Raw genomic sequence first — 57141 nt, forward strand, 5'->3', positions numbered from 1 at the left:
GCGTGGGCGCCGGTAGCGATCACCAACTGCTCGTACGAGAACTGCTCGCCGGTGTGGGTGAGCACCACCCGCCGTGCCGGATCGAGGCCGGTGGCGTGCACGCCCAGCCGGACGTCGAGGTCGAACTCCTCTGCGCGTTCGGGGGTGAGGAGTCGCGGGACGTCCGGAACATCTCCCTCGGCGAGGAGATCCTTGGACAGCGGGGGCTTGTCGTACGGCCAGTGCTCCTCGCTTTCCAGGAGCACGATGCGCCCGGCGAAACCGCGCTGCCGCAGAGCGATTGCTGTTCTGGTGCCTGCAACCGAGGCGCCGACGATCAGGAAGGACATAGTCGAAACGTAGCGACGTCGCGAGCCCAGGTGGTGCGTAGTTCCGGCCGCTGGAACACCCCTGAGTGCAGATCAGCCCGGATGCACTCGTCGCACGAAGCGCAGAACGGCCGCACCTCCAGCGTTGGATACGACAGCCACCGCGGCCACACACAACAATATTGCCGTCGTGCCGATCGTGAACGAACTGTGCAGCCAGGCGATCGCGGTCGGCAACCCGAACCCCAGGTAGCCGAGACAGTAGACCCGCCCGGTCATGGTCCCCAACCGGCCGGGCGGAGCCAATCGCTCACAGTCGCGCAGGCATCCGACCAACGTCAACCCGTAGCCGATCCCCAGCACCGATGCGGCGACCACGGCCAGCCAGAGCACCTCGGTTGCCGCCGCGCAGGCGGCCGCGAGCATGCCGGTGACGACGAGCGCCACTCCTGTCACCCGCGCCGGACCCGTCCGCCCTGCCGTGGTTCCGACCAGCCGCTGCGCGAAGAAGCCCAGTCCTAAACTGAGCAGGCACAGTAGCCCGGAGAAAGCAGTGGTGAAGCCGTCCAGTTGGGACGCCACGATGGACGGGAGGACCGCGTAGGCGATACCCAGCGCGCCGAAGATCCACGGAGCCGCGGGGATCACCAGGAGATGAAATGCGGCGGGGAGTGGTATTCGCGTCCGCGCCGTTCCCGACCGTACCGCCGGTGTGCGTGCTGTCTTCGGCGCGAAACGCACGATCAGCACCGCACCGGCAGCGCAGAGGATCACGTGCAGGACGTAAGCCGCAGTGGTCGGCGCGGGAGCCCACTGCGCAAGGACGCCCGCTGTACCCGCACCCGTTGCGAAACCACTCGTGAGGCTCATTGCCGACGCTCGCGGAGCACGGCCGGGGGTGGTCGTGAGCGAGTCGAGCGCCAGTCCACCGACGACCATCCCGATGCCCAGTGCCATGCCGGTCGACATACGTCCGGCGAACATCAGCGCGGGGTTGTGCGACCCGGCCGCGACCAGGATCGAACCCAGTGCGCTCGCGGGCACGGCGAGGACCAGGGGCGCCCGGGGGCCCCACCGCTCGGCGAGTCGATGTGCGTGCAGAAGCGAAGGTATCAAGCCGACCACATACGCGAAGAGCAGCGTGTTGACGGCGAGTTCGCTGAACCCGCGCTGCGCCCGATACATGGTCAGCAACGGCGTGAACTGATTACCGCCCCACGCGATCACGAATATCGTCGCGCAGATCGAGAACCAGGTCCGGTCACGACGACCGGTTCCCCGCAGCACCGTCGTGGGGGTGGGTGACTTTCCGGTCGAAACAGTGTGCGGCAAAGCCATCGAACACGTCCTAGGGTTCGCGAGGGGGTGAAACGGCCGAAAGGCCGACGCCGAATCCTGAGATTCGGAGCCGGCCATCGGTGGAGAGGTCAGGCAGGGACCAGGGAGCGATCGATCAAGGGCAGCTCGGGGCGACGATCGGAGACGCCGGCGGCATCGGCCAGATCTCCGGACACCTTCCCGTCCCGGAAGAACTCCAGGAAGACCGGGTTGAACAGATCGGGCCGGTCGGTCTGACCCTGGTGGCCGCACTCGTCGGGATAGAAGAACTGGACATTGGGCAGGTGGTCTTCCTGGACGTATCCCCACTCGACCGGAGTCAGGATGTCCTGGCGGCCGTACAGGTAGAGCCCGGGAGTGCTCAACCGGTCCAGACGCCCCTTGGTGACCAGACGGGCGGCGCGATTCTCGTCGGTCCAGTCTGTGATCCGGCGGTACTGCAACAGCGTGGGCCAGAACTTCGCGTGCGCGTCCATCCGGTCCCTCGCGGAGAGGTAACGCATGTCGATCAGATCCTCACTGATCGCCTCGCCGCGATGGATGATCGCCTCCATCATCGTGCGCATTCCCTCGCGTGTGCCGTCGTAGGCGGTGAGACGGAACTCGCCTGCCGGCGGGGTCAAGTGCTCCGGGACCACGTCGCCGACGTCTCCCGCGATCAGGACGAAACTCTTGACCTTGTCCGGGTGCGCAACCGTGTAGTTGACCGTGTTCATGCAGCCCATGGAGTTTCCGGCGAGGTGGAACTCGTCGAGGCACAGCGCGGTGGCGAACTGGTCGATGTAGTCGACGAAGCTCTCCATGCCGTCCGGCCAGTACTCTTCCCGCGTGTCCGACAGGCCGAAGCCCGGCATGTCGGGGCAGTAGACGCGAAAACCGTTCTCGCCGAGGTAGGGGGCCATGAAGCGCCATCCCGCGAGACCCGACGACCCGGGTAGGCCGCCGTGGAGCAGGATCACGGCGGGGCCGGACGTGCCGGCAGTCATGTAATGCGCGCGAGCGCCGTTCGCCAGCCGCACCCACCGGCTGGCGAGCCCGGGAACGTCGACGAGGTTTTCATCAGTGAGTGCCATAGTGATCTTCCTTTATCGGTGAGAAGTGATCGGTGACGAGCGCGCCCGAGGACAGTCCGAGGAATTCGAGTGCGTTGTCCCGGAGGATTCTCGGCACCGTTCCGGGCGGCAGATACTGTGCCGCAGAGTCCAAGTCCGCCAGTCCGTCTTCGGGTTGACCGGGGATGAACGGGTGATCGCTACCGAGCAGCACCCTGTTCGGGCCGAAGCGATGCACCAATACCTGCAGGTGCGCCGCATCGAACACCAAGGTGTCCGCATACAGCCGGGACACGAGGTGGTCCAGCTCCTCGGAGAGGTGGGTGGCGGTAATCTGTGCGCCGAGGCGCAGTCTCGGGTACGCCCAGGGGAAGGTGCCGCACCCGTGGACCATCGCGATGCGCAATCCTCGATGGCGGTCCAGGACCCCGCCGAAGACGAGCGCCGTGGCCGCCAACGCGGTGTCGGAAGGCATCCCCAGTCCGAAGTCGTAGGTGAATCCGGAACGGCGCACCGCGCCACCGCCGCCGTCGACGGGATGAACCAGTACCGCGATCCCGAGGCTGTCGACGGCGTCGAAGAAGTACGCCAGCGCCGGGTCGTCCAACTCCATTCCATTGACCCGCGTGCCGATCTCGACGCCGCGAAGACCCAAAACTTCGGAAAGATACCGTAGTTCGGCCAGACAGTCGGAAGGTGACCCGAGGGGGACGGTTCCGATGCCGATGAGTCTGCCATGACTTTCCGCCACCGCACCGGCGACGGACTCGTTGATCCACCGGCAGTACGCGGCGAACGGTCGTGGTTCGGCGCCGTACTCCAGTGTGACCGGAACGGGTGAGATCGCCTGCGCCCCGATACCGGCACGATCCATGTCGTCCACGCGCGCCCGCACGTCCCAGAGCGGGCGCCGGACGACGCGGAAGTTGTCGGACCCGCGGACCAGCCGTCCCTCTGTCGGAGAGTCGACCACCAATCGAGGTGCTCGCGGGAAAGCTGCGATGACCTCGGAGGGAGGCGCGTCCCGGGGAAAGTAGTGCGCATGCACATCGATGGTGCCGGGTGGAACCACGAGGGCCTCCTGTCGCATGCATCCGTCATTTCGCCGACTCACCCGCGTCGTCGGGTGCGCCGGATTGGAGGAACGTTAGGGGCCTCCGCGCGGTGGCCGCCGGGGATGTTCCGGGGGCTGGAACCGGGCGGTGAAACCCGTACCCTGAATACCGGCACGTTGTGACCGCCGTTACAGTGGGTTTCCCCGTGGGTCGGCGGAGCGGAGAGTGCGGAGGCCCGGATGGTGCACATGGCAGAAGACAAGCAAGACGTCGGTGGCGCGGAGAGTACGCCTCCCTCCATTCTGGCGAAGGCGTTCTTGGTCATCGGAGCGTTCAACGAGCGTGATCGGGTTCTGACCCTGACTCAGATCAGCCGTAAGACGGGCTTGCCCAAGTCGACGGTCCACAGGTTGCTGCAGCGATTGGGTGAGCTGGATGTGATCGAGGAACACGGTGCGGGGTACAGGCTCGGCATCCGGCTGCTGCAGTTGGTTTCTTCCATGCCGGTGGACGGAATGCGCGAGGTGGCGTTGCCGCACCTTGCGCAGTTGCAGGCGTGGTCGAAGGAATCCGTGCACTTCGGGGTGCTCCGGGGCAACGAGGTCGTCGTGTTGCAGGCGCTGTTCGCCGTGGATCACGTGCGGCCGATCGGGGAGGTGGGCACCCGGATCCCCGCGCACCTGTCCGCGATGGGCCGGGCGATGATGGCCTACCTGCGTGAAGACGAGCTCACCGACCTGCTGTCCGGCCCCCTCGTCGGAATCACGCCGAGGTCCATCACGGACCCGGTCCGGATTTGCGAAGAATTGAAGCAGGTGCGGGTGTCGGGAGTTGCCGTCCAGAAGGATGGTGTGGTTCTGGGACTGGGCAACATCGCTGCACCCGTCCTGATCAAAGGCCGGCCGATGGGTGCTGTCGCCGTTCAATTCGACTCGTCGAAGCAGGTGTCGGAGTCGGTGATCAACGCCGTCAAACTGACTGCGCACCGCATTTGCCGTGACACCACCCAGATGCTCGCCCAGGGTAGGGGAGATCTGTTTCCGTTCGACGACTGACACCGCGTTCCGGGCAGTGGAACTTGCTGTGCGTGGAGCACGCACACGTCACACGATGGGGGAGCGATCCGCCCGGCGCGTGTGACGGCGCCCGAGGCGTCACCTCAGAAAGGACGGCCAATGGGAGACTTCCTCGCTCTCGGCATGACCCACTACCCGCTGTTGGCGGGAACCGACGAGCACATGGCAGGTCTGCTTCGATGGACCCTCACCGATCCGGACATCCCGGCGGAGGAGAAGGACCCGGCCCGTTGGCCGGACCGGATGCGCCACGAATGGTCGGACGACGGGGGAGCGGCCGCCGCAGCCGCACATCGCGCGGAACTGGTGGCGAATCTGACTCGGGTGCGTGAAGCGATCGACGAGTTCGCCCCCGACGTCGTCGTGGTGTGGGGCGACGACCAGTACGAGAACTTCCGCGAGGAGGTGGTCCCACCGTTCTGTGTGCTCGCCTACGAAGATCTCGACGTTCCCGCCTTCGAGGTGATGAACGAGCGGGGCAGCCCGAACTTCTGGGGCAAGCCGGATGCCTTCGAGATCGTGATGCACGGTGACGCACTGGGTGCGAAACAACTCACCGACGGCATGATCGAGCGCGGATTCGACATGGCCTACTCGTACAGGAAACGCGCCGGGGCGCATTTTCCGCACGCCATCCTCAATACACAGCTATTCCTCGACTACGAGAACGCCGGCGCGGAGATGTCGTACCCCTTCATCCCGATGACCGTCAATTGCTATGGGCAGCACGCCATCGCGCGAAAGGGCGGATTGGCCAGATTCGCCGATATCGAGTCGGAGGTGCTCGATCCGGCGGGCCCGACGCCGTCGCGGTGTTTTCAAGTGGGTCGCGCGGTCGCGCAGCATTTCCGCGACCGCGACCTCAGGGTGGCGTTCGTGGCCTCCTCCAGCTGGTCCCACGCCTTCCTGGCAGACAAGCTGTGGCACATGCGTCCCGACACCGAGGCCGACATGCGTATCTACAAGGCCCTGCTCGAGGACGACTTCGCATCGATGCGCAAATACACCAGCGCAGAAGTCGTCGACGCCGGCCAGCACGAGATCCTGAACTGGTTCTGCATGCTCGGTGCGGTCGAGGAACTCGGCCTGCGCCGGGAATGGTCGGACCTCGTGGTGACCGACGTCTTCAACTCCAACAAGGCCTTTGCGGTGTATGCGTAGCCGGGTGCGACGGTCGTGGCCGGTGGTTCTCGAACCACCGGCCACTGCTATGTTCCGTGTGGGGGTGGGGGCTCACGCCGCCGAGATGCCACCGTTCACGCTGATCGCCTGTCCGGTGAGCCGACGCGCGGCCGGTGAGGCGAGGAAGACGGCCAGGGCGCCCAGGTCTTCGGATTCGGGAACGCCGAGATGCGCCTGCTGTGCTGCCTTGGCGAACAGTTTTCCGCTGAATCCGTCGGAGGTGATCCGCTCGGTCGACGCGGTCCCGTTGACGAGTGAGGGAGTCAGGACGTTGGCGCGAATTCCGCTTCGCTTGGCTTCGATGGCGAGGGTGCGAGTGAACATGATGATCGCCGCCTTCGCCGCCCCGATCACGGATTCGCCCGGCGTCGCGGTCTTTCCCGCGTCCGAGGCGACGTTGATGATCACGCCACCCCTCCTCGCCGTCATGTGAGGGACGATCTCGCTCGCGAGATACATGCATGGCAACGCGAGTTGGTTGAATGTCCTTGCGATGTCGTCGGTGGGGATGTTCGCGAACAGTTCCGGCCGGACGTCGGCGGCTGTGGTGGATACCAGGATGTCCACGCCGTCCAGAATTCGTTCGGCCTCGGCGGCGATGTGGGCGGCGCCCACCACGGTGGTCGCGTCGGCGGACAGGAAGGTCACCTCGCACGCCGAGTTGACGGTCGAGATGTGCTCCCGGGCAGCCTCTCCGCGTTCCGCTCCTCGTCCGACGATCAGGATGCGCGGTGCCCCTGCCTCGGCCAGTCCCACAGCCGTCGCTAGGCCGATCCCGGCCGTGCCGCCTACGATCAGCGCACTGCTTTCCTTCAGTTCCTTCGGCGGCGCGATGTCTTGCGTACCCATTTGTGTACTCCTGTCAGAGTGTGATGTCAGAGGGAAACTGTGCCGCGGGCGAAGATGTCCTTCGCGATGATCCGCTTCTGGATCTCTGCGGTGCCGTCCGCGACAAGGTAAGCGGTGACGTCGCGGTAGCGCTGCTGGAGCGGTGATTCCGTGGAGTAGCCGAGGTTTCCGTGCACCCGCATGGCGAACTCGATCGCGTTCTTGGCCACGACGGGCGGCCACCACTTGCTCATCGACGCCAGCGCAGTGTGCGGCTGGGCCGTTTCCCGGAGCCACAGCGCCCGGTAGCAGATCCAGCGCGCACCCTCCAGATATGTTGCGTGTTCCGAGAATTGGAATGCGAGTCCCTGGTGCTCGGAGAGCGGCTGCCCGAACGTCTCGCGCTGCTGGGCGTATGCGGCGGCTTCCTCCAGGCTCTGCTTCGCGGCACCGAGGCACATCAGGCCGAGGGCGGCACGGCTGAAGTCGAAGTGGTCCATGACCGAGTGGAATCCCCTGCCGAGTTCACCGACGAGGTGGGATTCGGGAATGAAGGCATCCGACAGATGAATGCTTCCCCAGCCCAGCGGCAGGCAGCCCATGCCGGGCATGTGGCTGACGGTGACGCCTTCCGCGTCGAGCGGCACGACGAAGCAACTGACACCCCGCGCGCGACTCGATCCGGGCTCACGCGCATAGACGAGGGCCGCCGTGGCATTCATCGCCCACGAGATGGCCGTCTTCTCGCCGCTGAGGCGCCACCCGCCTTCGACCGCCGTTGCGGTGGTGGTCAGTGCACTGGCGTCGGACCCCGACCCGGGTTCGGTCAGGGCGATGGCGATGGTCTGCTCACCGCTGATGAGGGGAGGGAGATAGCGCTCCTGAATCTCGTCCCGGCACAGCGCCAGTTGGGAGGCGACAAGCCCGACCTGGACGGGCGCCGATGCCATGTTCACGTCGCCGTAGGCCAGGGTCTCGGTCGCGAGTCCGAGGAGGACGGGGTCTTCGGTGCCGGTGCCGCCGTGCTGTTCGGGCAGGCCGATCCCCAGCAGGCCGAGGTCGCCGAGTCTTTTCAGGATGTCGAATGGGAACTCGGTCGATGCCGCGCGGTCGCGGTAACCCGGGAGGAGGACGCGATCGCTGAACGCTGCGAGCGTCTTTCGGAACTCTTCGTGTTCGTCGGTGAATGCGAATGAAACCATCGGAGTGCGCTCCTGTGCGTTGCTCGGCTGGGGACGGGGAGGAGGTAACGCGGCGTGCGGTGAGATGCCGGACGGTCCGTTCCGTGCCCGTAAGAAGTATTCTAGGTTTGAATAGTAGGTCGCCAAAGCATCTGAGGCAAGAGGTGCCCACCAGGTAGTTTCACTCCGCCACGCAAGCGTGGTTGGTCTCGACCGGTCAGCCGAGAAGAGCGGCTGGACTCAGTTCCCGGTTTCGACGTCGCCGACTGCGCGGCGGACGAGTTGCAGTTGTGCAACCAGGGATTCGAGCGTCTCGGTGTCGACCGACGCCAGGCCGAATCGAACCCCGGCGAGAAGATCGTTCGCTTCCTCGACGACGGCCATGCCTGCCGGCGTCAGTGTGGCGAGAACGGTCCGGCGGTCCGTGGTGTGCGCGCGGCGTTCGACGAGGCCGGCCTTCACGAGTTGATCGATCGCCATCGAGACCGTGGTGGGGTGGACCATGAGGTATTTGCTCAACTTGCCGAGCGTCCGAGTGTGCTCGTCGGACAGCTGTAGGGACGTGAGAATGAGGTAGGCGTTGCGCGACAAACGAAGTGGGCGCAGCTCCCGGTCCATGGCGCGGACGACCCATTGATGGGTGCGCAGCAACGCCATCGTGGTAGCGAACTCCAGTTCGGCGGAATCCCGCGACGCCGCCCATTCGGTGCGCATCCAGTCGACCACATCACCGCGATCGTCGTCGGCGGGCGCCGGCAGTTCACTCGCCACTGCGCGTCCTCTCCTCGTCACCGAACCACGTTGCGATCGATGATAGTCACCGCTCTCAGCCGTGTGACAGGACGACCTTGCCGAACCCGCTTCCCTGCTCGAGATGCTTGTGCGCGGCCGCGGCCTCCGCGAGCGGGAATACGGCACTGATGGGGACCGGAGGGACGTCCTTCGCGTCGAGCAGCGCCAGGAGTCCGGCGAAATCCATTGGGCTGCCCATCGTGGTTCCGATCAGTTCGTACTGGCCGAAGTAGAACGGCCGGACGTCGAGGCTGGCGAGTTCGCTGCGCGACGCCCCCAGCACGACCAGTCGACCACCCGGTCGCAGGGCTGCGATGGACTGTTCCCACGTCCCGACGGAGTCGAGGACGAGATCGAACCCCTGCCCGTCCGGGGAGAGCGCTCGCGCGGCTTCCGGCCACTCGGGGTCGGTGTAGAGCACGCCGTTCGCCGCGCCGAGTTCCTGGGCCTGCGTGATCTTGGACGCCGAGGACGAGGTGACGGTCACGTTCGCGCCCACCGCGGACGCCAGCATCACGGCCATGGTCGCGACGCCACCGCCGGCGCCCAGGACGAGGAGATTCTCACCGGCGCGGAGGCGTCCGCGAGTGAAGAGGGCGCGATAGGTCGTGAGTCCGACCAGGGGCAGGGCGGCCGACTGTTCCCAACTGAGTCCACGAGGCTTCGGGGCGACGCAGTTCTCCGGGACGCGGACCAGTTCGGCGTAGGTGCCGCGCTGGTGGTCGCCGAGGATCTCCCACTGCGCACCGGGGGCCGCCTCGCGGTCGCCCCACCACAGCGACGGGAGGACGAGAACCTCCTCGCCGGTGTCCGTGCGGATACCCGCGCCGTCGGCGCCGAGGACATGGGGCAGTGGGGACGAGTACTTGCCCTGGCGAACGAGAAGGTCGTGCCAATTGAGCGCGGCGGCCTTCAGTCGGACAGTCACCCAGCCCGGGCTTGCAACCGGATCGGGAATCGACTCCAACCTCAAGACGTCCGGCTCACCGAACTCTCGCAAAACCACGGCGTCCACAGAAATCCTTTCGGTCGTACCTTTTGAATGGTAACATTGATTCAGCAAAGAGCACTGCGTCGGCCGGGTGGGCGCATGGTTCCTGGCGCGATCTCCCTAACACGCGCCCTCCCAACGCTATTGGGCAACCCCTTCCATGTATGACGCGCCTTGCCCCAGGCGCGCGAATCGTGTTTAGTGATGGCGGTCACATATACTGGTTGTCGGATGAGGAACGTCTGCCCTGCGACGCAATCCGCGTCGTGAGGCAACTGAACTACGGAGCGTGATGAGTCGGACAGCGCAGTCAGTCGCAGTGCGGGACGAGGGCCTTGTTCAGCACGCGCACGAGTATGTAGAACTGGCAGCGAAGATCCTCGGGCCGGGTTTCCGTGCTTGCAGCTTCGATGATGCCTACGTCGCACTCGCCGCAGCCCGACATCAACTCGGAGACGCGCTGACTGAAGGACGCCTGGCCGAGGCCGACATCGAGGAGGCATGTTTCCTCCTCGTCCGGATCGAAGAACATCAGGAGCGGTGCGCCGAGAGCGCGGCCATCAGCCGTGCCGCCGAGTTGCGTGCCGTCCACGACGCCGCGGCAGGGCTACGGGATCTCGCGTCCGATGACATCGTCCTGGCGGCACCCTTGGCGATCTGTTCTGCGCTCCCGTTCGCGCGCGCCATGATCTCGGCGATCAGTGGATCGCTGTGGCGACCGCAGAGACTTCACGTACAGCCCGAATTCGACGGGTCTCCGATGGATTTCTCGTACTTCGTGGATTCCGCGGAATTTTCGTTGTCGGAGGCACGGCTGGAGACGGAACTCGTTCGCAGGCGAGTGCCAGCCCTCGTCCCGGCGCCGGCAGACGACGACCGGACGTTCAAAGAGATCGTGATCGCATCACGTTGCTCCAGCTATGTCGCCGCACCCATTGTTTCCAAAGGAAGAGTGATAGGTCTCGTACATGCTGATCGTCCTGGCGTGCGGGACTCGCTCGACCCGGACGACCGCGACCGATTGGACGCGTTCGCAACATTCTTCGCCCTCGTGTACGAGCAAGCGGTACTGCGGGAACGAATCTGCGCGCAGAGGACGCGACTCGCGGCCTCCTTCGACGCTACCGACTCCATGCTCGAACGCATGCAGAAGACGGAGCTGGGCCTGCGCCCCCAGCCGGATGTGCGGTCCTCCGTCCCTCGACGCATCGTCGAGGAGACCAGTGCGGTGGAGGTCAACGCGGTCTTGACGTTCCGCGAGCGCGAGATCCTGTCCCACATCGCGACCGGAGCCACCAACAACCAGATTGCGCAGACACTCGTGATTTCCGAGGGAACCGTGAAGTCACACGTCAAGCACATCCTCAAGAAGCTGCGGGTGCCTACGCGAGCCGCGGCGGCGGTGCTCTATTCCCACCAGAACCGACGCTGACGGGCACGCCATCGTGAACAATGGCCAATCACCGGCACAGAACTCGGCACGGTCGCGAGGCGAGGCCGAAGGCCTGAAGACGGCCGCATCGCTTCTCGTCCGCTTGCGGAAGGAATTCGGCTTCGGGCCGGAGGCGCCGACGGAGACACGGCAGGCGTCACCGGGCCTCGTGCTCGCCATGCTGGACGAGGCGACCGAAGCGGGACTCCGCGGGCTGTCGTCGATCTCAGCGGACAAAAAGGTGTCCCTCGGGCGGCTCCTCGTCCAGATTCGAGATGTCCGCCGCCGTCTGCACGCGGCGCCGTCCTCGTCCGGGGTTGTCGGTGCCGCCGACTTCGCAGGTGCCGTTCGACGTCTCCGCGGTGCAGAAACGGTGGCCGGGTTGTCCAGGAGCGTGTGCTCCGAGGCCGCCGCGATGACCGGCCTCGGCCTTGTGCTGCTTTCGGAGGTTCACGACAGCACGTGGACGATCGTGGAGACACAATTCGAGAAGGGCTCCGCGCCGGACGTCAGTGCACTGGCGTCGACAGCGATAGCGCCGGGGTCGCCTGAGGAAGAGGCAGTCCAGAAACGCGCTGCAGTCCTCGTACTGCCGAATCCGCAGCTTTCGACGGGGAACTCCACCGCCTTCGCAGCTGTCCCGCTCTTTGGTGCCGGTGGGTATGTCGTGGCCCCGATTACGGTCTCCACCGGGGTAATCGGCCTGATTCACGCGTGTCGCGCCGACGAGCGAAAGCCGAGTGTCGCCGAGCGAGATCTTCTCGATGCTTTCGCGGGCAGCTTCGGGACACTCTTTGAGCGGGCGCTCGTCTCCGAACGGCTGAGCGAGCAGAAACGGTTGATCGTCGAACGGCTGCACGAGGAAAGTCGTGAGGCGGAGGGACTGTCGAACGCCGAAGTCGCTTTCGGAAAGCCGAGTGGTGCCGGTGCTGCGTCGTTGTCGTCGGTGTCACTTCCTACCGATTGCCGCGCACCGGGTCTCGAGGAACTCACCCGGCGCGAGGGCGAGGTCTTCCAGCTCTTGGCGGCGGGAAAATCCAACACGGAAATTGCGGATGAACTCGTGATCAGTGTCTTCACCGTGAAATCACATGTCAAGAAGATCCTGCGGAAGCTGGGGGCGATGAACCGGTCGGAGGCGATCTACCGGTACCTCGAGATGACCGACTCCGACGCCTCGTCGCGCCGCACCACCTGAGTCAGCCGTTGGTGTCCGGTACGACGACCCGGACACCGTCACACTGCCCGTTGACGATCAATTGGCACGACAGTCGTGAATGTGACTGCACCCCTTCGAGGTATTCGAGCAGATCACGCTCCTCGTCGGTCGCCTCGTCGAACATAGTCGTGGAGTTCTCGTCGAGAATGACGTGACACGTTGCACACGAGCAACTCCCACCGCATTCGGCGATGATCCCCGGGAGGTTGTTGCGGACCGAGCCGTCCATGATGCTCTGGCCGGTCGGGACGTCGATCGTCGACTCACTTCCGTCGGGCAGCAGGTAGGTGATCTTGCTCATTTCGGTTCCTTTCGAGGTCTCTCGTGTGATCCAAGTCTCTCCTGTGCCGGCCGGTGACACGTCACCTCGACGAGAGATCTTCCTACGCCCTTGGGGTGAGATTGTTTCGCCGGGAGCCGGGGGGAACGAAACGGGGGCCGCCGCAACCTCGTTGCGACAGCCCCTGCTCGTGGTAGTGCCGGGTGGCCTTACTCGTTGCCGGTCAATTCGGCCGCCTGCTGGCGAAGCAAGAACTTCTGAATCTTTCCGGTGGCGGTGGTGGGAAGCTGATCGACGACGATCACCTTCTCGGGAATCTTCTGCACCATGGCCTTCCGCTCGTTGCGGAGGAAATCGGCCAGCTCGTCCACGGTCGGCGCGGGACCGTTCACCTCGATGAAGGCACACACCTTCTCGCCGAGGCGGGGATCCGGCATGGACACCGCGGCCGCGCCCGTGATGCGCGGATGTGCCAGAAGGTGTTCTTCCACCTCACGCGCGGAGATATTCATGCCGCCGCGGATGATCAGGTCCTTGATTCGTCCCGTGACTCGCAGATAACCCTCTGCGTCGACCCGCCCCAGATCGCCCGAGGCGAGGAAGCCTCGACTATCGATCGATGCCGCCGTGCGCTCGGAATCGCGCCAGTAGCCGAGGAAGATACCTGGCCCACCGTAGAACATCTGGCCTTCCTCACCGGCCGTCACGACGGCGCCCTCCTCGTCGCGGATCTCGAGCTCGACCCCGTCGAAGGCCCTTCCGTCGGAGGAAAGCACTTTCTCGATAGGGTCGTCGGCGCGCACAGCGGTAACCAGCAGTCCCTCGCTGCTGCCGTACACCGGGAGCAGTGTGCAGGCGGGCAAAGCTTTCTTCCACTCCCTCAGAAGGATTTCCGGGATGGGAGCGCCGGCGCTGACCCACATTCGCATCGTGCTGACGTCGTGGTCGGCGCCGGCATCGAGGGCACCGAGGGCCATCTGGAGGAACGGTGTTGCGGCCATGCTGATCGTCGCCTTGTACTCCGCGATACGTCGGAGCGCCTCGCCCGGTTCCCACACATCGAGGAGATGGATGCCGCTGCCGAGGATCAGCGGTGCCGCAACACCCACGGCGAGTCCGGTCGCATGCGTGACGGGGGAGGGCATGAACATCACATCGTCCGGGTTCAGGCCCATCACGTGCCCGCCGAGTCCGTAGACGGTGAACGAGAGCGTGTTGAAAGTGTGCTGGCAGCCCTTCGGCCGCGACTCGGTTCCCGACGTGTAGATGATGGCGTGGGCCGCATCGGCGGACGGTGGCGGCCCGAGTTCGTCGTCACCGGGGACGTGGTGGCCGGCGGTGAGTGAATCGAACGCGATCTCGTCTGCCCCCGCTGCTCCGCGCACGACGACGACATGCTCGAGTCCGGGCACCTCCGGGCGGACCTCGGCCAGCATGTCGGTGTACCGGAATTTCCGGAATTCCTCTGTGACGAAGGAGATCTTGGCGCCGGAGTGCTCGAGAACGTACCGGACCTCGTCGTGCCGGTACACCGGCATCGTCGGTACCAGTACGGCGCCGATCCTGGCGAGCGCCACGTAGATGACGACGAATTCGTTCCAGTTCGGCAACTGGACCTGGACGCGGTCGCCGCTGTCGACGCCGAGCTTCTTCAGTGCCGCCGCGAGGCGGTACGCCTGCGCCCGCAGCTCGCCTCGGGTGAGTGACCCGTAGCCGTCGGTGACAGCCACGAAGTCCGGATCGATAGTCGCCCAGCGATCCACGTGCTCGGCCAGGCTCTCGTCGCGCCAATAGCCGTTCGATCGGAACGCCTCGAGGGTGCTCGCACTGTAGCGGTCCTCGGGGAGAATGGCTCCCGCGTGTTCCATGACATCCATGCGCGGATCCTTGCTTTCAGGTGCCTCTCCTCGACAGGAGACAGGCCGGAGTGATTGGTCTAACCATAATGTCGACCGGGGTGGGAAAAAGGTATGAAACGGACGTCTTCTCCTCCTCCGGGATGAGGGAAATACCCCGTCGGGATGAGTGCTCCGTGGAGGGTGCGGGTACGGCGCGTGTGCCGCACCCGCACCCGGGTTTCACAGGTAGATCGACTTCTGCACGAGGTAGGCGGAGAGTGCTTCCGGGCCCAGTTCACGGCCGAGGCCGCTTGCTTTGACACCACCGAAGGGTGCCGTGGGATCGGGAAGGTAGCCGTTTATCCCGATCGTTCCCGTCTGGACGCGCCGGGCGACGGCGACCCCGTGGTCGTGATCGGCCGTGAAGACGGTGCCACCGAGCCCGAAGTCGCTGTCGTTCGCGATGCGGACCGCCTCCTCGTCGTCGCGGTACGAGATGATCGAGAGCACCGGGCCGAAGATCTCCTCTTGGGCGATGGTGTAGTTGTTGTCCACGTCAGCGAAGATGGTCGGCTCGACGAACCATCCCTTTTCGAGGTCTGCGGGGCGTCCGCCGCCGACTGTGATGCGGGCGCCGTCGCCCTTGCCCTTCGCGATGTAGGACTCCACGCGGTCGCGTTGCCGGGCGCTCGCCATGGGGCCGATCATCGTGGCGGGGTCGAGGGAACTTCCCACGGTCAGCGACCCGGCCAGAGCGCTGAACGTGTCGACCACTTCCTGGTAACGCGACTGCGGTGCGAGCACGCGGGTGCCGAGGTAGCAGACCTGCCCGTTGTTCAACATGGTCGCGCCGAACAACTGCTCCCCGACGGTGGCGAGATCCAGGTTCGCGTCGTCGAGGATGATGGCCGCCGACTTGCCACCCAGTTCCAGTGTGACCGGCCGGAGCAGGCGACCGCAGGCCTCGGCGATGTTGCGGCCGGCAGCAGACGACCCGGTGAACGCCACCTTGTCGATGCCGGGGTGCGAGACCAGGTACGCGCCCAGTTCGCGGCCGCCGGGAACGATGTTGATCACGCCGGCCGGAAGGTCCGCCTCTTCGATCGCCTCGGCGAGGACGTAGCTGTCGAGCACTGTTTCGGGGGACGGCTTGATGACGATCGTGCACCCGGCAGCGAGGGCCGGCGCATACTTGAATGCGGCGAGCGCCTGCGGGAAGTTCCACGGAACGATAGCGCCGACCACACCGATCGGGGCCTTGGTCACGAGGGTCGACCCGCCCAGCAGGCCCGGACGCGTTTCCTCGAATCCGTCGTTCTCGATCATGCCCGCGTAATAGCGGAGCAGGATCTGAGGGAAGACCGCTTCCAGCTTTTCGGCGACGGCGACGGGCATGCCGTTCTGCGAGCTCACAGCCTGGACCATCTGGGGTGCGCGCTTGTCGAGCGCATCAGCGAGGCGCTTCAGTGCCGCCGCTCGCCGCGACGGCTCCCACTGCGACCAGCCGGTGGGATCGTCGAAGGCCTGGCGCGCCGCATCGACAGCGGCGTCCATATCGGCCTCGGCGCCGTCGGGGGCGTGACCGACCACCTGCTCGTCGTTGGGTGACACGACCGTGATCACGCCACTGGAAGTGGGCGCGTGCCACTCGCCTCCGATGAAGAAGGCGTTGTTGTTCGTCGTCATGACGGGTTCCTCTCGTTGATCTGAGTTGTGTTGCTCTTCTTGCGAGTCGTTGGCTGGGACGGTGGATTACACGGATTCGAGGGGTTCTTCGTACAGCGGGAATTCCTCGGTGTCGTAGGTCCCGAAGCCCTCCTCGAAGCTTTCCTGGATCGCGATCTGGGCGCTCTCGGGCAGGGTGTGCATGATCTCGCGGACGCGTTCCTGGCGGCGGGCGACCGCCTGCCGGAACGGCATGCCCGGGGTGGCCTTCATCTGCGGGACGATGCCCTCGACGTCGTCGACCCCGCCGGCGTGGTGGCCGGCGTCCACCATGGCCTGTTCGGCGGCCATGGTGGCCTCGTCCTTCTCCTCGGACATGCCGATCGGGCCGATCATGGTGCCGTTGAGGAACTGCTTGACCACCGGTTCGTCCGAGGTGAGCAGCACCTCGCGGGGTCCGAACATCACCAGTTTCCGGCGGAAGAGCATGCCGATGTTGTCCGGGACCGTGCGGGCGAGGTTGATGTTGTGCGAGACGATCAGGATCGTCGCGTCGATTTCGGCGTTGATGTCGATCAGCGTCTGGGAGATGTAGGTGGTGCGGACGGGATCCAGACCGGAGTCGGGTTCGTCGACGAGGATGATCTGCGGGTCCAGCACCAGGGCCCGGGCCAGACCCGCGCGCTTGCGCATGCCGCCGGAGATCTCGCCGGGCAGCTTGTCCTCGGCCCCGAGCAGACCGACGAGCTCCATCTTCTCCATCACGATCTTGCGGATCTCGGACTCGGACTTCTTCGTGTGTTCGCGTAGCGGAAACGCCACGTTGTCGAACAGGTTCATCGACCCGAACAACGCGCCGTCCTGGAACAGCACCCCGAACAGCTTCCGGATCTCGTACAGCTCCTTGGACGAGCACTCGAGAATGTTGGTGCCGTCGATCACGATCGACCCCTGCTCCGGGCGGAGCAGACCGATCAGCGACTTCAGGAACACCGACTTACCCGTACCCGACGGCCCGAGCAACGCACTGACCTCACCGGCGGGAAGGGTCAATGAGACGTCCTGCCAAATCTTCTGCGAGCCGAACGACTTGGTCAGTCCCTCGACGGATACCTCGACACCCACGACTACCTCCTACTATTGCGAAAACATCGGCTGATCCCCATGTTTCGGGGAACTCGTCAGACCGGGGTCATTTCCGTCATGACCCACGCGCCCTCCTGTTCGGTCATGCCGACTCGGACGCGGCTTCCGTCCAATTTCGGGGCGGCGCTGTCGGTGCTGGTAGTCGACTGGTTGACGAAGAACAGCAGCGTCACTGCGTTTTCCGACGCGGAGACGACAGAGGATTCGACGACGGTCGCCGACGTCACGACCTGGCGTTGTTTCGCCGACGGGATGATGACCTCTTTGCCGACGCTGTCGAACTGGCCGCGCAGGTCGCCGCCGAGGCCGGGAAGGATGTCGGCGAAGTGGGCGTCGATGGTGTTGAAGTCGTACGAGAGTACGTCGGCGACCAGTTGGGTGGCGCGGTCGCGCGCCTGTCCCTGCGCGGTGTCGACCTGGTGGTGGTCGTGCACCTGGAGTGTGATGGCGACGGCCGCCGCGACGAGCCCGCCGGCGAGGAGCACGGCGAGGTATCGGGTGGCCCGCCGCCGCGCGAAGGACCAGGATGCGACCGCTTCGGGTATCCGGGCGAGGGTGTTTCTCATGCTACGAACTCCACATCTGAGACGAGCCAGTTGCCGTCCACCGAATCGAGGGAAACCTTCATGCGATAGACGCGGATCTCGCCGTCGGGTGCCTCGGTGTTCTTCACTGTGGAGGTCACGGCGGCGAGGACTACTGCGTGGTCGTCGTCGGACGTGACCAGGCCGGCTTCCTTCACTTCGCCGGTCGACTCCACCTGGCCCTGGTTCAGCACGTCACCGAAGCTGCCGGACGCACTGGTGAACTGGTCCCGGAACGGCCCGGTGGTGCCGTCGGCGACGCGCTGGATGTCCTCGTCCACACTTTGATGCCTCAGCGTGACCAGATTGACGACCACTTGGCGGGCCGTCTCCAGTATCTGTTCGTCTCGTGACTGTGCTGCTTGCTCCGCTCGCAGGTTCGTCCACGAGACGCCGCCGACGACAAGGGCGGCGAGGGCGACGAGTGCGATTGCCGCCATCGTCGCGATGAACCCTCGGGTACTTTTACGCACCTCGGAGTCGGCTGTCGCGGCCGCGGCATCGTTTCCGGCGTGATCGAGGTCCGGTTCGACCTCTACCGGAGCAGTAGTGCCTGCCATGTCAATTCCTCCTCTTGCTGTGGTGCTGAAACGCTGGCGATCGAGTACAGATCGCCGTTCGGTGCCCGGAAGTTCCCGGTGATCGGGTCATACGGGACGCTGGTGGTGCCGTCGGGAACAATCGCCTGCGGGGGCGTCCATGAAGCCGGTGCGACGGTCAGAGGTTCGGGAATTTCGGGAGTCGGCAGGCTCGCGATCGGTCCCGTGTTCGGTGCGCCGGTGTCGGTTGACGGGGGCGCATACGGTTGGCCGGGCCGGGCCAGCATTTCCGGCCAGGTGGACGGCAGGCCGCCGGGGCAATTCGCGATCTCGGCGGTCCGCACCGCGGGATTCGTCGCGCAGGGGATGTTCCGTACCCCTCGTGCGACCCGCGGATCTGCCTGCGGGAGCTTGCAGTAGGAATTTTCCGGCGCCGGAGCCGAGCTGACGTCGCTGGGGTCGCGGCGCTGCGTTTCCTGGTAGCCCTCGGTGCAGGGGAGCGGGTTCGCGGAGTTGCCGAGTTTGACGTCCAGGGCGCCCTGGCCGTACACCCGGTCGTCGGTTTGGACTCCGCGGTGCATGTAGTTGATCGACGCGGACACCGCCGGGTAGATCACCAGGATCTGCTGTATCCCGGGAATGTTGACCCGTGCCACCTCACCCACGGTCTGGAGATTCGCCAGTAGCAGCGGAACGGTGGGGCGGACGTCGTCGAAGGTGCCGCTGACCGTGTCGAAGAACTGGGAGCCGTTGTCGAGGACGCCGCGAACCTGAGCGTCGCTCATCACCAGTTGCTCGGAAAACGACGACAGGTTGCGGGAGAAGCTCGCGATGTCGGCGCGGGAGTCGGCAGCGGCGTCGAGGACCGGCTCGGCGTCATCGAGCAGGGTCCGCGTGGAGCCGATCTTCGCCTGCGCGAGTTCGATCAGGGGGCGGGACGAGTCGATGAGCCGCGACAGGGCCGGTCCCGCACCGTTGAACGCGGTGTAGGCCTCGTCGACGGTGACTCGGAGGTCGTCCTTGGGCAGCTCCGAGAGGAGCATGTTCACCTTGTCGACGACCTCGGAGGCGGGTACCGGGATCTCGGTGTGCTGCTCGGTGATCACGTCACCGTCCGCGAGGAAGGGTCCTTCGGAGGACGCCGGAACGATGTCCAGATACTGCTCGCCGATGGCCGAGACGCTGCGGACGAATGCCTGGCTGTTCGCCGGAACAGCGAAGTCCGAATCGAGCAACAGTTCCGCGGACGCCCGATCAGGGCGAACGTCGATCGACTTCACGACGCCGACGTCGACGCCGCGGTACGTCACCAGGGAGTTCACATAGAGTCCTCCGGCGCGGTCGAACTCCGCCGTGATCGTGTACATGCCGATCCCCGTGACGCGCTCGAGCCCGAGGTAGTTGACCGCGGCGTTGCCGACGGCGAGAACTGCCACCACACTGAAGACGATGAGCTGGAAGCGAACGAGTTTCGATCTCATCAGCGCGGTGCTCCGTTCTGCGGTGCGGACGATGCGGGCCCGCCGGATGTCGTTGCACCGGTGGGTGCCAACAGCGGATTCACTGCTTGGCGAGCCGGGTTCAGTCCCGCCAACTCGTCGAGAGGAATGCTGCCGAGAACCTTTCCGCCAACCGTCTCGGCGCTGACGTCGAGGGTGAGGAAGAGATTCATGTAGTCACCCTTGATGGCGCGCTGAGTAGTGGTCACCGGGAACGGTATGGTTCCAGCGATCTTCAATGCTTCTGGCAGGTGATCACCGGCCGCGGCGAGCTGTGAGAGCACCGGCTGCAGCGACCGCAGATTCGCGTCGAGATCGTCGCGGCTGCTCTCGAGTACCTTCGTGGCGACCTCCCCGAACCGTCCGACGTCGTTCAGCATCGTGGTGAGTTGCTTCTGCTGCTCGTCGAGGATCGCCATCGCCGGCTGGATCGAGGTGATCCCTCGGTCGATCGTCTGATTCTGGCTGGCGAGTTCCGCGCCGAGGCGGTCGAGCCCGTCGATCGCGCGGACGATGTCGTCGCGCTGTTGGTCGACTCCGCCGACGAACTCTTCGAGGTTGCCGAAGAGGCTGCGGAGTGATTCCTCGCGGCCGCCCAGAACGCGGTTGAGTTCGGACGTCACGGTGCGGATCTGTTGCAAACCACTGCCGTTGAGCACGAGGGCCAGCGCCGAGAGCACCTCTTCGGTCGACGGGTACTGACTGGTGCGGTCGAGGGGGATCACGTCGCCGTCGGCGAGTGCGCCGACTGCCTCGACACCGGGTGGCACCGTCAGCTCGAGGTACTGGGAGCCGAGCACGCTGGTTTGCGCGAGTTTGGCGCTGACGTTCGCCGGGATCTCGGCGTCGGGATCGATTTCGAGTGTCAGTTCGGCGCCCCAGTTGTCACCGGCGATGTGGCTGATGTTCCCCACGATGACGTTGTTGGCCTTCACCGGCGAGTTGCCCACCAGGTTCTGGATGTCCGCCAGCTCGACCGTCACCTCGTGTGCGTCACCTCCGACCGCGTTGCCGGGCAGTCCGATCGAATTGATTCCGTCGAATCGGCACCCGGCCGCCGCGGCCACGACTCCGACGAGCATGGTCGCGGTGAGCGCCGACCTGCGCAATGTGGTTGTCATCGTGGTCCCTCCGGAAGAATGAGGTTCTGCAGACTCTGGGTGATGGAGGCGACGGGATCACTCGGGCCGGGGGATCCCGGCGCGCCTGCCGGCGGAGTCGGATTGGCGACGGGTGCTGACGTTGCCTGTTGCACGGCGGCATTGGCCAGCGGCGCGGCAAAAGCACCTGCAGCCGTAGCACATTCATTCGCGGGTGCGTCGACCGTGGTCAAGAGCGCGCAGATGAGCGAGCGTGGGTCCGGCATCTCGGGCACGGCGAGGGCGCCCGTCAGGGAGTTGGCGTCGGCATCGTAGATGTTGTAAAAGTCCGACAGCGCCGTCGGTCCGGCGTGCAGGATCGACATCAGGGTGTCCTGCCGATCGACGAGCAACCGGGTGATGGTTTCGAGCTGCCCGGTATTCTCGACCAGTGCCCCACGGTTGTCCTCGACGAACTTCGTTACTTCCTGGAACGTGGTCAGCATGCTGCTGAGCAGTGCGTCGAGCTCGGTCCGGTTGGCGTTGAGCAGCCCCGACACGTTCGCCAGTTCACCACTGAACGCCCGAATCTGCTGGTCGCTGACGGCGAGGGCGGAAGTGAACTTCTGCAGGTTCTCGACGGTGCCGAACAGATCCTCGCCGCTCGCATTCAGTGTGGTGGCGGCGTCGGAGAGGTGGGTGAGGGAATCGTGCAGTGCGGTACCCGTTCCATCCAGGGTGTGGGCGGTGCTGCTCACGAAGCGATTGAGTGAACCGTCCGGGTGCTCCGGGGTGCGGCCCGCATCCTCGCTGAGCTTGACCACCTGCTTCTTGATCTCGTCGAACTCCACCGGGACGGCGGTCCGATCGAGGGGAATCTCGTCGCCGTCCGACAGGGTCGGTCCACCCGAGTACGCCGGTGCCAGCTGGATGTAGCGGCCGGTCACCAGGGTGGGCGCGACCACCGCGGCCTTCGCGTCGGCGGGGACGTCGTACTCGTTGTCGTAATCGAATTCCACCCGAACCCGTTCGCCGTCCGGTTCGATCGTCGTGATGCGGCCGACCTCGACGCCGAGAATCATCACGCGGTCTCCGACGTACATGCCGGTGGTGTTCCGGAAGTAGGCCGTGACGTGGTTGACGGAGTGGTTTTCGATCCAGGCGGCGGTCAGCAACCCGACGAGGGCGACCGCGATCACCACGGCGAGCAGTCTTGCAGGCAGTGCCCGTGTCATCTCACGTACCGATGCCATCAGCGCGGCCCCCCGAAGCTTCCGGGAAGCTGCCCGGAGAGATTGGCCGGGACGATGTTGTGCAGCAGCACCCCGAAGAACGGTCCGCTGCCCACCGCCTCACCGACCTGCCTCGCGAACCGTTCGAGGCCGGTGAGCGACGCGTTGATGTTGTCGTAATTGCTGTTCAATGTGGCCACCAGAGTCTTCATCTGATCGAGAGTGGGTCCGAGTGTTGCCGAGTTGTCGCGGGACAGCCCGGTGAGGGCATCGGCCACCTGACGGGACTGCACGAGGACGTGATGGATGGTGTCTGCCCGGTTGTTCAGCGCGGCGAAGAGCGACTGGCCTTGGCCGAACAGTGCGGAGACCTGGCCGTCCCGATCCGCGAGGATCTTGGACACGTCGGCCGCACCCGCGAGCAACCGACGCAGTTCCTCGTCCCGGCTCGATACCGTCTCGGACAGGCGGGACAGGCCGTCGAGAGAGGACTGCAGATCCGGCGGAAGCTCGTCTTCGACCGAGGAGACCTGCTCGAGTGCGCCGGACAGGTTGACGGTGTCGGTCTCGGACACCTTGTCGGTGACTTCCTCGAGCGCTCGGGTGATGTCATATCCGGAGCTGGTCTGCGCCAGGGGGATGGTCGAGTCTTCGGCGAGTTCGCCGTGACGCCCCGGTGTGATCTCCACGTACCGCCGACCGAGAGCAGTTTCGACCTTGATCGCTGCCGTCGTGTCGTCACCGAGCCCGACCGCACCACTGTCGACATCGAACTCGACGTCGACCTTTCCGTCACTGATCGAAAGCTTCTTCACCTCACCGACTTTCACGCCGGCGATTTGCGTGGTGTCACCGACGGCGAGGCCACTGGCATCGGCGAACTCGGCATGGTAGGTAGTGGCCCCGCTGATACCGGGGATGGACTTGAAGTTGAGCGCAAGGAAGAGGACCCCGATCAGGACGGCTGTTCCAATCAGTCCCATGCGGAACGCATCCCGCTCGAGGAAGGACTTCTGAGCCATCACTGGCACCTTTCTGCGGGGGCCTTGAACATCGGTGTGACGCCGCCGGGGCCCGGCCCGGACGCGTACTTGATCGCGAGACCGCAGACGAAGAAGTTCACGAAACTGCCGTAGCCCGCGACGCGGCTGATGAGGCGGTAGTTCTCGGGCAATGTGGAGAGCACCATGTTCAGGGTGTCGGTGTTGGCGTTGAGGTTGCCCGCGAGATCACCCAACGCGACCACGTCCTGCGCGATCGCCGGCCGGTTCTGGTCGAGCACACTCGCGAGACTGTCGGTGACGTGGTCGATGTTCACCAGGGAGTTGGTGATCAGATCACGGTCACCGTCGAGGCCCGCGACCAGCCGCTGAAGCTGATCGATGAGCGTCGAAAACTGGTCACCGCGATTGTTCACGGTCCCGACGACGGTGTTGAAGTTGCTCACCACCTGACCGATCGCCTGGTCCCGGTCCGCCAGCGTGTTGCTCGAGGACCCGATCTGACTCACCAGACGCCCGATGCTCGCCTCCTGGCCGTTGAGTACCTCGATCAGGGAGGCGGACAGTTGATTGGTCTGATCGGGGTCGAGCCCCTGCAGGAGAGGCCGGAACCCGTTGACCACCTGGTCGAGGTCGAGTGCGGGGGTGGTCTGCTGGAGTGGAATCGGGCCGTCGAGCGCACCGATGGCACCCGGTCCGTTCGACAACTCCACGTAACGGTCACCGATCAGGTTCTTGTACTTGATCCGTGCCGTGGTCCCCTCCGTCAGAGGGCGCTCGGTGGACAGGGAGAACGACACCACCGCGGTGCCGTCCGCGGCCAACTCGACCCCTTTCACCTTGCCCATCGGCACACCGCCGACCTTGACGTCCTCGCCGTTGCCCAGGCCGGACGCGTTCGCGAAGACGGCCTGGTAGGTGTTCGTGCTGCCGAAGCGCATGTTGCCCACCACCGTCGCCACACCGAAGCCGGTCAACGAGGTGACCAGGACGAAGATCAGCAATTTGATTCCGGGTGCCTTCGTCATCAACGCCCACCTCCGAACATGAACTGTGCAAACGGGTTACCGATCAGATCCTCGACCCCACGGGCCGGTGCGTAGGCATGGCTGCCGTCGTCGAAATCGGTGTGTCCCGGTGCCTGCGCGGGGTCGTAACACCGCGGTGCGCCGTCCGCACCGTTCTTCGGCGCGTTCTCCGGGTACGTGTACGGCGGATCACCCATCAACAGGGTGCCGAGGATGTTCAACCCGGCCTGATCACTGCCGCCGACGGTGCGCTCGAGATATTTGTTGGTCTGGTCCATGCTCGCAAGGAAGCACGGGTACATCGGCGCATTCTGCGCGAGCAGTGTGGTCGTCGGCTCCAGCGCATCCAACGACTTCTCCCACGGGTCACCGGAGGCCTCGAAGAAACTCCGTCCGCTGTTGCCGAAGCCGCTGAAGCTGAGCAGGAATGCGCTCAACTGCTGCTCGCGATCGGTCACCGCGTCGCCGGTGGTGCTGACGTGGTCGACGGTCCGAAGGAGGTCCGGAGCGGCGTCGGCGAGGACGTCGGAGACCTCCGCACCCTTGACCAGATCGCGCTGCAACGTGGGAAGGCTGCCGTTGAACTCGGACAGGTACGCGTCGAGCTCGACCATCATGTCGCCGAGTTGGTCGCCGCGGCCCTGCAGCGACGTGGACAACGCACTCAACGTCGCGTTGACCTTCTGCGGCTCCACAGTGCGCAGCACCGTCACCAGCGAGTCGAGGAGGTCGTTCACCTCCGTGGCCACACCGGTGGCCCGAACCACCGAACCCGCCGACACAGTGGTCGCCGAGGGATGCTCCGGCTGCACGAGGGTGACGAACTTGCGGCCGAACAACGTGGTCGGATCGATCACAGCCGTGATGTTCTCCGGGATCGCCGACGTCCGGCTCTCGTCGATGTCCATCGTGATCTCAGCCTGGTCGTCCACCAACTGCACCTTCGAGACCCGGCCGACGACGACATCTCTCATCTTGATATCGGATCCGGGTTCGAGCATGAGACCAGACCGCGCCGAATACAACGTCACCGGGACGGTCGAGGCGAACGATCCGCGATAGATGCCGACGGATACCGCCGTCGCGATCGCGAACAGCGTCACCAGACACATACCCAGGAGCACGTACACCAGGCGGCTTCGCTCTTCGATATGGCCACCCATGTCAGCCCGCCACTTTCACGGCGCCGGCGGAGCCACCGTAGACGGCGATTCCGATGAGCAGGTCGATGACCATGATCGCGATCAAGGAGGTGCGCACGGCCCGCCCGACCGCGACGCCGACGCCCGCCGGCCCGCCCTTCGCGTTGTAACCGTGGTAGCAGTGCACACACATCACCACCACCGACATCGCGAGGACCTTCACCATCGACCACGCGACGTCGCTGGGCACGAGGAATACGTTGAAGTAGTGCTGGTACGTTCCGCTCGCCTCGCCGAGATATTCGGTGACGAGCTGGGTGGCGACGTATCCGACGAACAACGCCACCGCGTACAGCGGAATCACCGCGATGATCCCGGCCATCACCCGGGTCGTCACCAGGTAGGGGAGCGACGGAATCGACATGGTCTCCATGGCATCGATCTCCTCGCTCACGCGCATCGCGCCGAGTTGCGCGGTGAAACCCGCACCGACCGTTGCCGTCAGCGCAATACCCGCGATGACCGGAATGGCCTCCCGGGTATTGAAGAACGCCGAGATGAATCCGGACAGCGCGCCGATCCCGATGCGCCCCATCGAGGTAGCGCCCTGCTGGCCCACTTCGTAGCCGACCGCGGTGGTGAGCAGGGAGATGACGACGAGAGTTCCCCCGATGACCGCGAGGGCGCCGGTCCCCATGCTGACCTCGGCGAGAAGCCGGAGCGTCTCCTTCCGGTACCGCCGGAAAGTGCGCGGAATCGCGGTGACGGCATGGCTGTAGAAGTGGAGCTGTCGCCCCATCTCCTCCAAGTGGCCGATCGGTGCATCGACCACGCGGAGCGCGACCGTGGCAACCCTGGGTCTCGCGCCGGTGGCCCGAGTAGCTTTCGACACAGAATTCTCCCGTTGACAGCCGTCTTCGCGGCTAGAGGTGGAGCGCTGTCAGTGCAGCGCGAGAGTCGTGATAACCGAGTTGGCGAGGAAAAGCAGCAGAAAGCTGAACACGACGGTCTGGTTCACTGCGTCTCCGACGCCCTTGGGTCCGCCCTTCGCGTTGAGTCCCAAATGGCATGCGACGAGCCCTGCGAGCAGGCCGAACACCGCCGCCTTCACCTCGCTGACGAGGAAGTCGGGCAGTTTGGTCAGGATCGAGATCGCCGTGACATACTGGCCCGGCGACGCACCCTGCATGTACACCGTCGCGATATAACCGCCCACCAGGCCGACCGCCGACACGAGGCCGTTCAGGAACATCCCGATCAACGTCGACGCCAGTACCCTCGGCACAACGAGGCGTTGAATCGGATCGATCCCCAGCACCTTCATCGCGTCGATCTCTTCACGAATCGTCCGTGAACCCAGGTCGGCGCAGATCGCGGTCGAGCCGGCACCTGCCACGACGAGAACCGTGACAACCGGGCCGATTTCCCGAATGATCGCAACGCCGGCGCCGGCGCCACTGAGGTCGACGGCGCCGATCTCGGCCAGGAGGATGTTGATCTGATACACGAACATCATGCAGAACGGAATCGCCATCAGCAGCGCCGGCATGATCGACACGCCGGCGATGAACCACGCCTGCTGAACGAACTCGCGAGCGTGGAAGGGGCGCTTGAACATGCATCGGAACGTCTCCATCGACGTCGCGTAGAACGCGCCGACGGCCGTCGGCGCGACCTGGACGGCCTTCCGGACAGCACTCGCTCTGGGCGGGCGAGCTTTCAGATCTACAGACATCGAACAGCCTTTCTCGCTGTTTCCGGAGCATCCGACGGGTAAACAAGATTGGTCATCACTCGTGGACGAGGACGACCTTCACCGCCTCACCTCGATGCTGTACGGCCACAGCCTCGTTGATCTGAGAGAACGGCAGCGTCGTGATCAACTTGTCGAACGGAAACTTGCCCTGGCGGTGGAGATCGAGAAGGTAGGGAATGAACGTGTCGGGGTCGGCATCCCCCTCGACGATGCCGCGGATCGTATGCCCGAACAGCTGCGTCGGCATCATGCCGATCGGGATCGTGGCGGCCGGGTCGGCGGGGACTCCGATGAGGCCGAGGGAGCCCCGGACACCGAGTGACTGCAGGATCTGGTCGAGCACCGGAAGGAGTGCCGTCGTATCGATGGCGTAGTCGACGCCGTCGGACACGATTGCCCGGATCTGTTCGGAGAGGGCACCCTCCGCGGGGTCGACGACATGGGTCGCGCCCAAGGAGAGCGCGAGTTCGCGCCGCGACTCGTGAGGTTCGACGACGATGATCACGCCGACCTCGCGGACCACGGCAGCGAGCACGGCTGCCAGGCCGACCGAACCTGCCCCGACGATGACAAGTGACGAGCCCGGAGCGACGTCGAGTGAGTTCAACACTGCCCCTGCGCCGGTCTGGATTCCGCAGCCGAGCGGACCGACCAGTTCGAGTGGGGCGTCGTCCGCGACCTTCACGACGTTGCGCTCATGAGCGATGGCATGTGTCGCGAGGGAGGACTGGCCGAAGAAGTTGCCGCCGAGCGGCGCATCACCAACGGTGAGTGCCGAACTGCCGTCTGGGCGCACGCCACCGAAGTTGAACGCCATGAAATTGTGGCAATAGGCAGGCTCGCCCTTCCCGCAGTGGGCACACTCGCCGCAACTGTTGAAGCTGATGGCGACCCTGTCGCCCTCTGCCACCTTCGTGACACCGGATCCGACCCTCACGACCGTGCCGCTGCCCTCGTGGCCGACGACGCCCGGGAGAGGGAACGGGAGATGCCCCTCCTTGACGGCCAGGTCGGTGTGGCAGAGACCGACGCCGGCGATCTCGACGAGGACTTCGTGCTCCGTGGGTTCGCTCAGAGACACGGTCTCGATGGCGAAGTCTCCCGACACTTCGTTGATTACGGCGGCGCTGATCTGCACGATTGCTCCTAGATTCAGGTTGTTTCGGCGTTCACCCGTAGTCGGGCATCACTTGCGTACGGGTGATGTTAGGTAGGTCACAAGGGTGAAAAACAGGGATGAAGGGCAAGTTCGCTCCAATCTCCCCCTTCACTCCCCCGGTGGGGGGAGGTGGCGAAACGGGGCCACATCGTGGGCTGACCGACCGTCGCTCCGATGAAGTACCCGAACCACCCTCTGGTGCGACGCGGCGAGGAAGGCGGGCGCGGGAGACTCGAGTCACATCTCATGAGTCTCTTTGACCTGGCTCACACTTCAGGAGGAAAACAATGTCCGTTGATCCTTCGGCGATCATCGTCGGGGTAGCCGCGGCAATCGGGGGCATCGTACATGGCGCCGACCTGCCAGAGCCCGCGCAAGGCATTGCGACGCAACAGGTTCAGTCGATCGTAGAGGCCGCACCGGGGTTCGACGTGCAGATCGACCAGTCCATTGCGAATCTGCCCCCAGAAGTTCAGGACCCGGCTCGTCGAGCTGTCGACGCAGCGGCCGTTGCCGTTCAGGATGCAGTAGCACCATATCTACCTCCCGCGCCGGTGCCGGCACCCCTGCAGGATCCGTTGCCTCCCAGAGATCTCCGACCTGAGGGCAACGTGAGTCCCCGGTCCTCCGGGCCGGTCGCTACGGAGCCGTATTCCCCGTCGCGGGGGCCGTCACCGACGACGCGTGATGCCCTTGCGCAGGGAGAGAGTGATGGCGTGTTGTCGCAATGGGTGCCGTCGGTGCTCGATTCCTCCGCAGCAACGTCGTCGGCTATCGGTTCGATCGCCGTCTTCGTTCCGTGGTTCCAGAAGGCGGGCTCCATCTGCGACGGCGTGAAGGCGCCCGTGCTTGCCGCGCTGTATTCCGCGGAGAACGGATTTCGCTATGGTGCCACCGCTCCGGTGTCACCCTCCGGCGCACGCGGCCCGGGTCAGTTCATGCCTGCCACCTGGGCGAGGTACGGCAAGGATGCCGACGGCGACGGGAAGGCCGACATCCTCGATGTCGCAGACTCGGTGATGGCCTCCGGCCACCTCCTCTGCGACATGTACGACCAGATCGAACAGTGGAAAGCGCAGGGAGAGGTGGTCGGCGACACGCTCGACCTGACGATCGCGGGGTACAACGCAGGTGTGGGCGCGGTCCGAAATAGTAGCGGTATGCCCTCAGGTGCAGCAGATTACGAGAATCAGACGAAACCCTACGTCGCGAAGATCCGCGCGTCCGAGTCGCGATATGCCTCGCTTCTCGGGGTCTTCGGAGGCGGGGCGGACGGCATCGGCGGCAAGATCGTCGAAGCCGCCGTCCGGTACCTCGGTCTCCCGTACGTGTGGGGCGGCGGGAACGTGAACGGTCCCTCGGCGGGCGGTTTCGACTGCTCCGGTCTGACGTCCTATGCCGTCCACGCGGCCACGTCGGGGATGTCCCTTCCCCGCACCTCCGAGACGCAATGGAATGTCGGTGTCGAGGTGCCGCTCGCGGATGCGATGCCGGGAGATCTGCTGTTCGGAAACTGGGGCTCGGCGGGCCCAGGGCATGTCGCGATCTACGTGGGGAACGGACAGATGGTCCACGCCCCGACGACCGGCGACGTGGTTCGCGTCGCACCAGTGTTCGAGGGGATGAAGGCCCGCCGGGTGGTGTGAACGGCACCTCGGCGTCGTGACGGAACGCGAAGTGCGCCAGGACCTCGGTCCTGGCGCACTTCGCGTGTTGTGTCCTGCCTTCCGGCCGGCTACAAGCTCGTCGACGCACTCGATTCGCGGCCGTCCCACGGCGGCACCGGTTGTCCGGGAACGTGGCCGGCCAGGAACCGCTCGCGGACAATGAGATAGAACGGAAAGGCCATCGACACGCCGATGTAGGACAGCAGAACGAAGACCACGCCCCATTTGCGGCCCATCCCGATCCGCACGGTGTCCGTGAGAACCCACACGATGAAGACCGCCCACGCGATCAACATGTCGATGCTCAGGAAGGCGGCCGTGCCGCCCGGTTCGATGCCGTCACCGAAGAACTCGACCGGATTCAAGATGTTGCCGCCGTCGCCGATCCAGTCGAACGCGAACGGCCACGTCAGAAGTAGCGCCGCGATCCCGGCGACGAGGTAGCAGGCATGCCGGACGTTCATCGCCGTGTTGCCGTGTAGTTGCACCGTCACCATGTCACCTGCTGTCTGCGACTCGGACGTGGATCTCGGCGTCGCTGTCACCGACGACGAGCTGGCAGGACAGGCGGGAATCATCGTCCGCCGCATCCAGATATGCGATCAGATCCGTCTCCTCGTCGGTCGGTTCGGCGAAGAAGTGGGTGTACTCCTTCGGGAGATGAACGTGGCAGGTGGCGCAGGCGCAACTGCCGGCGCATTCGGCAACGATGCCGGAGAGATTGTTGCGGAGCGATGCATTCATGAGCGTCTCGCCGGGTTCGACGTCGACCTGCTCAGTCGTCCCGTCAGGCAGATGGTAGGTAACTTTCGTCATGATGTGGTGGCGCTTTCTCGCGGGAAGGCGGTGCGCCGAAGCAATTCTCGCCTCGGCGCACCACCGGGTCAGGCGAACGTCAGGTGGACAGGCAGACGCCGGAGTCCGCCGACGAAGTTCGTCTGGATCATCTTCGGATCACCGGTCACCTCGACGCGCCGGAGTGTGGGCAGCAGCTCCTCGAGCATGACCTTCATCTCGAGCTTGGCGAGATGCTGTCCGATGCACATGTGCGGACCGTAGCCGAAGGCGATCTGCTTGTTCGGGCGTCGGTCGATGTCGAAGATGTCCGGATTGTCGAACACTTCGGCATCTCGGTTGCCGGACTGGAACAGCAGCATCAGGCGGTCGCCGGCATTGATGGTGCGTCCGCGGAGTTCGTAGTCGCGGAGAGCGACGCGGGTGAACTGCTTCACCGGCGACACGATCCGCAGTGCCTCGTTCACGAGGTGTGGAACCAGGGTGAGGTCGCCCTGGACACGCTCGAGGATGTCGGGACGTGCAGCCAGCTGTTGCAGGCATCCCGCGAGGGTGCTGGCCGTGGTGTCGTGGCCGGCGGTGGCGATGGCAACGAACCATCCGTAGGCGAAGGTCTTGGGGAAGTACTCCCCGCTCGCGTCCTTCGCGACGGCGATGAGGGTGGCCAGGTCGTCGCGCGGTTCGGCGCGCCTGCTCTCGACGAGAACATCGAAATACGCGTAGAAGTCCGCGATCGCCGCGGCCCACTGCTGTGCCGCGGCGTCGGGAGACAGGGTTTCGATGTCGTCGCGCTTCGCATCCGGGTCTGCGACTCCGAAGAGGTCCTGCGTCAGCGCCATCATGCGTGGTTCGTCTTCCACGGGAACACCGAAGAGCGACATGATGACGTGCAGCGGGAAGAACACTGCGAACTCGTGCACGGCATCCAGGTCTTGCTTTCCGGACACGAGGCGCGTGACGGACTCCCGCGCGGTCTCGCGAATGCGGTCTTCCCACTTCTTGAGGTTCGCCGGGCGGAACCAGTCGAACGCAACGTCCTTGATCGTGGTGTGTTCCGGCGGGTCGAGGTAGGGCAGCGCGTCGAGAATGCGGAGACTGCCGCCGGTGAGTGTCTTCGTGAACTCGTCACCGGCCTGATTGCTGAGAATCGGGTTGTGTGAGCCCTTGTTCTCGCCACCACCCGCACTGAAAATCTCTGGCTGTCGCTCGATTTCCATCAGGTCGGCGTGCTTGCTGACCAGCCAGAGGGGGTCGTACCCCTCTACCCGCGCCTGCCCGAGGGGCTGGTTCTCGCGGAGCCACCGGTAGGCCTCGTACAGTTTCGCGTCGTCGCTGTGTCCCTCGGGGAGGACGATCTGCCTGCCTATGTCGTCGGGAACTGTTGTGGTGTCGGCGGATTCGACTGTCGTCATGATCAACCTTCTCTCTGGTGCGGGCTGAGCAGTGCCGGGACGAACCGGTGTCACCGGCTACGCCCTCATGCACTGTGACTCGAGTCTCATGCATACTCGAGGGCGGTACGTCACCCGGATGAGGTGTTTTGATCCCGCTTCGGAGGGGTTGAGCGGCGCTGGATGCGCGCGAGCCGACTCGCAACCATTTTGGTCAGACAATAGCTATACTTCGACCGTATTGAGTGGCAGAATGCCGATTGGCGGGAGCGTATGGGTTGCCACGCGAGAGGATCATCCTGTGCGGGCGAGGCGATGGTCGTTGATTCTGGCCGCGGTGGTGACGGCGGCGAGCGTGAGCCTGGTAGGTGGAGTCGGTCCCGCGGTAGCCGACGTCCCCGTTCCCTCCGAGGATCCGTTCTACCGAGCTCCAGCCGGCTACGAGGCCCAGCCGGACGGGACGATCCTGCGGTCGCGGCCGGTGGCAGCGACGGCGTTGAGCGTTCCGCTTCCGGTCGACTCCTGGCAGCTGCTCTACAAATCCCTCGACTCCCACCGAAATCCGGTAGCCGACGTCGCCACGGTTCTGGTCCCGAGAACTCCGTGGACCGGCGAAGGGCCCCGGCCTCTCGTCTCGTACCAGACCGCGGAGGACGGTCTCGGATCCCGGTGCGCCCCGTCGTATGCGCTCACGGCGGGCCTCGGGGCGGCGACCTCGAACGCGGCATCCGAGTCGCTGATGATCGGGAACCTGCTGTCGCGCGGGTGGGCGGTCGTCACCGCCGACTACGAGGGCCCGGAGTCCGAGTTTCTCGCCGGCCCGCAGGCCGGTTACGCGGTTCTCGACGGGGTACGCGCCGCGCAGCATTTCGGACCCGCGGGACTGGGCGTGAACGCGCCCACGGGGCTGTGGGGGTACTCGGGCGGAGCATTCGCCACCGCCTGGGCGGCCCAGCTCCAGCAGGCGCACGCCCCCGAATTGGATGTGGATGCACTGGCTCTGGGCGGGTTGCCGGCGGATCTCGAGGCAACGATGCGGAACGTCGACGGGGGGTACGGCTTCGGACTCACCTTCGGCGGAGTGACCGGTATCGATCGCGCGTACCCCGAGAAGCGGCTGAATGATCTGTTCACCGGCGAAGGCCGGACGGCCATGCAGGCGAGTAGCGCGGTATGCACCGTCGAATTGATTGCAACGTACGCGTTCCGCTCGCTGCACCACTACACGATCGACCCTCGACCGTTCGACGTTCCCGATCTTCGAGACGCCCTCGCGGAGAACAGCCCCACCGCTGTCGGTACCGGGTCACCGATCTACAGCTATCACGCGGAAGCCGACGAACTGGTGCCCGTCGCGGTCCACGACGAGTACGTCCGTCAGGCCTGCGCTGCGGGCGATGCGGTGCAGGTGGTTCGGCCCCCAGGCGGAAGCCACAACACCATGTTGATCACCGGCGCGCCGGGTGCGATCGACTTCCTCGCAGCACGTTTCGCCGGTGCGCCCGCTGTCGACGACTGCCTCTGACACAGTCGGACCGCTCGCCCTGCGGCATACCCCATTTCCCCGGTAAAGGGATCTGCCGTCGACTCCCTCGGTGAACAATGTCCCGAAGGGGCTACGTTTCCACCCCTACGGGGTAATGCGCTGGGGTGATGCACACCATACGTTGGAGCAGAGTTGATACGAGGTTAACGCCGGTTGCCTGCAGTCCAGGCGTGACCATCTGAAAGAGGTGGAGTTCCAATGGCAGCCCCCAGTTCGATTGCACGACAGATCGCGGAGGCAACCTGCAATGTGGGCCGGGTCCATCAGTCGGGGATGGGCCCCGAGCGGAACGCACTTGGTCAACCGAACATGCTCCCTGGCAACAGTCTTCAGTCGAAGACCATTGCGCATCTGTTGCGTGTGACGGTCAAGCCGGCGCTCGGTGTCTGGGCGCGAGTTCCGAGCACGAGCTGGGCCGCGCGAGCGGTGGACCAGGCTGCGCGTGTGCTACCTCCGCTGGACGGAGTAGGGCATCGGCGCGTGCGCCTGACGAACTGCGATGCGGATTGGATCCAGGCGCACGACGCCGATCTCCACAGCGTGGTGCTCTACCTGCACGGTGGTGGCTTCCTGTCCTGTGGCCTCAACACGCATCGGCGACTCGCCTCGCGAATCTCGCAGTCGGCCGATGCCAGCGTGCTCAGCGTCGACTACCGGCTCATGCCGACGCATACGATCGATGACGCGGTAGCCGATGGAATCGCCGGCTACCAGTGGTTGTTGGCGCGAGGATTCTCGCCCACGCAAATTGTCATTGCCGGCGATTCCGCGGGCGGATACCTCGCGTTCATGGTGGCGCTCGCCCTCGACGATCCAGGGCTGCCACGGCCGGCCGGGCTCGTCGCGTTGTCGCCGCTCACGGACCTGGACCCGACAAGTAAGCTGCAACATTCCACGTCTGCACGATGTCCGGTTATTCCCCGTTCTGCGCTATTGGCGTTGAGCTCCCTCGCCATGCGGGTCGAACACCGCTCTCGTGGGGTATCGGGGCTGCCGCTGTCTCCCGTCGACGCGGAGCTCCGTGGGTTACCTCCAGTTCTGCTGCAGGTGGGATCCAAAGATCTGCTGTGCCCCGACTCACGCTTCATGTTCGATCGTCTTGTGGAAGCCGGTGTTCCGGCCTCTCTCGAGATCTGGGATGGACAGTTCCATGTATTCCAGGTGGCCGCAGATCTGGTGCCTGAGGCGCGGAAGGCGATCGCGCGGGTCGCGGAGTTCATTCGGGAGAGGACCACCGTTCGATATGGTGATGTGGAAGGTGGTCACGGTGATCCGGCACGCGAGATCGCATAGCGGCTCCGCCGGTCTGTAGCTCGCGGTGATGGATGCCGAAACTGTCGCGCTCGTGAGATCGAGTTTCAGGGCTGTCGCTTCGTTCCCGGGCGGCCCCGGAGCGCTCGCCAGTTCGTTCCATGCAACTCTGTTCGCGACCAATCCCGAGGCACGGGCGTTTTTCCCGCAGCCATGGATACGCAACGCGACCGGTTGGTCCGAGCTATCGGCTATGTCATCGATCGTTTGGAGGCACCGGAATTCGTGTTTCCGTACCTGGCCCAGGTGGGGCGAGACCACCGAAAGTACGGAATCGACGATTCGCACTACAGCGCGGTCGGCATCGCCCTTGTCGCAGCGCTGGAAAAGGTGTGTGAACCGCGCACGTGGACCACGGAGGTGGGAGCTGCGTGGCGACAGGCGATCGCGCTGGTAACCGACGTCATGATGGATGCAGCCCGCTCGGAGACCGGGCCGCCCAGTTGGATCGGGACGGTGCGCGAACACCGCAGGGTGCGTGGCGATATCGCCGTCGTCAGGCTGCAACTCGATCAACCGATGCCCTATGTGCCCGGTCAGTATGTGAGTGTCCAGGTACCCGGCCGTCCCCGGATGTGGCGCCACCTGTCACCCGCCACGCCGTGGAGTGCCGATGGAACGCTCGAGTTCCATGTGCGGAGGGTTCCGGGTGGCTGGGTCAGTCCCGCAATCGTCGATCACGCCCGGGTCGGTGATACCTGGGTGCTCGGGTCGCCCGTCGGCTCACTCGGTGATGTCTCCGACCCCGAACGCGACCGCCTCCTGATCGGGGTCGGCACGGGGACGGCTCCGCTACGTGCCCAGCTCATGAGCATGGCCCGACACTCGCGCAATCGACGCACTCACCTCTTCGTGTCCGGTAGGTACCCGTGCGATCTCTACGACCTCGAAATGCTTTGGGGGATAGCGCGGACCAATCCGTGGCTCACCGTGGTGCCAGTGGTGGAGGAAAGTGCCGATCCGTGGTGGTTCACGGGTCGATCCGAGGTCCCCGCGGGTATGCATCAACTGCTCACCGGCCCAGTGGGGTCGGTCGTCGCGGTCTACTCGAACTGGACCGACCACGACATCCAGATATCGGGTTCGCCCTCGGCGATCCAAACCATCAAGTTTCGGTTGCAAGCGGCGGGTGTGGAGTCCGGACGTATCCGTCACGACCCCTTGTCGTGAGCGGATACGTCGGGCGGCGCGTGGACCACAGGTGACCGATCTACTCCCCGGTCGCCGCTTTGAGATGAGCCGCGGAGACGGCCTTGAGGTGGGTGAGGTCGGACGCGACGGTCGCGAAGGTGTACCCCTCGGCGAGGCGCCGTGCCGCGACGGCGCCGTCGGGGGTGTGGATGCCCGCCGCGATGCCGGCGGCGGCGGCGGCTTCCCGGACGCGGACGAGGGCGGCCTCGAATTCGTCGTCGACGCTCGGGTCGTTCGGGTGGGCGCCGCCGACGGCGAGGCGCAGGTCGGACGGTCCGACGTAGATGCCGTCGAGTCCGGGGACGGCGCAGATCTCCTCGACGTTCGCGAGGCCCTGTGGGGTCTCGATCATCACGACGAGCACCGTGTCACGGTTGGCGTCCGCCGGGGTCGGGCCGATCCGCAGTTGGGAGCGCATCGGCCCGTACGAGCGGATTCCGGCCGGCGGGTAGGTGGCCGACGCGACGGCGCGGGCGGCTTCCTCGGCCGTGTTCACCAGCGGAACGATCACTCCCGCCGCGCCGGCGTCGAGCGCGCGGCCGATCGGCGTCGGGTCGTTCGACTCCACGCGGACCATGCCGACGGAGGAGCCCGACGCGTCGATCGCGGTGAGTCCCGCGACCATCCCGGAGTACCCGATCAGGCCGTGCTGGAGGTCGAGGGCGATGTAGTCCCACCCGACGTGGGCGAGCCATTCCGTCGAGACGGGGCTGTCGATGACGGACCAGTAGCCGACGATCCGTTCCCGGCCGCGGAGTCGGGCGGCGAATTCCTGGGCGCTCATGAGGGGAGTTACTCCTAGCGGTTGTAGTTGGGCATGGGTCCGCGCAGGGCGCCGCCCACTTCGTCGCACGCATCAATCAGTTCGTCGTCGAGTGTGCCCTTCGCGACGGCGGCGATGTTCGACTGCAGGTGCGCGACCTTCGATCCGCCGAGGAGGATCGGGCCCGCGGCAGGCTTGGACACCAGCCAGCGGAGGGCGAGTTCGGTGAGCGGAATGCCGGCCTTGTCGGCGATCACGGACAGCTGGTGGACGGCGTCGAAGATCGCGGTGTTCCAGTACCGCTCCTTGTACATCTGCGCGAGCCGCGAATCACCGAACCGGCCGTCGGCGGGCGTCGTGTCGAACGAGTGCCGACCGGTGAGCAGACCGCCACCGAGTGGGTTGTAGACCATCGTGATCAGGCCGGTGACGGCCGCGAACTCGACGTACTCCTCCTCGATTCGCCGGGCCAGGAGGTTGTAGAGCTGCTGGGCCACGATCGGGCGGGGTGCGCCGACCGCGTCGGCGGTGTGGTTCAGTTCCGCGATCTGCCAGGCGGCGAAGTTGGAGACACCGAGGGCGCGAATCTTGCCTTCCGACACCAGGTCCGCGACGGTGGACAGGGTGTCGGCGAGCGGCGTGGCCCGGTCCGGCTGATGGAGGTAGAACAGGTCGACGTAATCGGTGTCCAGCCGCTGCAGGCTCGCCTCGACGCTCGACCGGAGGCCCGCGGGCGAGAGCGGGGAGTGATCGCCCGCGTCGGGGTGGGGCATCCCCGCCTTGGTGGCGAGGGTGACGCGGTCGCGACGGGTGGCCAGCAGCCGCGCGAGGATCTTCTCGGACTCTCCGCCGGCGTAGCCGTTGGCGGTGTCGATGTGGGTGATCCCGGCATCGAGCGCTGTGTCGACCATCGCTGCGGCGCCGTCGAAGTCGACGGTGTCGCCGAAGGTCATCGTGCCGAGCACGAGTGAGGTCTGGTCGAGTTCGGGCATCAAGCTACTCCTCGGGATGCGGTGCGGGGACCCTCGGTCGCGCCGGAGAGGCGCGAGACGAGGTGGCGGGGTTTGATCCCGACCATGGTGGTGGGGTCGAGCGCGGCGGCGCGCAGGGCCTGCGTGTACGGCTCGGCGGGGCGTTCGAGAACGTCGGGGGTGGAACCGCTTTCGACCACCTGCCCGCGCGACATGACGATCACGGTGTCGCTGATCTCGCGGACCACGCCGAGGTTGTGGGAGATGAAGACGTACGTCAGGCCGGTGTCCTGCTGGATCTCGCGGAGGAGGTCCAGCACCTGCGCCTGCACCGACACGTCGAGCGCGCTGGTGGCCTCGTCGCACACGAGCAGTTCCGGGTCGCTGGCCAGGGCCCGGGCGATACCGATGCGTTGCCGCTGACCGCCGGAGAACTCGGCGGGCCTGCGATGGAGCGCGGAGGCGGGCAGACCGACCCGATCGATCAGCGCTGCCGCCCTGCTTGCCCGCTCGGTTTTGCTCCGAACGCCCTGCAGGCGCAGCGGTTCGCCCACGATGTCGACGGCCGTCAGGTGCGGATCCAGCGACCCGTACGGATCCTGGAAGACCATCTGCACGCGAGACCGGAAGGGACGCAGCGCCTTCTCGGAGAGCTGCGCGATGTCGACCCCGTCCACCAGGATGCGGCCGGACGTCGGGGTGAGCAGCCGGACGATCGACTTCGCGATGGTCGACTTGCCGCACCCGGACTCACCGACCACGGCCAGCGTCGCCCCCTTGTCCACGGCGAAGCTGACGGTGTCGACCGCGCGGAACACCCCGTCGGGGACCGGGTATTCGACGACGAGATCTTCGACGGACAGCAGAGGTGCACTCATGTCGACGCTCCTACGGTCGTGGTGTAGTCGCCGAGCCGGGGGACGGCGTCGAGCAGCTTCTTGGTGTAGGCGCTGCCGGGATGGCGGACCAGGTCTTCGGCGTCACCGCTCTCGACGAACCGGCCGTCCTTCATGACGTAGATGCGATCCGACATCAGCCGGGCGACACCGAGGTCGTGGGTGATGACGAGCATGCCCACGCCGGTGCGCTCCTGCAGTTCGAGGAGCAGGTCGAGGATGCTCGCCTGCACGGTCACGTCGAGGGCGCTGGTGGGTTCGTCGGCGACGATCAGTTCCGGGCTCGACGCGAGCGAGCAGGCGATCAGCACGCGCTGCAGCATCCCGCCGGACAGTTGGTGCGGGTACTTCCCGAGTTGTCCCGCCGGATTCTGGATCCGCACCTGCTCGAGGAGTTCCACGGCCCGCGCGGTCTCCTTCGCCCTGCCGGTGACGCCGCTGTGGCGGACAGCCTCCCGCAACTGGGACCCGATGGTGTGCACCGGGCTCAACGCGGTCATCGGGTCCTGCGGGACCAGGGCGATGTGCCGTCCCCGGACCTTGGCGAGGGCCTTCGGCTTCCCGAGGAGGTCGGCGTCCTTGAACCGCACCGCGCCCGAGAGGACGGCGAGGTCGTCGGGGAGCAGCCCGAGAATGCCCATCGCGGTGGTCGATTTGCCCGAGCCCGATTCGCCGATGATCGTCACCGTTTCGCCGGCGTCGATGGAGAAGGACACGCCGTCGACGGCGCGGATGACGCCCCGCGCGGTGATGAGTTCGATCTGCAGTTCGTCGACTCTGAGGAGGTTGTCCATGTCAGGCACGTCCCTTCCGCGTCCGAAGTTTGTGCAGCACACCCGGTTGCAGTCGCACCGACTTCGGCCGGTCGCGGAGTCCGTCGCCGAGCAGGTTCACCCCGATCACGAGGAGCACGATGACGAGACCGGGCAGGGTGACGAGCCACCAGGAGGTGGTGATGTAGTCCTGGCCGTCGGAGATGATCCGGCCCCAGGTGGCGAACGGACGTTGCGGCCCGGCACCGAGGTAGCTCAGCGCGCTCTCGAGAAGAACGGCCTGGGCGAGCAGCAGGAGCACGACGAGCGAGGCCTGCTTGATGACGTTGGGAACGACGTGGCGCAACAGGATGGCCGTGCGTCCGAGCCCGAGCACCCGCGACGCCGCGACATACGGTTTCTCGCGTTCGACGAGGACGAGTGAGCGGGTCAGCCGGGCGATCTCCGGCCACTGCGCGATCGCGATGACGAACGTGATCACCGGGATCGACGGGCCGAACAGGGCCACGACGAGCAGCAGCATCATGAGGAGCGGCAGCGACAGCTGGGCCTCGAGGAGCCTGCTCACGACGGTGTCGGTCCAGCCGCCGAGATACCCGGCGAGGGCGCCGAAACACAGGCCGATCAGCCCGGACACGACGACCGCGAGGATGCCGATCGTCAGCGACACCTGTCCGCCGTAGAGGACGCGGGAGAGCAGGTCGCGGCCGAGTTGGTCGGTGCCGAACAGGTGCCCGTCCGTCAGCGGCGGAAGGCGGCGCTGGGAGAGGTCGGTGGCGTCCGGCGACGGAAGCGGAAGCAGTTGCGCCAGTGCGACGGGCGCGATGACGGCGAGGGCGCAGATGCTGCCCACCCAGATCTTCACGCGACTGTCGCGGGCCCGGCGGGTGGCACCGGCCCGGGCGATGTCCCTGGCGGTGACGGCGCTCGGCCGCGCCTGTGCCGGGGGATCGATGACGGTGGTCATTTGTTCGTTCCCTTTCCGAGGCGGACGCGCGGGTCGAGAAGCGGGTAGCAGAGATCGACGACGAGTTGCACGAGGACGGCGAGCACCGCGGTCACCAGAACGGTGGCCTGGATGAGGGGGTAGTCCCGGGTCTCGAGTGCCCGCACCACCAGCGAGCCGACGCCGGGCCACGCGAAGACGACCTCGACCACGACGACACCGTTGAGCATGGACGCGAACCTCGTGCCCAGCGCGGTCAGGACCGGGATCGCCGAGTTCCGCAGGGCGTACCGCCAGATGAGTTCGCGCTCCGAGACACCTCGGGAGCGGGCCACGGTCATGTACGGGGAGGAGAACGCGCCGACCATCTCGCGGCGCACCATGCGGGAGATGAGGGCGATCTGCAGCACCGCCACGGTCACCGTCGGCAGCACCAGGCTCGACCACGTCGTGAAGCCGGCGGCGGGAAACACCGGGATCAGGACGGCGAACAGGGTGATGAGCATGAGGCCGGTCCAGAAGTCGGGCATGGACTGACCGGCGATGGTGACGACGTTGGCACCGAGCTCGCGTCTCGTGTCGGCGCGGCGGGCCATCCACACGCCGAGCGGAATGGACACCAGGGTGGTGAGCACGATCGCCGAGACGGCGAGGGTGATCGTGTAGGGGAGGCGGGCGAGGACGACGTCGAAGGCGGGCGCCTGAAACGAGTACGACGTCCCGAGATCGAGGTGGAGCAGGCCGCGCAGATACAGCAGGTACTGGGTGAACACGGACTGGTCGAGGCCCATGTCCGCTCGGATGCGGGCGAGATCGTCGGTGGTGGCCAGCGGCCCGGCCATCGAGTAGGCGGGGTCGCCGGGCGCCATCCGGATGAGGACGAACACTGTGGTCAGGGTCAGGAAGACGGCCAGCGCGCTCTGTCCGAGGCGTTTTGCGACGTAGCGGGGCATGGCCGCCGTCAGCATTCTCGGGGCACGGGAGGTCCGGCGGGGCGCCGAGCCCGGGGGCTGGGCTGCAAATGCCGTGTCGGCGGCGTGCTGCGTCATTCGGTCACCGGCCGTTCGGTGTCTGCGTGAGGGGTCATCGTCGACCTTTCGATAACGCCGGCGATGGGAGGTGTCGACACCGCGGCGTGTCGGGTACAGCAGCTTCGTTTGTAACTCAGCTCACAATCGCACTAATGCGCGTTGTGCGCAAGTCTCGAACCTCATCTTGCGCATCTCAAGCAACTCTGAGTAGAGTTCGGATGTGCCGGCGATCACATCGCGTGGTGGGCAACCATCTCGCGCCGTACCGGATCGCCGCGCCCCACACCCTGAGTCCCGAGAGGTCGACGATGACCAATTCTCTTTTCGAACAGCGTTTTTCGAGGAGAACGCTGCTCCGGTCGGGTCTGCTCCTCGGTGCCGGCCTCACGCTCGGATCCGCCGCTGGATGCGCGACCCCGACCGGAACGCCCGGACCGAGGACCGTGAGCCTGGCCCTGAACCGATCGCTCGTGAGCCTCGACAACAAACTGAACCAGTTCGATGCCGCACTCACCGTGCAGCGCGGCGTGCGGCAGGCACTCACCGAGATCGATCGGAACCTGCGGCCCCAGCTGGTCCTGGCCGATCGGTTCGAACTCGTCTCGCCCACCCAGTGGTTCGTGCACCTGCGTCCCGGAATCCGCTATTCGGACGGCAGCCCGGTGCAGGTCCGGGACGTCGCGACGGCCCTGCAGATGTACAGCCAGGTCGACGGATCCTTCGTCGGCGGGTTCTTCCCCGAGTGGCCCACGGTCGACCAGATCGACGACACCAGCTTCACGCTGAACACCGAGCGCCCCGTTCCGGTGCTCGACTACCTCATGTCGAACATCCTCGTCACCCCGGCGGCCGCGAATGTTCCCGAAGAACTGCAGTCGGGCGTGGGGACCGGACCGTACGTCGTGACGGAAAGCGATCGCGGCACCGGAAACTACACCCTGGAGCGCAACGGGAACTACTGGGGAACGCCGGCGCAGATCGAATCGGTGCGCGTCCGCTTCGTGCCCGACGAGTCGAACCGGGTCGTGACGTTGCGCAGCGGCGAGGTCGACGTCATTGACTCCATCACCCCGGACGCGGCCGATCAGCTCGCCGGACTGTCGGGCGTCTCGATCGACCGGATCGACGGAGTGCGGCTGAATCAGCTGTTCTTCAATTTCCGGAAACCGCAGGGGCATCCACTGGCCGATGCGCGGGTGCGCCGGGCGCTGACCTACGCCATCGACGGACATGCCCTCGCCGATCAGGTTCTCCAGGGCTCCGCCACCCCCTCGCGCGGGGTCATCCCGCTCACCCTCGACGGCGCCGTCGAGACCGGCGAGTACACCTACGACCCGGCCCGGGCCCGCGGTGAACTCGACGCGCTCGGGGTCCGCGACCTCGAGCTGAAGATCATCTGGGAGACCGGCGAATTCGCGGCCGACACCGACATCATGGAATCGGTGCTGCAGATGCTGTCCGCGGTCGGTGTGCGCACTACCCTGCAGCAGTTCGAACCCGGCGGTGACATCTCGCAGTGGCGTCAGGGCAAGGCCGGCGACTGGGACCTGCTGGGCAACGGCTTCCCGAGCCCGACGGGCCTGGCCCTCACCATCATGCAGGGCATGTACGCGGGCACCGCGGAGAAGGAAGCGACCCGGGACACGTACCACGGGTACATCTTTCCCGAGATCACCCGAATCATCACCCAGGCGTCCGAGGAGGCCGACGCCGCCCGGCGGGCCGAACTCCTCGCCGACGCGCAACGGCAGATCTGGGACACGTGCCCGTGCCTGTGGTCGTTCGTCCCGAAAGCCGTTCTCGCGCGGCGCAGCCGGATCGACGGCGTCGCGCTGCGCCCCACCAACTCCTACGACCTGAGCGTCGCGGCCCTGCACGCCTGACCGTGCCCGCACCGACAACTCGCCCCGCCCACTCGACGCACTGGAGACGCAGATGACCACACCGAGTCCCGCAACCGACACCCGATCCGCCGACGGCGTCGTTCGTCCCGCCGCCGAGAACGGCCGCCGCGACGCTCTGCTTCCCGCACCGCAGGTGCAGAACCACGCGGCGAATCTCACCGTCCTGCCGGACGGATCCCTCGGATGCGTGTGGTTCGCGGGCACCCAGGAGGGCGTGCCGGACATCAGCGTCTGGTTCTCCCGGCTCGCCTCGGATGCAGACGCGTGGTCGGAGCCGGTGCAGCTGTCCGACGATCCGACTCGTTCGGAACAGAATCCTGTTCTCCACGTGACGAATACGGAAACCGTGTGGCTCCTGTGGACGTCTCAGCATGCCGGCAACCAGGACACCGCACGGGTGATGCGGCGCATCTCCGCCGACGGCGGCCGAACGTGGGGCGAGGCGCACGTGCTGCTGCCGGAGACCGACGCCGGGGGTGTGTTCGTGCGACAGCCGGTGGTCGCACTCCCGACCGGGCGGCTCCTGCTCCCCGTGTTCCACTGCGTCCGCATCGAGGGCCGCAAGTGGGTGGGCGATCGCGACTACAGCAGCGTGATGATCTCCGACGATCACGGCGACTCCTGGCGCGAGGTGACTGTGCCGGGCAGCGTCGGCTGCGTGCACATGAACATCGGCCGCCTCGCCGACGGCACCCTCGTGGCCCTCTATCGCAGCCGCTGGGCGGACTCGATCTACCGCAGCACCTCGACCGACGACGGCGACACCTGGACCGAGCCGGTGGCCACCGAACTGCCCAACAACAACTCGTCCGTCCAGTTCGTCGTCCTGCCCGAAGACCGGCTCGCCCTGGTGTTCAACGAGTCCAGCGCCGCCGACGCCAACGCGCGGCGGACGTCCCTCTACGACGAGATCGACGACGACGGACTCGCCGACGAGGTACCGGCCGCGTCGGACGTGGAACCGCAGCCCCTCGACGACGGCGACTCCCGCAGCGCGTTCTGGGGTGCGCCCCGAGCGCCGATGACGCTGGCGATCTCCGAGGACGGCGGCCGCACCTGGCCGCTTCGCCGGGACCTCGAGACCGGGGACGGCTACTGCCTGTCCAACAACTCCCGCGACGGCCTGAACCGCGAGTACTCGTACCCCAGTATCACCACCGGGAACGACGGCCGCCTGCACGTGGCGTTCACCCGGTTCCGTCAGGCGATCGAATACGTCGAGCTCGAGGCCGGCTGGATCGCCGACGGGAGCCGGTCGTGACGCCGGGCGGACCGAAGCGGGCGCTCGTGACCGGGGTCAGCTCCGGCATCGGCGCCGCCACCGCCCGGCAGCTTCTCGGCGACGGATGGTCGGTCACCGGATTCAGCCGCCGCGACCCCGGCATCGACGACGACCGATTCTCCTGGACGGCCGTCGATCTCGGCGACCTCGACGCACTCTCGGAGCACGCGGCCGCCGCCGGTTCGGTGGACGCTGTCGTGCACGCCGCCGGCCTGCAATCCTCAGCACCTCTCGGGAAACTGCAGGTCGACGACGGCCTGAAGATGTGGCGGATTCACGTCGCAGCCGCGGAGGTTCTCGTCAATGCGCTCGCTCCGTCGATGCGCAACGGCGGCCGGGTGGTCCTGGTCGGCAGCCGCACGATGTCCGGAGCGGCGGGCAAGAGTCAGTACGTCGCCACCAAGTCGGCACTCGTGGGAATGTCGCGGTCCTGGGCTGCGGAGTTGGTGGACCGGGCGATCACTGTCAACGTGGTTGCCCCCGGTCCGACGGACACTCCGATGCTGAACGATCCGGCTCGCACGTCGACGCCTCCGCGGGTCCCGCCGCTCGGTCGATTCATCGCCCCCGGCGAGGTGGCAGGACTGATCGGATTCCTCCTGGGACCGTACGGCGGAAGTATCACGGGTCAGGCGATCGTGCAGTGCGCGGGAGCATCCCTGTGAACAGTCTGCGCGTAACGCGCAAAACTGCTACCATGAAATGCACGAAACGCGCAGATTCCCCGGCGAAGGCGGCATCATGAGACCGAAATCGATCGGATCCGATCCGACCGTCGCGGTCTTCGCCGACGACCTGTCCGGTGCCGCGGAAGTGGCGAGCGCGTTCCTCGATCGGAGTGCGCCCGTATCGCTCCTTCTCGGCGCCGCCGAAACGCATGAACCGGGCGGAGTCGTCATCGCGGATCTCGATACGCGGTCGATGAGCCCGGAGGATGCGGCACGCGCGGTTCGGCACGCGCTCGCCCGAGTTCCGTCCGATGCGCTCGTGGTGAAGAAGATCGACTCACTCCTCCGCGGAAACATCGGGCCCGAGGTGGGAATCCTCGCCGACACCGGCTTGGTGGTTTTCGCAGCCGGCCTTCCTGCAGTCGACCGGACCGTGCGCGGCGGCACCGTGCACCTCGGTTCGACACCGCTCCACGCCGCCGGCGCCTGGTCGGCGGAATCCACGCAGCCCCCGGAGTCGATCGCGGCACTCTTCCCGGGCCGACCCGCCCGGAACGTGCCCCGCGGTGCCGATGTCGCCGAGGCGCTGGCCCGCGCAGCGTCCGACGGCGCCATCGCGATCTGCGACGTCGAGACGGACGCCGACCTCGATTCGATAGTCCTGGCCTGCCGCGCATTTCCCGGGGTGCGACTGGTCGGGACGTCCGCCCTCGCCGCCGCCGTGGCGCGCACGCTGCCCCGTCGCGACGTTCCCGCCCCGGCGACCACCCACCCCGAATCCGTGCTCACCGTCGTCGGGACGGCGGAACCCGTTGCCGTGCAACAGGTGGCCGCACTCGTCGCCGACGGAGCCCGGCACGTGCCCGTCGACGCCCGGGCGCTTCTGCTCGGCGCCGTCGACACCGGGCCCCTGCGCCGCGCACTCGACAGCGGCCAGGCCGTGGTGACGGTCACCGGGGACGTGGACCCGTCCAACGCCCGGACGTTGTCGGCGGCGCTCGGCCGACTCGTCGCCGCCCTGCAGACCGACCGCCGATCCGATCTCGTGCTCACCGGCGGGGAGACGGCGCGGGCCGTCGTCGACGCCCTGGGGATCGCGTCGCTTCGGCCGGTCCACGAAGTCCACCACGGCGCCGTCGCCTCCCTGGCGTCCGACGGACGGCGAGTCGTCACGAGGCCCGGCAGCTTCGGCGACGCGACCAGTCTCTCCGCGATCGCGGCCTACCTGCGCGGCGCTCAGCCGCCCACCCACACCCCCACACAGCGAGGACCTCACATGACAGCGTCAACTGATACCGCGAACCTTCCCGTCGTCGCCGTCACCATGGGCGACGGCGCCGGAATCGGCCCCGAGGTGATCGTTCCCGCCTTGCTGGACGAGGCCACCCGGTCCTGGTGCACACCGGTCGTCATCGGCGACGCGAAGCGGCTTCGTCTCGCGGCGAATGTGCTCGGCATCGACGTCGATATCGTGACCGTCGAGTCGGTCGCGGACGCCGAGTCGGTACCCGGGCGCGTCAACGTCATCGATCTCGACCTCCTTCCCGACGACCTGCCGTGGGGCGAACTGTCCTCGGTCGCCGGGCACGCCGCGTACGAGTACATCCGCGTCGCCAGCGAACTCGCGGTACGCGGGGAGGTGCAGGCGATCTGCACAGCCCCGCTCAACAAGGAGGCGCTGCACGCCGCCGGCCACATCTTCCCGGGGCACACGGAACTTCTCGCGCACCTCACCGGCACGGAGGAGGTGTCCATGATGCTGTCGACTCCCAAGCTGAAGGTGATCCACGTGACCACCCACATCGGCCTGCTCGACGCCGTCGCGAAGATCGAACCCGGGCTCGTCGAGCGGACGATCCGGCGTGGGCACGACGCGCTGGTGCGCTCCGGTATCCCGGAGCCGAAGATCGGGGTGTGCGGCATCAACCCGCACGCCGGCGAGCACGGGCTGTTCGGCTACGGGGAAGAGGAGCAGAAGATCATTCCCGCGGTCGAGGTGCTGAAGGCGGACGGTATCGACGTCCACGGACCCTTGCCGGCGGATACCGCGTTCTTCCTCGCGGGGCGCGGCGACTACGACCTCATCGTGGCGATGTACCACGACCAGGGGCACGGACCGGTGAAAGTCCTCGGCATCGAGGCGGGCGTCAACATCACGGTGGGACTGCCCGTCATCCGGACGTCCGTCGACCACGGCACCGCCTTCGACATCGCAGGCAAGGGTATTGCCGAGGCCGGTAGTATGGTCGAAGCTCTTCGTCAGGCTGCCGAATTGGCAACCAGCACAGCGGTTGTGAAGTAGGGGGACGAAACATGGCGGTTCGCGAGTCGGAAGCACGCCGATCCGAGATCGTGCGACTGGCCCGGTCGAGCGGGTTGGCCAGCGTCGACGACCTGTCGGCGCAGTTCGGTGTCACCGCCTCCACCATCCGGCGGGACCTGAGCCAGCTCACGTCCCAGGGTCTGATCGCCCGAACCTACGGTGGCGCGATCGCGCTCGACCCCCAGCAGGAATCGTCACTCCGCCAGCGCGCTCTCGAGGGATTCGACGCGAAGCGGGCGATCGCGGAATGGGCCGCGAGCCAGGTCCGGCCAGGCGAGACCATCCTGCTCGACGCCGGAACCACCGTGGGTGCGATGGGGGAGTTTCTGCGCGAGATCGACGACATCACCGTCATTGCGGCCGGTCTCACGGCCCTCGAATCGCTCGCCGACGCCGACTCCGTGCGCGTCGAGTGCATCGGCGGAACCCTTCGCCACCTCAGCCAGGGGTTCGTCGGCCCACTCGCCGAGGCCACGCTCCAACGCGTCACCTTCGACCGCGCGTTTCTCGGCGCGGACGCCGTCACCGCGGATCTGGGCATCTGCGAGGCCGAACTGGAACAGACCCGCCTCAAGGAGATCATGATCGAACGCGCCGACGAGGTGTACGTGCTCGCGCACGCGGCGAAGCTCGGGCAGCGCCCCTTCCATGCGTGGGCGCCGATCCCTCCGGGAACCACGATCGTCACCGACGACTCGGCCGACACCGAGGAGACCGCGTCTTTCGAAGCCGCGGGGATGCGCGTGGTGCGCGTCTGACGACGGGCGACGGGGCCTTACCGCTTGTCCTTCTTCGCTTGCCGTCGTGCGCCTGCGGCGATGGTGGAGGCCTCGTACTTCTTGCGGCCGGATGATTTCCGGGTGGCGTCGACGCGGGCCTTGCCGGAGGAGCCGACCTTGCCGTTGCTGTCGCCGAGTTCGCTGAAGGACGGGGAGTCGCTGCGGGCACGGGCGAGGCGTTCGTCCTTCAGGTCCCGGGCGCTGGCGCGGGCCGCCGTCGCCAACTGGCCGCTCACCCGGCTCAGTGCCGCCTCGAAGACCTCCGCCTTGTCGGCGTTGCGCACGTTGGCCGCCTTCCCGGCCCCACGCGCACCCTTGTTTTCGACCTTCGCCGCGCCTTCCTGGCGGTACAGCTTGACGTGCTTGTTCCGGGCGCGGCGAATGCGGGTGTGCAGCGTGATCAGCGCGTCCTCGTCGAGATCGGTCATCTGCGACTTCTTGGTTTCACGAATCAGCACGAACTCGTCCTCGGACAGGGAATTGAGAATCTTCTTCATGTCGCTCCGATCCGGCCACAGGCCGTGAGTTGTAGTCATGGTAACGGGGAAACGTTCGCGTCGGTCTGGTTCGGTGATGTGGTGGGCACCTCCCCGGCAAGGCGTCGATTGGTCTGTGCAAGTTGCCATTCCGTCTGCCGCTGTAATCGTTCGACCCGGTCCGGGTCGAGGCGGTCACACACGAAATCCCAGTGCACCGCCACCCGGTCACCCACGGCGAGATGGCGCACAAAAGTTCCCTCGGGCACGCGGTAGTCGGCCGGGTCGTCCTGCTCGGGGCCGAGCGACAGCCGGGTTCCGTCCCAGTGCAGTCGCCGGGACCGGACCACGGCGCGATCGTCATCGAGACCCACCACCTCACCCCAGCGGATGCGGCACGAGTCGAGAACCTGTAGTGGCTGTGGCATTCCGGTGTCCAGCAGCCGCGACCACGGATACACCCCGAACACGTGAAAGTTGTGGGTGGGCGCCGCCTCCCCGAGCAGATCCTCGGTGAGGTGTTTCCAGTAGTGGCCGGCCTGCGACGCGAGGCGGGCGAGCAGTGCCGCGCCGAACTCGGCGCGGTCGACGCGGTCGGAGAGTTCGTCCGAGGTCCAGTAGGCTCGAACGACTCTCTCGTCCAAGGGGTCCGGTATTCCGGCGAGCTGGGCGATCACCTCCTGGTACGGCCAGGCGCCGCTGAACTGCTTCGCCAACGCCACCACGTCGGTATCCGGCGCCGCACCGCACGCGACCGCCTGCAGTCGCTCCGAACCGGGAGGGCCGCAGTAGCCCAAGGCATTCGGGGCGTGCGCATACTGCGCGAACACGCGATGCCCGGACGGCAACCTGTGTTCGCGCGGCATCACCGATCAGCCTCGCTGCCCCAGCAATTGCGCCGTCTCGCGGTGGAGCCGGCCGAAGTTGTAGTACGCGGCGCACGCGCCCTCGGGGGACACCATGCACGTGCCGATCGGCGTCTCCGGTGTGCAGGCCGTCCCGAAGACCTTGCATTCCCACGGTTTGATGACGCCTTTGAGAACCTCACCGCACTGGCACGCCTTCGGATCCGCGACCCGCACACCCGGCATCGAGAACTTCTCCTCGGCGTCGAACTCCGCGTAGTTGCGGTGGACCTTGAGCGCGCTCTGCGAGATGAACCCGAGCCCGCGCCACTCGAAGTGCGGGCGCAATTCGAACGTTTCGGCCATCAGCTTCAGCGCCTGCACGTTGCCCTCCGCGCGCACCACGCGCTTGTACTGGTTCTCGATCTCGCAGCGGCCCTCCCGGATCTGCTGGAGCAGCATGTGCACCGACGCGAGGATGTCGAGTGGCTCGAAGCCCGCGACGACCATCGGTTTGCCGTACACCTCGGACACGAACCGGTACGGCCGCAGCCCCACCACGGTGGACACGTGGCCCGGACCGAGAAAACCCGACAACCGCAGGTCGGGGGACTCGAGGATGGCCTTGATCGGCGGCACGATCGTGACGTGATTGCAGAACACACTGAAGTTCTTTACGCCCAGCGCCCGCGCGCGCACCAACGTCACCGCGGTGGACGGCGCCGTCGTCTCGAACCCGACGGCGAAGAACACCACCTGGTGGTCGGGATTGTCGAGCGCCACCTTCAGCGCGTCCAGCGGCGAGTACACGAAGCGGACGTCCGCGCCGCGGGCCTTGGCCTCGATGAGATTGCCCTTGGATCCGGGCACCCGCATCATGTCGCCGAACGTCGTGAAGATGACGCCGGGCTGTTCGGCAAGCCACATGGCGTCGTCGACACGGCCCATGGGGATGACGCACACCGGACATCCCGGTCCGTGCACCAGTTCGACCGATTCCGGCAGGAGATGCTCGATGCCGTGCCGGTAGATGGTGTGGGTGTGCCCGCCGCACACCTCCATGAATTTGAACTCGTCGCCACGGGCCAGTTCGGTGATGGATTTGACCAGGGCGCGTGCCGCCGCCGGGTCCCGGAATTCGTCGACGAACTTCATCCCTGTTACCTCGCTCTTGCTGTAGTCACGCGATTTCGGACGAGTTGAACGCGTCGATCTCGTTCACGTAGTCGGCGCCCATCTTCTGCACCTGATCCAGCGTCAGCTGCGCCTCGATCTCGTCGATCTTCGCCATCGCGAAACCGACGTGCACGAGCACCCAGTCACCGACGACGAGACCTTCTTCGGCGAGCAGTCGCACACTGATCGTTCTCTGGACGCCGTTCACGTCCACCTTGGCCAGATGCTGTTCGGCGTCGACGATGTCGACCACCTGACCGGGTATCCCCAGACACATCGTGGTTCTCCTTCTCGGGCTGTTCTTCAGCAGATTCGGGGGAGCGGGTCGCCGACGAGCATGTCGACGATCCGGCTGCCGCCGAACGAGGTTCGCAGTGCGACGATGCCCGGCGGTTCGGCCAGGATCTCGCCCACCACGGTGGCATCGGCTCCCCTCGGGTGGGATCGCATCGCCGCGACGGCCGCATCCGCCTCGTCCGCCGCGACGATCGCGACGAACTTCCCCTCGTTCGCGACGTACAGCGGGTCGATGCCGAGCATGTCGCAGGCGCCCAGCACCTGCGGCTCGATGGGCAGGGACTGCTCGTCCACGATCACGGCGAGCTGGCAGGCGTGAGCGAGTTCGTTGCACACGGTGCCGACGCCGCCGCGGGTGGCGTCCCGCATCCACCGCGTCGACGGTGCCGCGTCCAGCAGCGTCTCCACCAGCGAGTTCACCGGGGCCGTGTCGGAGGCGATGTCGGCCTCGATGGCCAGGTCGCCGCGGGCGAGCATGACCGCCATGCCGTGGGCGCCGATGGTGCCCGACAACAGCACCTTGTCGCCGGCGCGCACGAGATCCGCCGACAGCCGCCTGCCCTCCGGGATGACGCCGACACCGGCGGTGGAGATGTAGACGCCGTCGGCGGCGCCCTTGCCGACGACTTTGGTGTCGCCGGTGACGATCTGCACTCCGGACAGGACGGCCGCCTCGCTCATGTCGGCGACGATCTCCCGCAGTTCGGCGATCGGGAAGCCCTCCTCGATGACGAACGCCGCCGACAACCACCGCGGGCGCGCACCGGACACGGCGAGATCGTTCACCGTCCCGTGCACCGCGAGATGCCCGATGGAACCGCCGGGAAAACGCAGTGGCTGAACCACGTACGAGTCGGTGGAGAACGCGAGCCGCTCACCCGACGGCATGGTGAGCGCGGCCGCGTCACCGAGTTGCTCGAGTTCCTCGTTGCGGAACGCCTCGACGAACACCGCGTCGACGAGGGCCGCCGACGACTTCCCGCCCGCACCGTGAGCGAGGGTCACCACCTCGTCCAGCAGCCGCGGCCGGCGTTGCCGGAACTTGTCGATCCGCTCGAGGACCCGGTCTTCCCGTTCCGCCGAGGTTGCCGGTTCGGTGGTGCTCATGAAGCCTCCACGGAGCTGGGAGCGGGCCGCGCCATGTGTTCCTGGGCCACCGACCACAGCCGGTACCCGAGCATCGCGTGGCTCTCCTGGATCCGGTGGATGCTCTGCGAGTGGACGGTGTAGCAGAAGTCGAGTTCGCCGGCGGACGCCATCGCCGCCATCCGGCCGCCCTCGTGCCCGGCGAATCCGATGGTCAGCAGCCCCCGCTGTTTCGCCTCGGTGAGCGCTGTCATCAGATCGTCGGAGTTGCCCGACGTCGACAGTGCGATCGCGACGTCCCGGTCCCGGGCGTGCGCGATGATCTGCCGCTTGAAGATCAGATCGAAACCCACGTCGTTGCCGAGCGCCGTCACCACGGCCTGATCGGCGGCGAGCGACCACGCCGCCACCGGCCGTCCGCGGGCGGGACGGCTGAACAGCGACGCGAGCGTGGCGGCGTCGGTGGAGCTGCCGCCGTTGCCGAACGTGTAGAGCCGGCCGCCGCGACGGAATCTGTCGGCCATGTCGATGCCAGCCGCGGTCAGGCCGTCGCCGTACTCGTCGAGGGACTCCTTCTGCAGGCGCGCGCTCTCGGCGGCCTTCCCCCGCGCGGAGGCGGCGAGGTCGTCGAGGAGGCTCTGGGCGTCGGTTTCCTCCGAATCGATGAACGGGTAGAGGAAGCTCGTGCTCTCCGAGTCGTGTGTCGTCATCGGTTCGCCTCCTGACCGGCGTCGTCGAGTCGTGTGATCGCGGCACCCGCGTGCACCAGGACGAGGTCGTTGGGCTGGACGTCGCCGAGGACGCTGACGTCCACCCACTCCTCGCCCGCGGCGGTGCGGACCAGGGCAGGTCCGAGCGGTTCGGCCGGCTCGATCACTACCTCACCGAGACGCCCCTCGTCGCTGCACGTGACGCAGACCGTCTCGTCGCACTCCTCGGCGTCGGGCTTCAGCAGTCCCGAGTGCTCGAAGCAGACGTGGGTGAGTTCCCACAGCAGGTGATACATGAGGACGAACCGCCCGGTGGCCGGCACCATCGGATCCTCCGAGTCGACCCAGAGGATGTGGTTCGCCGCACCGGCCGGAGGTCGGGGGCCCGCCCCGATCCACAGCGTCATCGCGCCCCACGCCGGTGCGCGGCGCATCGCGTCGACCACGGCGGGTTCGTTCGCCGACGCCACGGCCAGCAGGATGTCGCCGGGCCTGCTCGCCACCCGGGCCTGCGCCACCGGATCGGGTTCGACGAGTGCCACCGACGGCAGCGCCCGTTTGCCCATGATCACGGGATGCACGAATTCGACGGCGACGTGATGGGCGTGCGGTTCCCACTGGGGTGAGATCACCCAGAGCGTCGCGCCGTCATGGAATCTGCGGGCGAGTGACAATGCTGCGGCAGCGAGATCCGCAGACAGGTCCGTGTCGACAAGGTGCCCGCCCGCCTCTGCGGTGGTGGTCATTCACTAGCTCCCGTCCCGGACCGGCCGGTCGGGGGCTGCCGACGTCACGGTCCGCGCATGGTTGCCGCGGCACCGATCACCGCCTGGCCGAGGGAGAGTCCTCCGTCGTTGGGAGGCACCCGGTGGTGGGTGAGGACTCGATAACCGCTGCTCTCCCAGTGTGCTCTCACCAGTGCGAGGAATAAACGGTTTTGAAAGACTCCTCCGGTGAGTCCGATCGTCGACGCGCCGGTCGCGGTGGCGGCCCGGTCGACGAGATCGGCGGTGGCAGCGGCGAGGGCATGGTGGAAGCCCAGTGCGAGCGCAGCGGGCGGGGTCCCGTCGCGGAGACCGGCAACCAGTCCGGACACCAGAAGAGGCAGCTCGAGCTGGTCGTTCTCCACGTCCATGGCCAGGGGAGCCGGGTGGAGGGCGGTCCGGGCGAGGGCCTCGAGTTCGATGGCGGCCTGCGCCTCGTAGGTGACCCGATGCCGGACCCCGAGCAGCGACGCGACGCCGTCGAACAGGCGGCCTGCGCTCGTCGTCCTGACGCAACCGAGACCCGAGTGCAGTTGCGACTCCACGGCCGCGCGTTCCGCGGGGGGGATCGCCTCCACGCACGGCAACCCGTCGACGTCGGTGATCCCGCACTCGTGCAGCAGAGCCAGCGCCACCCGCAACGGATTCCGGACGGCGGCGTCACCGCCCGGCAACGAGAAGGGCTGGATGTGCCCCACCCGCCTCGTGTCGAGGATGTTCGGGCCGACGAGGAGGAGTTCGCCGCCCCACACGGTGGTGTCGCAGCCGTACCCGGTCCCGTCGAACGCGACACCGAGCACCGTCGTCCCGACCAGTCCGTGTTCGGCCATCAGCGACGCGACGTGCGCGTGGTGGTGCTGCACGGTGAGCAGGGGGACGCCGGTCCTGTCGCTGTAGCGCCGGGCCCAGTGGTGCGTCGAATATCCGGGGTGCCGGTCGGCGACCACCGCCTCCGGGGTGATGCCGTGCAGATGCGTCAACTGCCGCACCGACGTCTCGAAGGCGCGCTGACTCTCCAGGCTGCCCATGTCGCCCAGGTGCGCCGAGCAGAACGCGTAGTCCTGCCGGGTCAGGCAGAAGGTGTTCTTGATCTCCGCGCCCACCGCGAGGATCTCCGGGCCGTGCGCGGGGAGCACAACGGGCAGCGGTGCGAATCCGCGCGAGCGGCGGATCGGCAGCACCGCCCCGGCCTCGACCGCGAGCACGGAATCCTCGCAGGGCACCGCGATGCGGCGGTCGTGCATCAGGAACACGTCGGCGATGTCCGTCAGTCGCGTGCGGGCGTCGTCGTTGTCGAAACAGAGGGGCTCGCCGCTCAGATTGCCGGACGTCATGACCAGCACCCGCGGTGGGTCGACGTCGCTGCCGGGGGTCCGGGTGAACAGGAGATGGTGCAGCGGGGTGTAGGGGAGCATCACCCCGAGGTCGTCGATCCCGGGCGCGATGCCGTCGGCAATCGACGCAGTGTTCTTCTTGCGCAGCAACAGGATCGGCCGGGCCGCGTGTCGCAGCAGCGCGCTCTCGGGCTCGGAGATCTCGCACAGCTCGGCGGCGACGGACAGGTCCGCGGTCATCACCGCGAACGGTTTATCGGGGCGGTGCTTGCGCGCCCGCAGAGTCTCGACGGCGGTCGGGTCGGCGGCATCGCACACGAGGTGGAACCCGCCGAGGCCCTTGACCGCCACGATCCGGCCGTCCCGCAACGCCCCCTGCACCGCGGTGAGGACGGCGTCGTCCCCGTCGATCCGGTGCCGGTCGATCTCGGCGAACAGGTGCGGACCGCAGTCGGGGCAGCACACCGGCTGGGCGTGGAACCGTCGGTCCGCGGGGTCGCGGTATTCGGCGAGGCACGCCGCGCACAGCGGGAACTCGGCCATCGTGGTGTTGGGCCGGTCGTAGGGCAGGTCGGTGATCACCGTGAACCGCGGCCCGCAGTTGGTGCAGTTGACGAACGGGTGGCGGTACCGCCGGTCGTGCGGATCGGCCAGTTCGCGAAGACAATCCGCGCACGTCGCCACGTCCGGCGACACCAGTGTCCGCGCGCCGGCGACGTGCCGGCTGTCGATGATCCGGAACGACTGGTCCCCGCGCACCGGAACGGGCTGGGCGGTCGCGTCGACGATCACGGCCATCGGCGGCGCGTCCGCGCGGAGCCGGCGCACGAACTCGGACACCGACGCCGACTTGCCCTCGATCTCGATGAAGACGCTGACGTCGTCGTTGCCGCAGTGGCCGTGCAGTCCGAGGTCGTCGGCCAGTCGCGCGACGAACGGGCGGAAGCCGACCCCCTGCACGACCCCGTGGACCGTGATGCGCGATCGTTCGACCGTCATCCTCGGATGATTCCCCCGTCGAGGTGCGGGGCGCAAGAGCCCGCCCGTTGACGTCCAGCCGCACAGCCGCACCCTTCCTCGGTTCGCGCACTCGAAATTGCGCCCGAATTCGTGCGCGGGAGCCGACAACGAGTGCGTCCGCCGGATTACTCCCCGTCGACCGAACGCGCGCCGGTGACGGCGTCGATCAACCCGTAGTCGCGCGCCTCGTCGGCGGTGAGGATCCGGTGGTCCCGCATGTCACCGATCACCGTGTCGACGGGACGCCCGCAGGAGTCGGCGATGCGCTGCTGCAGCCTCCGCAGTTGCTGCTCGTGATGTTCCGCGGCGATGGCGACGTCCGACGCCGGACCGGCGCAGGACGTCTGCGGCTCGCGGAGGTGGAACGTGGCGTGCGACGCCGACGTCCGGCGATCGGCGGGCGCGAGGAGGGCGATCGCCATTCCCCGAACGTCGCCGCGGCAGTGGACGTGCAGCGGGACGGCCATCAGGTCGAGGGTGTCGAGGAGGGTGGCGGCCGCGTCGATGTCGGCGTCGACGCCGTGCAGCCACAGCTGGACCTCCCCGTCGTCCGAGGCGTCGAGCAACGCCAGCGACGCCGCCGCGCGGTTGGTGGCCTCGGCGTCGAGTCGGCCGGTCAGCGACACGATCCGTTTGTCGAACAGGCGCTCGGCCAGCCAGTCGGGACCGGGAGCGGGCACCGACGTGACGTGCATCGGTGCGGGCGGCTGCCGGGGATCCGGCTGCCAGGGCGTGTGAAACGGCGGGACCGGTGGTGGGGTGGGTGGTGGCCAGATCATGGTGATGACTCCCGG

General features: G+C 66.4%; 55 protein-coding genes and 1 pseudogene (2 of these 56 only partly in view). 13 read left to right on the forward strand and 43 right to left on the reverse strand.

What is annotated here, in order from left to right:
- The 4 genes from FND50_RS05685 to FND50_RS05700 form a co-directional block, all read right to left on the reverse strand.
- On the reverse strand, positions 1-329 hold the beginning of the coding sequence (locus FND50_RS05685) for an NAD(P)/FAD-dependent oxidoreductase (protein ID WP_144285063.1). The gene continues 868 nt to the left of window position 1, outside the view; only the first 329 of its 1197 coding nucleotides appear in the window; the start codon lies at positions 327-329; the stop codon falls past the left edge of the window.
- A gap of 72 nt (positions 330-401) precedes the next feature.
- Positions 402-1646, reverse strand: coding sequence for an MFS transporter (locus FND50_RS05690; RefSeq protein ID WP_186301243.1), 1245 nt, complete (start codon positions 1644-1646; stop codon positions 402-404).
- A gap of 89 nt (positions 1647-1735) precedes the next feature.
- Positions 1736-2719: an alpha/beta fold hydrolase gene (locus FND50_RS05695; RefSeq protein WP_144285065.1), complete on the reverse strand. Its 984-nt coding sequence runs from the start codon at positions 2717-2719 to the stop codon at positions 1736-1738.
- Positions 2706-3788 carry an amidohydrolase family protein gene (locus FND50_RS05700; protein ID WP_260850918.1) on the reverse strand — a complete coding sequence of 361 codons (1083 nt, stop codon included), beginning with the start codon at positions 3786-3788 and terminating at the stop codon, positions 2706-2708. The genes FND50_RS05695 and FND50_RS05700 overlap by 14 nt, the downstream gene beginning before the upstream one ends.
- 213 nt (positions 3789-4001) lie before the next feature.
- Here FND50_RS05700 and FND50_RS05705 point away from each other — a divergent pair, with 213 nt between their 5' ends.
- Both FND50_RS05705 and FND50_RS05710 read left to right on the forward strand, forming a co-directional pair.
- The gene (locus tag FND50_RS05705) at positions 4002-4808 is read left to right on the forward strand and encodes an IclR family transcriptional regulator (RefSeq protein WP_260850919.1); all 807 of its coding nucleotides are present in this window, start codon (positions 4002-4004) and stop codon (positions 4806-4808) included.
- 120 nt (positions 4809-4928) lie between these two features.
- Entirely contained in the window at positions 4929-5990 is a 1062-nt protein-coding gene (locus FND50_RS05710; RefSeq protein ID WP_144285067.1) for an extradiol ring-cleavage dioxygenase, read from the forward strand.
- A 72-nt stretch (positions 5991-6062) separates the two neighbouring features.
- Here FND50_RS05710 and FND50_RS05715 read toward each other — a convergent pair whose 3' ends face one another.
- From FND50_RS05715 to FND50_RS36670, 5 genes are all read right to left on the reverse strand, one after another.
- The gene (locus FND50_RS05715; RefSeq protein WP_144285068.1) at positions 6063-6860 is read right to left on the reverse strand and encodes an SDR family NAD(P)-dependent oxidoreductase; all 798 of its coding nucleotides are present in this window, start codon (positions 6858-6860) and stop codon (positions 6063-6065) included.
- Positions 6861-6886: 26 nt separating this feature from the next.
- Positions 6887-8041, reverse strand: coding sequence for an acyl-CoA dehydrogenase family protein (locus FND50_RS05720; protein WP_144285069.1), 1155 nt, complete (start codon positions 8039-8041; stop codon positions 6887-6889).
- Positions 8042-8260: 219 nt separating this feature from the next.
- The gene (locus FND50_RS05725; protein WP_144285070.1) at positions 8261-8791 is read right to left on the reverse strand and encodes a MarR family winged helix-turn-helix transcriptional regulator; all 531 of its coding nucleotides are present in this window, start codon (positions 8789-8791) and stop codon (positions 8261-8263) included.
- 55 nt (positions 8792-8846) lie between these two features.
- Complete coding sequence (locus FND50_RS05730) at positions 8847-9827, reverse strand: zinc-binding dehydrogenase (RefSeq protein ID WP_144285071.1); 981 nt, start codon at positions 9825-9827, stop codon at positions 8847-8849.
- Positions 9828-10113: 286 nt separating this feature from the next.
- Positions 10114-10395 (reverse strand): hypothetical protein, encoded by a 282-nt coding sequence (locus FND50_RS36670; RefSeq protein WP_260850920.1) that lies wholly within the window; start codon positions 10393-10395, stop codon positions 10114-10116.
- A 93-nt stretch (positions 10396-10488) separates the two neighbouring features.
- Between FND50_RS36670 and FND50_RS37735 the strand changes: the two genes are divergently transcribed.
- Together FND50_RS37735 and FND50_RS37555 are read left to right on the forward strand one after the other, a co-directional pair.
- The gene (locus FND50_RS37735; protein WP_397494139.1) at positions 10489-11235 is read left to right on the forward strand and encodes a response regulator transcription factor; all 747 of its coding nucleotides are present in this window, start codon (positions 10489-10491) and stop codon (positions 11233-11235) included.
- 13 nt (positions 11236-11248) lie between these two features.
- Entirely contained in the window at positions 11249-12433 is a 1185-nt protein-coding gene (locus tag FND50_RS37555) for a response regulator transcription factor (RefSeq protein WP_144285073.1), read from the forward strand.
- Between the two features lies 1 nt (position 12434).
- On the opposite strand, the gene FND50_RS05745 is transcribed toward FND50_RS37555, so the two are convergent.
- The 15 genes from FND50_RS05745 to FND50_RS05815 all read right to left on the reverse strand — a co-directional run bounded on the left by FND50_RS05745 (position 12435) and on the right by FND50_RS05815 (position 28381).
- The gene (locus FND50_RS05745) at positions 12435-12755 is read right to left on the reverse strand and encodes a 2Fe-2S iron-sulfur cluster-binding protein (protein WP_144285074.1); all 321 of its coding nucleotides are present in this window, start codon (positions 12753-12755) and stop codon (positions 12435-12437) included.
- Between the two features lie 188 nt (positions 12756-12943).
- On the reverse strand, positions 12944-14611 hold the full coding sequence (locus FND50_RS05750) for an AMP-binding protein (protein ID WP_144285075.1): 1668 nt from the start codon (positions 14609-14611) through the stop codon (positions 12944-12946).
- A 201-nt stretch (positions 14612-14812) separates the two neighbouring features.
- Complete coding sequence (locus FND50_RS05755) at positions 14813-16258, reverse strand: aldehyde dehydrogenase (RefSeq protein ID WP_144285076.1); 1446 nt, start codon at positions 16256-16258, stop codon at positions 14813-14815.
- A gap of 66 nt (positions 16259-16324) precedes the next feature.
- Complete coding sequence (locus FND50_RS05760; RefSeq protein ID WP_144285077.1) at positions 16325-17362, reverse strand: ABC transporter ATP-binding protein; 1038 nt, start codon at positions 17360-17362, stop codon at positions 16325-16327.
- A 56-nt stretch (positions 17363-17418) separates the two neighbouring features.
- On the reverse strand, positions 17419-17949 hold the full coding sequence (locus FND50_RS05765) for a hypothetical protein (protein WP_144285078.1): 531 nt from the start codon (positions 17947-17949) through the stop codon (positions 17419-17421).
- Complete coding sequence (locus FND50_RS05770) at positions 17946-18527, reverse strand: hypothetical protein (RefSeq protein WP_144285079.1); 582 nt, start codon at positions 18525-18527, stop codon at positions 17946-17948. The genes FND50_RS05765 and FND50_RS05770 overlap by 4 nt, the downstream gene beginning before the upstream one ends.
- Positions 18503-19987, reverse strand: a complete 1485-nt coding sequence (locus FND50_RS05775) for an MCE family protein (RefSeq protein WP_144285080.1) — start codon at positions 19985-19987, stop codon at positions 18503-18505. The genes FND50_RS05770 and FND50_RS05775 overlap by 25 nt, the downstream gene beginning before the upstream one ends.
- Positions 19987-21126, reverse strand: coding sequence for an MCE family protein (locus FND50_RS05780; protein WP_144285081.1), 1140 nt, complete (start codon positions 21124-21126; stop codon positions 19987-19989). The genes FND50_RS05775 and FND50_RS05780 overlap by 1 nt, the downstream gene beginning before the upstream one ends.
- Positions 21123-22337, reverse strand: a complete 1215-nt coding sequence (locus tag FND50_RS05785) for an MCE family protein (protein WP_144285082.1) — start codon at positions 22335-22337, stop codon at positions 21123-21125. Before FND50_RS05785 ends, FND50_RS05780 begins: the two co-directional genes overlap by 4 nt.
- Positions 22337-23338 carry an MCE family protein gene (locus tag FND50_RS05790; RefSeq protein WP_144285083.1) on the reverse strand — a complete coding sequence of 334 codons (1002 nt, stop codon included), beginning with the start codon at positions 23336-23338 and terminating at the stop codon, positions 22337-22339. Before FND50_RS05790 ends, FND50_RS05785 begins: the two co-directional genes overlap by 1 nt.
- Positions 23338-24345 carry an MCE family protein gene (locus FND50_RS05795; RefSeq protein WP_144285084.1) on the reverse strand — a complete coding sequence of 336 codons (1008 nt, stop codon included), beginning with the start codon at positions 24343-24345 and terminating at the stop codon, positions 23338-23340. The genes FND50_RS05790 and FND50_RS05795 overlap by 1 nt, the downstream gene beginning before the upstream one ends.
- A complete protein-coding gene (locus FND50_RS05800) occupies positions 24345-25508 on the reverse strand; it encodes an MCE family protein (protein ID WP_144285085.1) in 1164 nt (387 codons plus the stop codon). Before FND50_RS05800 ends, FND50_RS05795 begins: the two co-directional genes overlap by 1 nt.
- Position 25509: 1 nt before the next feature.
- On the reverse strand, positions 25510-26286 hold the full coding sequence (locus tag FND50_RS05805; protein ID WP_037231384.1) for an ABC transporter permease: 777 nt from the start codon (positions 26284-26286) through the stop codon (positions 25510-25512).
- 141 nt (positions 26287-26427) lie between these two features.
- Positions 26428-27222, reverse strand: a complete 795-nt coding sequence (locus tag FND50_RS05810; protein ID WP_144285086.1) for an ABC transporter permease — start codon at positions 27220-27222, stop codon at positions 26428-26430.
- 55 nt (positions 27223-27277) lie between these two features.
- Positions 27278-28381 carry an NAD(P)-dependent alcohol dehydrogenase gene (locus FND50_RS05815; RefSeq protein WP_144285087.1) on the reverse strand — a complete coding sequence of 368 codons (1104 nt, stop codon included), beginning with the start codon at positions 28379-28381 and terminating at the stop codon, positions 27278-27280.
- A 308-nt stretch (positions 28382-28689) separates the two neighbouring features.
- Between FND50_RS05815 and FND50_RS05820 the strand changes: the two genes are divergently transcribed.
- Positions 28690-30048 (forward strand): bifunctional lytic transglycosylase/C40 family peptidase, encoded by a 1359-nt coding sequence (locus FND50_RS05820; RefSeq protein ID WP_144285088.1) that lies wholly within the window; start codon positions 28690-28692, stop codon positions 30046-30048.
- A gap of 89 nt (positions 30049-30137) precedes the next feature.
- On the opposite strand, the gene FND50_RS05825 is transcribed toward FND50_RS05820, so the two are convergent.
- From FND50_RS05825 to FND50_RS05835, 3 genes are all read right to left on the reverse strand, one after another.
- A complete protein-coding gene (locus tag FND50_RS05825) occupies positions 30138-30566 on the reverse strand; it encodes a DUF2834 domain-containing protein (protein WP_144285089.1) in 429 nt (142 codons plus the stop codon).
- 1 nt (position 30567) lies between these two features.
- Positions 30568-30885 carry a 2Fe-2S iron-sulfur cluster-binding protein gene (locus FND50_RS05830; protein ID WP_144285090.1) on the reverse strand — a complete coding sequence of 106 codons (318 nt, stop codon included), beginning with the start codon at positions 30883-30885 and terminating at the stop codon, positions 30568-30570.
- Between the two features lie 68 nt (positions 30886-30953).
- Positions 30954-32276, reverse strand: coding sequence for a cytochrome P450 (locus tag FND50_RS05835; RefSeq protein WP_144285091.1), 1323 nt, complete (start codon positions 32274-32276; stop codon positions 30954-30956).
- Positions 32277-32556: 280 nt separating this feature from the next.
- On the opposite strand from FND50_RS05835, the gene FND50_RS05840 reads away from it, so the two are divergent.
- The 3 genes and pseudogenes from FND50_RS05840 to FND50_RS05850 all read left to right on the forward strand — a co-directional run bounded on the left by FND50_RS05840 (position 32557) and on the right by FND50_RS05850 (position 36282).
- A complete protein-coding gene (locus tag FND50_RS05840; protein ID WP_260850922.1) occupies positions 32557-33780 on the forward strand; it encodes a lipase family protein in 1224 nt (407 codons plus the stop codon).
- 219 nt (positions 33781-33999) lie between these two features.
- Positions 34000-35094 carry an alpha/beta hydrolase gene (locus FND50_RS05845; RefSeq protein ID WP_260850923.1) on the forward strand — a complete coding sequence of 365 codons (1095 nt, stop codon included), beginning with the start codon at positions 34000-34002 and terminating at the stop codon, positions 35092-35094.
- A gap of 28 nt (positions 35095-35122) precedes the next feature.
- Positions 35123-36282: pseudogene (locus tag FND50_RS05850) on the forward strand (FAD-binding oxidoreductase).
- Positions 36283-36322: 40 nt separating this feature from the next.
- On the opposite strand, the gene FND50_RS05855 reads toward FND50_RS05850, so the two are convergent.
- Genes FND50_RS05855 through FND50_RS05880 form a run of 6 tightly spaced genes read right to left on the reverse strand, consistent with a single transcriptional unit; the run spans position 36323 to position 41605 of the window.
- Positions 36323-37087, reverse strand: a complete 765-nt coding sequence (locus tag FND50_RS05855; protein WP_144285093.1) for an HpcH/HpaI aldolase/citrate lyase family protein — start codon at positions 37085-37087, stop codon at positions 36323-36325.
- A gap of 14 nt (positions 37088-37101) precedes the next feature.
- Positions 37102-38058 (reverse strand): aldo/keto reductase, encoded by a 957-nt coding sequence (locus FND50_RS05860; protein ID WP_144285094.1) that lies wholly within the window; start codon positions 38056-38058, stop codon positions 37102-37104.
- Positions 38058-38915, reverse strand: coding sequence for an ATP-binding cassette domain-containing protein (locus FND50_RS05865; RefSeq protein WP_144285095.1), 858 nt, complete (start codon positions 38913-38915; stop codon positions 38058-38060). The genes FND50_RS05860 and FND50_RS05865 overlap by 1 nt, the downstream gene beginning before the upstream one ends.
- Positions 38912-39727 (reverse strand): ABC transporter ATP-binding protein, encoded by an 816-nt coding sequence (locus FND50_RS05870; protein WP_144285096.1) that lies wholly within the window; start codon positions 39725-39727, stop codon positions 38912-38914. Before FND50_RS05870 ends, FND50_RS05865 begins: the two co-directional genes overlap by 4 nt.
- A 1-nt stretch (position 39728) precedes the next feature.
- Positions 39729-40673 (reverse strand): ABC transporter permease, encoded by a 945-nt coding sequence (locus FND50_RS05875; RefSeq protein WP_144285097.1) that lies wholly within the window; start codon positions 40671-40673, stop codon positions 39729-39731.
- A complete protein-coding gene (locus FND50_RS05880; protein WP_144288985.1) occupies positions 40670-41605 on the reverse strand; it encodes an ABC transporter permease in 936 nt (311 codons plus the stop codon). The genes FND50_RS05875 and FND50_RS05880 overlap by 4 nt, the downstream gene beginning before the upstream one ends.
- A 386-nt stretch (positions 41606-41991) precedes the next feature.
- Between FND50_RS05880 and FND50_RS05885 the strand changes: the two genes are divergently transcribed.
- From FND50_RS05885 to FND50_RS05905, 5 genes are all read left to right on the forward strand, one after another.
- Positions 41992-43566 carry an ABC transporter substrate-binding protein gene (locus FND50_RS05885; RefSeq protein ID WP_144285098.1) on the forward strand — a complete coding sequence of 525 codons (1575 nt, stop codon included), beginning with the start codon at positions 41992-41994 and terminating at the stop codon, positions 43564-43566.
- Between the two features lie 52 nt (positions 43567-43618).
- On the forward strand, positions 43619-44848 hold the full coding sequence (locus FND50_RS05890; RefSeq protein ID WP_144285099.1) for an exo-alpha-sialidase: 1230 nt from the start codon (positions 43619-43621) through the stop codon (positions 44846-44848).
- On the forward strand, positions 44845-45534 hold the full coding sequence (locus tag FND50_RS05895; protein WP_144285100.1) for an SDR family NAD(P)-dependent oxidoreductase: 690 nt from the start codon (positions 44845-44847) through the stop codon (positions 45532-45534). The genes FND50_RS05890 and FND50_RS05895 overlap by 4 nt, the downstream gene beginning before the upstream one ends.
- A 76-nt stretch (positions 45535-45610) precedes the next feature.
- Positions 45611-47839, forward strand: a complete 2229-nt coding sequence (gene pdxA, locus FND50_RS05900; protein WP_144285101.1) for a 4-hydroxythreonine-4-phosphate dehydrogenase PdxA — start codon at positions 45611-45613, stop codon at positions 47837-47839.
- Positions 47840-47850: 11 nt separating this feature from the next.
- The gene (locus FND50_RS05905; protein WP_144285102.1) at positions 47851-48618 is read left to right on the forward strand and encodes a DeoR/GlpR family DNA-binding transcription regulator; all 768 of its coding nucleotides are present in this window, start codon (positions 47851-47853) and stop codon (positions 48616-48618) included.
- 17 nt (positions 48619-48635) lie between these two features.
- Here FND50_RS05905 and FND50_RS05910 read toward each other — a convergent pair whose 3' ends face one another.
- The 10 genes from FND50_RS05910 to FND50_RS05955 all read right to left on the reverse strand — a co-directional run.
- Positions 48636-49136: a hypothetical protein gene (locus FND50_RS05910; RefSeq protein ID WP_144288986.1), complete on the reverse strand. Its 501-nt coding sequence runs from the start codon at positions 49134-49136 to the stop codon at positions 48636-48638.
- Positions 49137-49171: 35 nt separating this feature from the next.
- A complete protein-coding gene (locus FND50_RS05915; RefSeq protein WP_144285103.1) occupies positions 49172-49981 on the reverse strand; it encodes a DUF6390 family protein in 810 nt (269 codons plus the stop codon).
- A gap of 6 nt (positions 49982-49987) precedes the next feature.
- A complete protein-coding gene (gene hypD / locus FND50_RS05920; RefSeq protein ID WP_005258643.1) occupies positions 49988-51115 on the reverse strand; it encodes a hydrogenase formation protein HypD in 1128 nt (375 codons plus the stop codon).
- Between the two features lie 25 nt (positions 51116-51140).
- Entirely contained in the window at positions 51141-51413 is a 273-nt protein-coding gene (locus tag FND50_RS05925; RefSeq protein ID WP_005244643.1) for a HypC/HybG/HupF family hydrogenase formation chaperone, read from the reverse strand.
- A 26-nt stretch (positions 51414-51439) separates the two neighbouring features.
- Entirely contained in the window at positions 51440-52540 is a 1101-nt protein-coding gene (gene hypE, locus FND50_RS05930; protein WP_144285104.1) for a hydrogenase expression/formation protein HypE, read from the reverse strand.
- Positions 52537-53229 carry an SIS domain-containing protein gene (locus FND50_RS05935; protein ID WP_144285105.1) on the reverse strand — a complete coding sequence of 231 codons (693 nt, stop codon included), beginning with the start codon at positions 53227-53229 and terminating at the stop codon, positions 52537-52539. Before FND50_RS05935 ends, hypE begins: the two co-directional genes overlap by 4 nt.
- Entirely contained in the window at positions 53226-53975 is a 750-nt protein-coding gene (locus FND50_RS05940; RefSeq protein WP_016884043.1) for a HypC/HybG/HupF family hydrogenase formation chaperone, read from the reverse strand. Before FND50_RS05940 ends, FND50_RS05935 begins: the two co-directional genes overlap by 4 nt.
- A 44-nt stretch (positions 53976-54019) precedes the next feature.
- Entirely contained in the window at positions 54020-56326 is a 2307-nt protein-coding gene (gene hypF / locus FND50_RS05945) for a carbamoyltransferase HypF (protein WP_144285106.1), read from the reverse strand.
- A 146-nt stretch (positions 56327-56472) separates the two neighbouring features.
- Positions 56473-57042 carry an ATP-dependent Clp protease proteolytic subunit gene (locus tag FND50_RS05950; RefSeq protein ID WP_144288987.1) on the reverse strand — a complete coding sequence of 190 codons (570 nt, stop codon included), beginning with the start codon at positions 57040-57042 and terminating at the stop codon, positions 56473-56475.
- 80 nt (positions 57043-57122) lie between these two features.
- Positions 57123-57141: the final stretch of a helix-turn-helix transcriptional regulator gene (locus FND50_RS05955; RefSeq protein WP_144285107.1), read on the reverse strand. It continues 254 nt past the right edge of the window; only the last 19 of its 273 coding nucleotides appear in the window; its start codon lies beyond the right edge, outside the window — the gene reads right to left on this strand; the stop codon is at positions 57123-57125.

This window comes from Rhodococcus sp. WB9 (assembly GCF_007558985.1).
Lineage (GTDB): Bacteria > Actinomycetota > Actinomycetes > Mycobacteriales > Mycobacteriaceae > Rhodococcus_F > Rhodococcus_F opacus.

Bases quoted from the DNA above. Each gene is read 5' to 3' on its own strand.
- FND50_RS05690 (WP_186301243.1), bottom strand. From the start codon at position 1,646: ATGGCTTTGCCGCACACTGTTTCGACCGGAAAGTCACCCACCCCCACG.
- FND50_RS05695 (WP_144285065.1), bottom strand. From the start codon at position 2,719: ATGGCACTCACTGATGAAAACCTCGTCGACGTTCCCGGGCTCGCCAGC.
- FND50_RS05700 (WP_260850918.1), bottom strand. From the start codon at position 3,788: ATGCGACAGGAGGCCCTCGTGGTTCCACCCGGCACCATCGATGTGCAT.
- FND50_RS05705 (WP_260850919.1), top strand. From the start codon at position 4,002: ATGGCAGAAGACAAGCAAGACGTCGGTGGCGCGGAGAGTACGCCTCCC.
- FND50_RS05710 (WP_144285067.1), top strand. From the start codon at position 4,929: ATGGGAGACTTCCTCGCTCTCGGCATGACCCACTACCCGCTGTTGGCG.
- FND50_RS05715 (WP_144285068.1), bottom strand. From the start codon at position 6,860: ATGGGTACGCAAGACATCGCGCCGCCGAAGGAACTGAAGGAAAGCAGT.
- FND50_RS05720 (WP_144285069.1), bottom strand. From the start codon at position 8,041: ATGGTTTCATTCGCATTCACCGACGAACACGAAGAGTTCCGAAAGACG.
- FND50_RS37735 (WP_397494139.1), top strand. From the start codon at position 10,489: ATGATCTCGGCGATCAGTGGATCGCTGTGGCGACCGCAGAGACTTCAC.
- FND50_RS05745 (WP_144285074.1), bottom strand. From the start codon at position 12,755: ATGAGCAAGATCACCTACCTGCTGCCCGACGGAAGTGAGTCGACGATC.
- FND50_RS05750 (WP_144285075.1), bottom strand. From the start codon at position 14,611: ATGGATGTCATGGAACACGCGGGAGCCATTCTCCCCGAGGACCGCTAC.
- FND50_RS05755 (WP_144285076.1), bottom strand. From the start codon at position 16,258: ATGACGACGAACAACAACGCCTTCTTCATCGGAGGCGAGTGGCACGCG.
- FND50_RS05765 (WP_144285078.1), bottom strand. From the start codon at position 17,949: ATGAGAAACACCCTCGCCCGGATACCCGAAGCGGTCGCATCCTGGTCC.
- FND50_RS05770 (WP_144285079.1), bottom strand. From the start codon at position 18,527: ATGGCAGGCACTACTGCTCCGGTAGAGGTCGAACCGGACCTCGATCAC.
- FND50_RS05775 (WP_144285080.1), bottom strand. From the start codon at position 19,987: ATGAGATCGAAACTCGTTCGCTTCCAGCTCATCGTCTTCAGTGTGGTG.
- FND50_RS05780 (WP_144285081.1), bottom strand. From the start codon at position 21,126: ATGACAACCACATTGCGCAGGTCGGCGCTCACCGCGACCATGCTCGTC.
- FND50_RS05785 (WP_144285082.1), bottom strand. From the start codon at position 22,337: ATGGCATCGGTACGTGAGATGACACGGGCACTGCCTGCAAGACTGCTC.
- FND50_RS05790 (WP_144285083.1), bottom strand. From the start codon at position 23,338: ATGGCTCAGAAGTCCTTCCTCGAGCGGGATGCGTTCCGCATGGGACTG.
- FND50_RS05795 (WP_144285084.1), bottom strand. From the start codon at position 24,345: ATGACGAAGGCACCCGGAATCAAATTGCTGATCTTCGTCCTGGTCACC.
- FND50_RS05800 (WP_144285085.1), bottom strand. From the start codon at position 25,508: ATGGGTGGCCATATCGAAGAGCGAAGCCGCCTGGTGTACGTGCTCCTG.
- FND50_RS05805 (WP_037231384.1), bottom strand. From the start codon at position 26,286: ATGGGGCGACAGCTCCACTTCTACAGCCATGCCGTCACCGCGATTCCG.
- FND50_RS05810 (WP_144285086.1), bottom strand. From the start codon at position 27,222: ATGTCTGTAGATCTGAAAGCTCGCCCGCCCAGAGCGAGTGCTGTCCGG.
- FND50_RS05820 (WP_144285088.1), top strand. From the start codon at position 28,690: ATGTCCGTTGATCCTTCGGCGATCATCGTCGGGGTAGCCGCGGCAATC.
- FND50_RS05825 (WP_144285089.1), bottom strand. From the start codon at position 30,566: ATGGTGACGGTGCAACTACACGGCAACACGGCGATGAACGTCCGGCAT.
- FND50_RS05830 (WP_144285090.1), bottom strand. From the start codon at position 30,885: ATGACGAAAGTTACCTACCATCTGCCTGACGGGACGACTGAGCAGGTC.
- FND50_RS05835 (WP_144285091.1), bottom strand. From the start codon at position 32,276: ATGACGACAGTCGAATCCGCCGACACCACAACAGTTCCCGACGACATA.
- FND50_RS05845 (WP_260850923.1), top strand. From the start codon at position 34,000: ATGGCAGCCCCCAGTTCGATTGCACGACAGATCGCGGAGGCAACCTGC.
- FND50_RS05855 (WP_144285093.1), bottom strand. From the start codon at position 37,087: ATGAGCGCCCAGGAATTCGCCGCCCGACTCCGCGGCCGGGAACGGATC.
- FND50_RS05860 (WP_144285094.1), bottom strand. From the start codon at position 38,058: ATGCCCGAACTCGACCAGACCTCACTCGTGCTCGGCACGATGACCTTC.
- FND50_RS05865 (WP_144285095.1), bottom strand. From the start codon at position 38,915: ATGAGTGCACCTCTGCTGTCCGTCGAAGATCTCGTCGTCGAATACCCG.
- FND50_RS05870 (WP_144285096.1), bottom strand. From the start codon at position 39,727: ATGGACAACCTCCTCAGAGTCGACGAACTGCAGATCGAACTCATCACC.
- FND50_RS05875 (WP_144285097.1), bottom strand. From the start codon at position 40,673: ATGACCACCGTCATCGATCCCCCGGCACAGGCGCGGCCGAGCGCCGTC.
- FND50_RS05880 (WP_144288985.1), bottom strand. From the start codon at position 41,605: ATGCCCCGCTACGTCGCAAAACGCCTCGGACAGAGCGCGCTGGCCGTC.
- FND50_RS05885 (WP_144285098.1), top strand. From the start codon at position 41,992: ATGACCAATTCTCTTTTCGAACAGCGTTTTTCGAGGAGAACGCTGCTC.
- FND50_RS05890 (WP_144285099.1), top strand. From the start codon at position 43,619: ATGACCACACCGAGTCCCGCAACCGACACCCGATCCGCCGACGGCGTC.
- pdxA (WP_144285101.1), top strand. From the start codon at position 45,611: ATGAGACCGAAATCGATCGGATCCGATCCGACCGTCGCGGTCTTCGCC.
- FND50_RS05905 (WP_144285102.1), top strand. From the start codon at position 47,851: ATGGCGGTTCGCGAGTCGGAAGCACGCCGATCCGAGATCGTGCGACTG.
- FND50_RS05910 (WP_144288986.1), bottom strand. From the start codon at position 49,136: ATGAAGAAGATTCTCAATTCCCTGTCCGAGGACGAGTTCGTGCTGATT.
- FND50_RS05915 (WP_144285103.1), bottom strand. From the start codon at position 49,981: ATGCCGCGCGAACACAGGTTGCCGTCCGGGCATCGCGTGTTCGCGCAG.
- hypD (WP_005258643.1), bottom strand. From the start codon at position 51,115: ATGAAGTTCGTCGACGAATTCCGGGACCCGGCGGCGGCACGCGCCCTG.
- FND50_RS05925 (WP_005244643.1), bottom strand. From the start codon at position 51,413: ATGTGTCTGGGGATACCCGGTCAGGTGGTCGACATCGTCGACGCCGAA.
- hypE (WP_144285104.1), bottom strand. From the start codon at position 52,540: ATGAGCACCACCGAACCGGCAACCTCGGCGGAACGGGAAGACCGGGTC.
- FND50_RS05935 (WP_144285105.1), bottom strand. From the start codon at position 53,229: ATGACGACACACGACTCGGAGAGCACGAGCTTCCTCTACCCGTTCATC.
- FND50_RS05940 (WP_016884043.1), bottom strand. From the start codon at position 53,975: ATGACCACCACCGCAGAGGCGGGCGGGCACCTTGTCGACACGGACCTG.
- hypF (WP_144285106.1), bottom strand. From the start codon at position 56,326: ATGACGGTCGAACGATCGCGCATCACGGTCCACGGGGTCGTGCAGGGG.
- FND50_RS05950 (WP_144288987.1), bottom strand. From the start codon at position 57,042: ATGCACGTCACGTCGGTGCCCGCTCCCGGTCCCGACTGGCTGGCCGAG.